The 56700-nt window shown below is 71.2% G+C and carries 52 protein-coding genes and 3 pseudogenes (2 of these 55 only partly in view); 30 read left to right on the top strand and 25 right to left on the bottom strand.

Translation table 11 applies throughout. From position 1 onward, the window contains the following. From G401_RS0106105 to G401_RS0106065, 9 genes are all read left to right on the top strand, one after another. Positions 1–864, top strand: partial view of a hypothetical protein gene (locus tag G401_RS0106105; protein ID WP_157545376.1) — the end only. It extends 1083 nt beyond the left edge of the window; the window shows 864 of its 1947 coding nt (coding positions 1084–1947); its start codon lies beyond the left edge, outside the window; it ends in the stop codon at positions 862–864. A 32-nt stretch (positions 865–896) separates the two neighbouring features. Next, a complete protein-coding gene (locus G401_RS0106100; RefSeq protein WP_245601628.1) occupies positions 897–2222 on the top strand; it encodes an efflux RND transporter periplasmic adaptor subunit in 1326 nt (441 codons plus the stop codon). Next, positions 2219–2941: an ABC transporter ATP-binding protein gene (locus G401_RS43810; protein WP_051366234.1), complete on the top strand. Its 723-nt coding sequence runs from the start codon at positions 2219–2221 to the stop codon at positions 2939–2941. Before G401_RS0106100 ends, G401_RS43810 begins: the two co-directional genes overlap by 4 nt. Then, positions 2938–4122 carry an ABC transporter permease gene (locus G401_RS0106090; protein WP_027341802.1) on the top strand — a complete coding sequence of 395 codons (1185 nt, stop codon included), beginning with the start codon at positions 2938–2940 and terminating at the stop codon, positions 4120–4122. The genes G401_RS43810 and G401_RS0106090 overlap by 4 nt, the downstream gene beginning before the upstream one ends. 174 nt (positions 4123–4296) lie before the next feature. Then, positions 4297–4512 carry a helix-turn-helix domain-containing protein gene (locus G401_RS0106085; RefSeq protein WP_027341801.1) on the top strand — a complete coding sequence of 72 codons (216 nt, stop codon included), beginning with the start codon at positions 4297–4299 and terminating at the stop codon, positions 4510–4512. Positions 4513–4705: 193 nt separating this feature from the next. Further along, positions 4706–4807 carry a 30S ribosomal protein bS22 gene (locus tag G401_RS54515; protein ID WP_007465623.1) on the top strand — a complete coding sequence of 34 codons (102 nt, stop codon included), beginning with the start codon at positions 4706–4708 and terminating at the stop codon, positions 4805–4807. Between the two features lie 129 nt (positions 4808–4936). Then, on the top strand, positions 4937–5995 hold the full coding sequence (locus G401_RS0106075) for an NAD-dependent epimerase/dehydratase family protein (protein WP_027341800.1): 1059 nt from the start codon (positions 4937–4939) through the stop codon (positions 5993–5995). Then, entirely contained in the window at positions 5992–6843 is an 852-nt protein-coding gene (locus tag G401_RS0106070) for a lysophospholipid acyltransferase family protein (RefSeq protein ID WP_027341799.1), read from the top strand. Before G401_RS0106075 ends, G401_RS0106070 begins: the two co-directional genes overlap by 4 nt. Positions 6844–6899: 56 nt before the next feature. Continuing rightward, on the top strand, positions 6900–7991 hold the full coding sequence (locus G401_RS0106065) for a hypothetical protein (protein WP_034590863.1): 1092 nt from the start codon (positions 6900–6902) through the stop codon (positions 7989–7991). Positions 7992–8093: 102 nt separating this feature from the next. Here the strand turns inward: G401_RS0106065 and G401_RS0106060 are convergent, their stop codons facing one another. From G401_RS0106060 to G401_RS0106050, 3 genes and pseudogenes are all read right to left on the bottom strand, one after another. Next, complete coding sequence (locus tag G401_RS0106060; protein WP_407636826.1) at positions 8094–8921, bottom strand: HAD family hydrolase; 828 nt, start codon at positions 8919–8921, stop codon at positions 8094–8096. 327 nt (positions 8922–9248) lie between these two features. Continuing rightward, a pseudogene (locus G401_RS43805) lies at positions 9249–10079 on the bottom strand (DUF5667 domain-containing protein); the annotation flags it as partial. Positions 10080–10194: 115 nt separating this feature from the next. After that, the gene (locus G401_RS0106050) at positions 10195–11130 is read right to left on the bottom strand and encodes a sigma-70 family RNA polymerase sigma factor (RefSeq protein WP_051366232.1); all 936 of its coding nucleotides are present in this window, start codon (positions 11128–11130) and stop codon (positions 10195–10197) included. 554 nt (positions 11131–11684) lie between these two features. Between G401_RS0106050 and G401_RS0106045 the strand changes: the two genes are divergently transcribed. Both G401_RS0106045 and G401_RS0106040 read left to right on the top strand, forming a co-directional pair. After that, complete coding sequence (locus G401_RS0106045; RefSeq protein ID WP_051366230.1) at positions 11685–13295, top strand: AMP-binding protein; 1611 nt, start codon at positions 11685–11687, stop codon at positions 13293–13295. Continuing rightward, positions 13288–13527 (top strand): glutaredoxin family protein, encoded by a 240-nt coding sequence (locus tag G401_RS0106040; RefSeq protein ID WP_027341793.1) that lies wholly within the window; start codon positions 13288–13290, stop codon positions 13525–13527. Before G401_RS0106045 ends, G401_RS0106040 begins: the two co-directional genes overlap by 8 nt. Here the strand turns inward: G401_RS0106040 and G401_RS0106035 are convergent. Beyond that, positions 13524–14156 (bottom strand): HAD family hydrolase, encoded by a 633-nt coding sequence (locus G401_RS0106035; RefSeq protein ID WP_281174140.1) that lies wholly within the window; start codon positions 14154–14156, stop codon positions 13524–13526. The genes G401_RS0106040 and G401_RS0106035 overlap by 4 nt on opposite strands. A 443-nt stretch (positions 14157–14599) precedes the next feature. On the opposite strand from G401_RS0106035, the pseudogene G401_RS43800 reads away from it, so the two are divergent. The 5 genes and pseudogenes from G401_RS43800 to hemB form a co-directional block, all read left to right on the top strand. Beyond that, positions 14600–15328 (top strand): annotated as a pseudogene (locus G401_RS43800) (redox-sensing transcriptional repressor Rex); the annotation flags it as partial. Between the two features lie 143 nt (positions 15329–15471). Continuing rightward, positions 15472–16770: a glutamyl-tRNA reductase gene (locus G401_RS43795; RefSeq protein WP_034590861.1), complete on the top strand. Its 1299-nt coding sequence runs from the start codon at positions 15472–15474 to the stop codon at positions 16768–16770. Then, entirely contained in the window at positions 16767–17720 is a 954-nt protein-coding gene (hemC, locus tag G401_RS43790; RefSeq protein ID WP_084556861.1) for a hydroxymethylbilane synthase, read from the top strand. Before G401_RS43795 ends, hemC begins: the two co-directional genes overlap by 4 nt. Beyond that, positions 17717–19297, top strand: a complete 1581-nt coding sequence (locus tag G401_RS0106015; protein WP_027341791.1) for a bifunctional uroporphyrinogen-III C-methyltransferase/uroporphyrinogen-III synthase — start codon at positions 17717–17719, stop codon at positions 19295–19297. The genes hemC and G401_RS0106015 overlap by 4 nt, the downstream gene beginning before the upstream one ends. 23 nt (positions 19298–19320) lie before the next feature. Continuing rightward, positions 19321–20295, top strand: a complete 975-nt coding sequence (gene hemB / locus G401_RS0106010) for a porphobilinogen synthase (RefSeq protein ID WP_027341790.1) — start codon at positions 19321–19323, stop codon at positions 20293–20295. A gap of 162 nt (positions 20296–20457) precedes the next feature. On the opposite strand, the gene G401_RS0106005 is transcribed toward hemB, so the two are convergent. Both G401_RS0106005 and G401_RS52410 read right to left on the bottom strand, forming a co-directional pair. Then, positions 20458–21477, bottom strand: a complete 1020-nt coding sequence (locus G401_RS0106005; RefSeq protein WP_027341789.1) for a GNAT family N-acetyltransferase — start codon at positions 21475–21477, stop codon at positions 20458–20460. A 77-nt stretch (positions 21478–21554) separates the two neighbouring features. After that, the gene (locus G401_RS52410) at positions 21555–22985 is read right to left on the bottom strand and encodes a lytic murein transglycosylase (protein ID WP_051366228.1); all 1431 of its coding nucleotides are present in this window, start codon (positions 22983–22985) and stop codon (positions 21555–21557) included. Positions 22986–23208: 223 nt separating this feature from the next. Between G401_RS52410 and G401_RS43780 the strand changes: the two genes are divergently transcribed. Beyond that, positions 23209–25944, top strand: coding sequence for an ATP-binding protein (locus G401_RS43780; RefSeq protein WP_051366226.1), 2736 nt, complete (start codon positions 23209–23211; stop codon positions 25942–25944). Here the strand turns inward: G401_RS43780 and G401_RS0105990 are convergent. Beyond that, positions 25883–26443, bottom strand: a complete 561-nt coding sequence (locus tag G401_RS0105990; protein WP_027341788.1) for a phospholipase — start codon at positions 26441–26443, stop codon at positions 25883–25885. The genes G401_RS43780 and G401_RS0105990 overlap by 62 nt on opposite strands. A gap of 190 nt (positions 26444–26633) precedes the next feature. Here G401_RS0105990 and G401_RS0105985 point away from each other — a divergent pair, with 190 nt between their 5' ends. Next, positions 26634–27545, top strand: a complete 912-nt coding sequence (locus tag G401_RS0105985; protein WP_027341787.1) for a GNAT family N-acetyltransferase — start codon at positions 26634–26636, stop codon at positions 27543–27545. 50 nt (positions 27546–27595) lie between these two features. Here G401_RS0105985 and G401_RS0105980 read toward each other — a convergent pair whose 3' ends face one another. Next, complete coding sequence (locus G401_RS0105980; protein ID WP_027341786.1) at positions 27596–28627, bottom strand: 2-oxoacid:ferredoxin oxidoreductase subunit beta; 1032 nt, start codon at positions 28625–28627, stop codon at positions 27596–27598. Beyond that, positions 28620–30464: a 2-oxoacid:acceptor oxidoreductase subunit alpha gene (locus tag G401_RS0105975; protein ID WP_027341785.1), complete on the bottom strand. Its 1845-nt coding sequence runs from the start codon at positions 30462–30464 to the stop codon at positions 28620–28622. Before G401_RS0105975 ends, G401_RS0105980 begins: the two co-directional genes overlap by 8 nt. Before the next feature lie 141 nt (positions 30465–30605). Here G401_RS0105975 and G401_RS0105970 point away from each other — a divergent pair, with 141 nt between their 5' ends. From G401_RS0105970 to G401_RS0105955, 4 genes are all read left to right on the top strand, one after another. Further along, positions 30606–30977: an NADH-quinone oxidoreductase subunit A gene (locus G401_RS0105970; RefSeq protein WP_027341784.1), complete on the top strand. Its 372-nt coding sequence runs from the start codon at positions 30606–30608 to the stop codon at positions 30975–30977. 91 nt (positions 30978–31068) lie between these two features. Next, positions 31069–31719 (top strand): DivIVA domain-containing protein, encoded by a 651-nt coding sequence (locus G401_RS56635; protein ID WP_064741696.1) that lies wholly within the window; start codon positions 31069–31071, stop codon positions 31717–31719. Next, a complete protein-coding gene (locus tag G401_RS43770) occupies positions 31716–32201 on the top strand; it encodes an SRPBCC family protein (RefSeq protein WP_034590860.1) in 486 nt (161 codons plus the stop codon). The genes G401_RS56635 and G401_RS43770 overlap by 4 nt, the downstream gene beginning before the upstream one ends. Positions 32202–32271: 70 nt before the next feature. Next, positions 32272–33414, top strand: a complete 1143-nt coding sequence (locus G401_RS0105955) for an Mrp/NBP35 family ATP-binding protein (protein WP_027341783.1) — start codon at positions 32272–32274, stop codon at positions 33412–33414. A gap of 232 nt (positions 33415–33646) precedes the next feature. Here G401_RS0105955 and G401_RS0105950 read toward each other — a convergent pair whose 3' ends face one another. Both G401_RS0105950 and G401_RS43765 read right to left on the bottom strand, forming a co-directional pair. Then, on the bottom strand, positions 33647–34078 hold the full coding sequence (locus tag G401_RS0105950) for a Sec-independent protein translocase family protein (protein ID WP_027341782.1): 432 nt from the start codon (positions 34076–34078) through the stop codon (positions 33647–33649). Positions 34079–34165: 87 nt separating this feature from the next. Continuing rightward, on the bottom strand, positions 34166–35518 hold the full coding sequence (locus G401_RS43765; RefSeq protein WP_084556859.1) for a S1C family serine protease: 1353 nt from the start codon (positions 35516–35518) through the stop codon (positions 34166–34168). A 260-nt stretch (positions 35519–35778) separates the two neighbouring features. On the opposite strand from G401_RS43765, the gene G401_RS0105940 reads away from it, so the two are divergent. Further along, the gene (locus tag G401_RS0105940; protein WP_027341781.1) at positions 35779–36315 is read left to right on the top strand and encodes an O-methyltransferase; all 537 of its coding nucleotides are present in this window, start codon (positions 35779–35781) and stop codon (positions 36313–36315) included. Positions 36316–36321: 6 nt separating this feature from the next. On the opposite strand, the gene G401_RS0105935 is transcribed toward G401_RS0105940, so the two are convergent. Beyond that, the gene (locus G401_RS0105935) at positions 36322–37728 is read right to left on the bottom strand and encodes a leucyl aminopeptidase family protein (protein WP_027341780.1); all 1407 of its coding nucleotides are present in this window, start codon (positions 37726–37728) and stop codon (positions 36322–36324) included. Positions 37729–37931: 203 nt separating this feature from the next. Further along, a complete protein-coding gene (locus G401_RS54510) occupies positions 37932–38099 on the bottom strand; it encodes a DUF3117 domain-containing protein (protein ID WP_084556858.1) in 168 nt (55 codons plus the stop codon). Between the two features lie 198 nt (positions 38100–38297). On the opposite strand from G401_RS54510, the gene G401_RS0105925 reads away from it, so the two are divergent. From G401_RS0105925 to G401_RS0105915, 3 genes and pseudogenes are all read left to right on the top strand, one after another. After that, the gene (locus G401_RS0105925) at positions 38298–39095 is read left to right on the top strand and encodes a PaaX family transcriptional regulator (protein ID WP_027341779.1); all 798 of its coding nucleotides are present in this window, start codon (positions 38298–38300) and stop codon (positions 39093–39095) included. Between the two features lie 197 nt (positions 39096–39292). Then, a complete protein-coding gene (locus G401_RS0105920) occupies positions 39293–40084 on the top strand; it encodes an enoyl-CoA hydratase-related protein (protein WP_027341778.1) in 792 nt (263 codons plus the stop codon). Positions 40085–40086: 2 nt separating this feature from the next. Further along, positions 40087–40287: pseudogene (locus tag G401_RS0105915) on the top strand (hypothetical protein); the annotation flags it as partial. 162 nt (positions 40288–40449) lie between these two features. On the opposite strand, the gene G401_RS0105910 reads toward G401_RS0105915, so the two are convergent. Continuing rightward, on the bottom strand, positions 40450–41031 hold the full coding sequence (locus G401_RS0105910) for a DUF1003 domain-containing protein (RefSeq protein ID WP_027341776.1): 582 nt from the start codon (positions 41029–41031) through the stop codon (positions 40450–40452). Then, positions 41024–42265, bottom strand: a complete 1242-nt coding sequence (locus G401_RS43760) for a magnesium transporter MgtE N-terminal domain-containing protein (protein WP_051366224.1) — start codon at positions 42263–42265, stop codon at positions 41024–41026. Before G401_RS43760 ends, G401_RS0105910 begins: the two co-directional genes overlap by 8 nt. 84 nt (positions 42266–42349) lie before the next feature. Between G401_RS43760 and G401_RS0105900 the strand changes: the two genes are divergently transcribed. Together G401_RS0105900 and thiD are read left to right on the top strand one after the other, a co-directional pair. Beyond that, entirely contained in the window at positions 42350–44050 is a 1701-nt protein-coding gene (locus G401_RS0105900) for an ABC-F family ATP-binding cassette domain-containing protein (RefSeq protein ID WP_027341775.1), read from the top strand. Between the two features lie 82 nt (positions 44051–44132). Beyond that, positions 44133–44921, top strand: a complete 789-nt coding sequence (thiD, locus tag G401_RS0105895; protein WP_027341774.1) for a bifunctional hydroxymethylpyrimidine kinase/phosphomethylpyrimidine kinase — start codon at positions 44133–44135, stop codon at positions 44919–44921. A gap of 16 nt (positions 44922–44937) precedes the next feature. On the opposite strand, the gene G401_RS0105890 is transcribed toward thiD, so the two are convergent. The 7 genes from G401_RS0105890 to G401_RS43755 form a co-directional block, all read right to left on the bottom strand. After that, positions 44938–45447, bottom strand: coding sequence for a DinB family protein (locus tag G401_RS0105890; RefSeq protein ID WP_027341773.1), 510 nt, complete (start codon positions 45445–45447; stop codon positions 44938–44940). 46 nt (positions 45448–45493) lie between these two features. Then, a complete protein-coding gene (locus tag G401_RS0105885) occupies positions 45494–46471 on the bottom strand; it encodes a hypothetical protein (protein ID WP_157545374.1) in 978 nt (325 codons plus the stop codon). A 205-nt stretch (positions 46472–46676) separates the two neighbouring features. Further along, complete coding sequence (locus G401_RS0105880) at positions 46677–47762, bottom strand: uroporphyrinogen-III synthase (protein WP_027341771.1); 1086 nt, start codon at positions 47760–47762, stop codon at positions 46677–46679. Then, entirely contained in the window at positions 47759–48100 is a 342-nt protein-coding gene (nirD, locus tag G401_RS0105875) for a nitrite reductase small subunit NirD (protein WP_027341770.1), read from the bottom strand. The genes G401_RS0105880 and nirD overlap by 4 nt, the downstream gene beginning before the upstream one ends. Next, positions 48097–50571 (bottom strand): nitrite reductase large subunit NirB, encoded by a 2475-nt coding sequence (gene nirB / locus G401_RS0105870; RefSeq protein ID WP_027341769.1) that lies wholly within the window; start codon positions 50569–50571, stop codon positions 48097–48099. The genes nirD and nirB overlap by 4 nt, the downstream gene beginning before the upstream one ends. Then, the gene (locus G401_RS0105865) at positions 50568–51983 is read right to left on the bottom strand and encodes an FAD-dependent oxidoreductase (RefSeq protein WP_027341768.1); all 1416 of its coding nucleotides are present in this window, start codon (positions 51981–51983) and stop codon (positions 50568–50570) included. The genes nirB and G401_RS0105865 overlap by 4 nt, the downstream gene beginning before the upstream one ends. Further along, positions 51980–54163 (bottom strand): molybdopterin oxidoreductase family protein, encoded by a 2184-nt coding sequence (locus G401_RS43755; RefSeq protein WP_051366222.1) that lies wholly within the window; start codon positions 54161–54163, stop codon positions 51980–51982. The genes G401_RS0105865 and G401_RS43755 overlap by 4 nt, the downstream gene beginning before the upstream one ends. Before the next feature lie 278 nt (positions 54164–54441). Between G401_RS43755 and G401_RS43750 the strand changes: the two genes are divergently transcribed. After that, the gene (locus G401_RS43750; RefSeq protein WP_157545372.1) at positions 54442–54750 is read left to right on the top strand and encodes a DUF6364 family protein; all 309 of its coding nucleotides are present in this window, start codon (positions 54442–54444) and stop codon (positions 54748–54750) included. Further along, positions 54725–55027 (top strand): type II toxin-antitoxin system PemK/MazF family toxin, encoded by a 303-nt coding sequence (locus G401_RS0105850; protein ID WP_027341767.1) that lies wholly within the window; start codon positions 54725–54727, stop codon positions 55025–55027. Before G401_RS43750 ends, G401_RS0105850 begins: the two co-directional genes overlap by 26 nt. A 40-nt stretch (positions 55028–55067) precedes the next feature. Here the strand turns inward: G401_RS0105850 and G401_RS43745 are convergent, their stop codons facing one another. The 3 genes from G401_RS43745 to G401_RS0105835 form a co-directional block, all read right to left on the bottom strand. Continuing rightward, positions 55068–55583, bottom strand: coding sequence for a MarR family winged helix-turn-helix transcriptional regulator (locus G401_RS43745; protein WP_034590858.1), 516 nt, complete (start codon positions 55581–55583; stop codon positions 55068–55070). 95 nt (positions 55584–55678) lie between these two features. After that, positions 55679–56269 carry a malonic semialdehyde reductase gene (locus G401_RS0105840; protein WP_027341766.1) on the bottom strand — a complete coding sequence of 197 codons (591 nt, stop codon included), beginning with the start codon at positions 56267–56269 and terminating at the stop codon, positions 55679–55681. A 268-nt stretch (positions 56270–56537) separates the two neighbouring features. After that, positions 56538–56700: the 3' portion of an MFS transporter gene (locus tag G401_RS0105835; RefSeq protein ID WP_051366220.1), read on the bottom strand. The gene runs 1175 nt beyond the window's last position; 163 of the gene's 1338 nt are visible here — the last part of the coding sequence; the start codon falls outside the window, past its right edge — the gene reads right to left on this strand; the stop codon is at positions 56538–56540.

Raw genomic sequence — 56700 nt, 5'->3', positions numbered from 1 at the left:
GTCTCCTGGCACCCGTGTTTCGGCGCGCCGACCTGTGGCGAGGACGAGTTCATCGTGGCCACGCACTGGAAGCTGACCACTCCGGACAAGGCGGTCCTGACGGCGTACGCGCCGGACGTCGACGCCCGCACGCCGCGTCCGTGGCAGTCGTCGGATCTCGTCGCCCGGGTGGGTGCCCGGACCGTGGTCGCCACGTCCAAGCCGTACGCCTCGATGCTGCCGAAGATCGCCGAGCAGGCCGAGGCCGCCGCCAAGGTGGCCGACCGGTTCGCGTACCAGGGCAAGCCGCCGTCCCGGTACGTGATCTTCTACGCGGGCGGCTCCGCCGAGTGGAACGGCTGGTACGACTGGAACCCGCCGTCCTGGTCGGCCGGGGCGTCGATCGAGGTCGGACAGACGTCGAACATCGTGCTGAACGGCAAGGTCGTGCAGGGCTGGTTCATGGACAACCTGCTGCGGCACGAGATGACGCACGCGTCGACGATCCCGGCCGGGTCGCGGTCGGAGGCGTGGTGGCTGATCGAGGGCATCGCCGAGTACGCCGAGATGGACGGCAGCGCCGTGTCGCGCTACCCGGATCTCGACGCGACCCGCAAGTTCGTCAAGGGCTCGTGGGACGGCGACGTGGACGTGAGCGCGCCCAAGGACAGCGACGGCGACGCGGCGGTGGCGGCCGACTACGGTGTGGCCTTCCTCGCCGTACGCCATCTCGCGGAGAAGTACGGCGAGGACAAGATGCTCGCCTTCTTCATGGCGGTCGTGCAGGACGGGATCAGCGAGACGGCGGCGTCGCAGCAGGCGTTCGGCCGGTCGTGGTCCGCGGTCTCCGCCGACCTCACCTCCTACATCCGCTCCGCCGTCTGACCCGCGCGCGCCGAGGGGCTAGCATCGCCGGAGTGCGACGTCCGATTCTGCTGGCGGCCGCCGCGGTGGTGCTCGTAGCGCTCACCGCGGCCTCGTGCGGCCACGACGACAAGGGCATCTCGGTCGCCGGCGTGAGCCGGTCCGATGTCACGGAGGTGGTGGACGCGCCGGCCTCGGTCGTCGCGCGGGCGGCGGCGACGCTGACCGCGCCCGCCGACGGTACGCTCGCCCGCCTGGCCGTGAACCCCGGTGACCAGGTCCACAAGGGACAGATCGTGGCCGTGGTCGATTCGCCCACGGCACAGAAACGGCTCCGCGACGCCAAGTCGGCGCTCGACGCCGCCCGGAACTCGGGCGGCGGGGGAGTGAACATCGACCTCGGTTCGGCCTCGAAGCAGCTGAACGCCTCGGCCGCGGCCGCCTTCGATCAGGCCCGGCAGGCGGCCGACCACGTGACCGATCCGCAGGTGAAGGCGGCGCTGCTGGCCCAGATCGGCGCGGCGCAGAAGCAGTTCGCGGGCGCCGCGAAGTCCGTCGACTCGGCGGTACGCGGAGTCCAGCGGGGCATCCGCTCGCTCGGCAGCGCCATGAGCGCCCTCGGTGCGGCGCAACGCCTCCAGGCCCAGCAGGCGTACGACCTGGCGAAGGCCACGGTGGACGCCCTGACGCTGCGGGCCCCGATCGCGGGCGTCGTTCAGCTGGGCGGTGCGACCGGGGGCGCGGCGGCCGGCGGCACGGACCTGAGCAGCCTGCTCGCGGGGGTGAGCGGGGGTTCCTCCGCCCCGGCGGCCGCCAACGCGACCCCGGCCGGCGTCTCGACCACGGTCGTCGCCGGCGGCCTCGTCAGCGCCGGTACGCCGATCCTCACCATCGTCGACGTCAGCGAGCTCGGTCTCGTGGCGGACGTCGACGAGACCGACATCTTCCTCGTGAAGACCGGCGTACCGGCGGATGTGGAGCTGGACGCGGCGCCCGGGGTGACCTACCCCGCGATCGTCACGGCCATCGACATCCTGCCGACGCCGAACGCGCGGGGCGCCGTGGCGTACCGGGTGCGGTTGTCGTTGCAGTCGCCGCCGTCCGGTGCGCAGACTCCCCGGCCCGGCATGAACGCGGTGGCGCACCTGCGCGTACGCGAGGCCGCCGACACGGTCGCCGTGCCCGCCGCGGCGGTCTTCTCGGCCGAGGGCCACGACATGGTGTGGGTACGCGCCGCCGACGGCAAGGCCGAGCGCCGCCCCGTGACCGTCGGCGTCTCCGGTGCCGACCTGGTGCAGATCACCGACGGTCTGCTGGCCGGCGACCAGGTCGTCGTGACCGGGGTCGACAAGGTCCACAGTGGAGATCAGCTGCCGTGACCCCGGCCATCGAGGCGATCGACGTACGCCGCGCGTACCAGCTGGAGGGTCTGGAGGTCCAGGCCCTGCGGGGCGTGAGCTTCACGATCGAGCCGGGGGCGCACGTGGCCGTGGTGGGGCCTTCGGGCTCGGGCAAGTCGACGCTGATGCACCTGATCGGCGGCCTGGACCGGCCGACCGGCGGGCGGCTGCTGATCGACGGCCGGGACGTGGCCGGGCTGGGCCCGGCCGAGCTGGCGACGCTGCGCAACGAGACGATCGGCTTCGTCTTCCAGTCCTTCCACCTGCTGGCGCGCACGTCCGCGGTGGACAATGTGGCGCTGCCGCTGGTCTACCGCGGCCTGGGGGCGAAGGCACGCCGGGAGAAGGCGCGGGCGGTGCTGGAACGCGTCGGTCTCGGCCACCGGCTGGACCACCGGCCCAACCAGCTCTCCGGCGGTGAGCAGCAGCGGGTGGCGATCGCCCGGGCGCTGGTCACCGATCCGGCTGTGCTGCTGGCCGACGAGCCGACCGGCAACCTCGACACCGCCAACGGCCAGGCGGTGCTGGAACTGCTCGAACAGCTCAACCGCGAGGCGGGGGTGGCGCTGGTGATGGTCACCCACGACCGCGAGGTCGCGGCCCGCGCGCGCCGCCGCATCCACATGCGCGACGGCGTGATCGAGCAGGACGAGAGCGACGCGCCGGAAACCGGCGACGAGATCTGGGAGCGGCCATGAGGCTCGCCGAGGCGTGGCGGGTCGCGAGCGCGGCCCTGCGGGCGAACCGCCTGCGCAGCGGGCTCACCATGCTCGGAATGATCATCGGCGTCGCCGCGGTGGTCGTCCTGGTCGCCCTCGGCACCGGCACCAAGAACGAGGTGGAGTCGCAGGTCGAGGGCCTCGGCGCGAACCTCATGTTCGTCGTTCCCGGCAAGGTCGACTTCAACTCCGCGCCGACCGCGTCGCCGCTGGACAACACCGACCTCAACGACGTCGTGCGGGTCGTCGGCGACCGCGATCGGGTGGCGGTCACCCTCACGTCCGGCGAGACCGTACGCGCGGGGCGCAACTCGGCGTTCACCACGGTCCTCGGCGTCATGGAGACCACGCCGAAGGTGTTCGTCCGCACCGTGGCCGCCGGGAGCTACCTGACCCGGGCGGACGTCGACACCGGGCGCCGGGTCGCGGTCCTCGGCGACGGCGTGGCGAGGAAGCTGTTCGGTGAGCGGTCGGCGGTCGGGCAGCAGATCAGCATCGCGGGCGTACGCTTCCGGGTCGTCGGGGTGTTCGCGCCGCTCGGCCAGAGCCTCGGCGTCGACCGCGACAGCGAGGTGCACATCCCGATCAGCACCGCCCAGCGGCTGTTCGCCACCAACCGGATCGACGCCTTCGCGATCAAGGCACCCGACAACGACACCATCGGCACGCTCGGCGACCGGGTCGTCGCGGAACTGCACAAACGCCACCCGGACACCGAATTCTCGGCGGTCACGCAGGACCAGATACTCGGCGTACTCGGGGACATCCTGGGGGTGCTGACGACCGTGCTCGCCGCCATCGCCGGGATCTCCCTGCTCGTCGGCGGGGTCGGCGTCTCCAACATCATGCTCGTCTCGGTACGCGAGCGCACGAAGGAGATCGGGCTGCGCAAGGCGGTCGGCGCCAAACCCCGCGACATCGGCATCCAGTTCCTGCTGGAAGCGGTGTTGCTGACGACGATCGGCGGCATCCTCGGCGCGGTCCTCGGTGTGACGGCTTCGCTGGTGACGGCCGCGTTGAGCCCGGTGCCGGCGACGGTCACCTGGTGGTCGCTCGCGCTCGCCTTCGGGGTGTCCGCCGGCGTCGGGATCATCTTCGGCGTCGTACCCGCCCAACGCGCCGGAAAGCTGGACCCTGTGGTGGCGTTGCGTACCGAGTGAAGAGTTGCTGTGGGTAGTTGCCACTGGTCAAGATGGTGAGTAGTGGAGCGATTACCCAAAGCTGTCGCGTTCGCCTCATGCGCCCCGCTACCGTTCTAGTTACCCGCATGTTCCCGGGTGGCGTGTCCGGTAGGACCGGGCGGCATGTCCGGGCGGAGAGGTTGGGGGAAAGGCATGAAATCCCGCGGTTCACCCCACGACAACGAGCTGGCCGAGGTCCGCTTCCTCACGGTCGCGGAGGTCGCGGCCCTGATGCGCGTCTCGAAGATGACCGTCTACCGGCTGGTGCACTCCGGCGAGCTGACCGCGGTCCGGGTCGGCCGGTCCTTCCGGGTCCCCGAGCACGCCGTCCACGAGTACCTCCGGGGCGCCTTCTCCCAGGCGGCGTGACGCCTGTCCGGCCCGGTTTCACGATCGCGCATGCGTGCGGTTACCCTGGACAACGACTCCGGCTCGCGTCACGCCGACGCCTGCCCGCCGCTCGCGCGGCAAGCCGACCGGCCGGAGCGCCGAACTGTCCGAGCGCCGCACCTGCGCGATACCGCGCGGTGCGTACGAATGCATCGTCTGAGAGGGCTGCCGTATGGGCTCCGTGGTCAAGAAGCGCCGCAAGCGCATGGCGAAGAAGAAGCACCGCAAGCTGCTGCGCAAGACCCGTGTCCAGCGTCGCCGTCTCGGCAAGTGACCCACGCCGGCCCGCGCCCGACCGAGCGTCGCGGGCCCGCGTGCGCACTTGCCGCCGACGATTGGTGAACCTCCGCCGGTCCGGGCGATCCGTCGCCGACCGGTGATCTTCAGCCCGACCGAGGAGCGCATGGCGACCGAGCGGACGAACAGTCCCGAGGTGGTTCTCGTCACCGGCGTGAGCCGGTTCCTGGGTGCCCAGGTGGCCGCCCGTCTCGCCGCGCGCCCCGAGGTCGGCCGCGTCTTCGGGCTCGACGCGTACGCGCCGAGTGCCGAGATCGCCGCGCTGCTGGGCGGGGTCGACGTCATCCAGGCCGACCTGCGGGCCGCCGATCAGATCCTCGGCGACCTGCGGGTGGGCGCGGTGGCGCACCTCGCGGTCATCTCCTCGCCGGACCAGGCCCGGGGCGGCCGGACGGCGATGAAGGAACAGAACGTCATCGGCACGATGCAGCTGCTCGCCGCCTGTCAGCAGGCACCGGCGCTGCGCCGGCTGGTGGTGCGCTCGTCCACGGCCGCGTACGGTGCCTCGTTCCGCGATCCCGCGGTGTTCACCGAGGACACCGAACCCCGGGAGGTGCCGCGCGGCGGGTACGCCCGCGACATCCTCGACATCGAGGCCTACGTACGCGGATTCCGCCGGCGGCGTCCCGATGTGGCCGCGACGGTGCTCCGGTTCGCGCCGTTCATCGGCACCACGGCCGAGACGTCACTGCTGCACTACCTGGCCCGGCCGACCGTGCCGACCGTGATCGGGCGTGACCCCCGCCTCCAGTTCGTCCACGTCGACGACGCGATGGAGATCCTGGTCCGCTCGGTTCTCGAAGACCATCCGGGCACGTTCAACGTCGCCGGTCCGGGCGTCCTGACACTGTCGCAGGCCGTACGCCGGGCCGGGCGCCTCGCCGTACCCCTGCCCGAGCAGGGACTCAGCCTCGCCGCCGCGACCGGCCGCCGCGTCATCAGCCATGACCAGGTCGACCTGTTCGTGCACGGTCGCGTGGTCGACGTGAGCCGCCTGATCCAGGAGTTCGGCTTCGTTCCGCGCTCCACGCCGACGGCGTTCGACGAGTTCGTCCGGTCGCACACCGACGGGGCCGTCGTCACGCCCGAGCGCCTGGCCGCGGCCGAGAACGCCTTCCTGCAGATGATCGAGCGCGTACGCGGTGCGCGGGGGGTGACGGCGTGAGCGAGGACGACGTCTGGGACCGCCGGGTGGCCTCCGGCCTGGCCTTCCTGCGCCGACGGCTGTCGGGCCAGTACGACGTCGACGAGTTCGGCTTCGACAAGGAGCTGACCGAGGGCGTCTTCCACCCGATGCTGCGGGTGCTGCAGCGGGACTGGTTCCGTACCGAGATCACCGGCGGCAAGCACGTACCGGTCGACGGCGGCGCGCTGATCGTCGGCAACCACTCCGGCACGGTGGCGCTCGACGCGCTGATGCTCGCCATCGCCTGCCACGACGAGTCCGAGGGGCACCGGCACCTGCGGCTGCTCGGCGCGGACTTCGTCTTCAAGATGCCGGGCGTCAGCGAACTGGCCCGCAAGTCCGGCGCCACCCTCGCCTGTACGCCGGACGCCGAGCGCCTGCTGCGTACCGGTGAACTGGTCGGCGTGTTCCCCGAGGGCTTCAAGGGCGTCGGCAAGCCGTTCAAGGACCGCTACAAGCTCCAGCGCTTCGGCCGGGGCGGGTTCGTGTCGGCGGCGTTGCGCACGGGCGTACCGATCGTGCCCGCGGCCATCGTCGGCGCGGAGGAGATCTATCCGCTCATCGGGGACATCAAGCCGCTCGCCCGCGTCCTGGGTACGCCGTACTTCCCGGTCACGCCGACGTTCCCCTGGCTCGGTCCGTTGGGCCTGGTCCCGTTACCGAGCAAGTGGCTGATCGAGTTCGGCGAGCCGATCCCGACCGACGATCTCGCCGATGCGGCCGACGATCCCATGGTCGTGTTCAACCTCGCCGATCAGGTCCGCGAGACGATTCAGCAGATGGTGCACGGGCTGCTCGAACGCCGGCCCGACCCGTTCTCGCAGTGACCCCGTTCCCCGTGCGTTGCCGGATTTAGTCCGTTTCCTCCGATTACGCTGTCGGGGTGCGGTTCTCCGGCGGCCGGCATCGGCGTACCAGGCGGTTGCGGGTGGGCCTCGCCGTCGCGCTCGCCGCCGCGGGAATCCTGCTCGGCCTGCCCTGGCCGCATCCGCCCGGCACCGACTGGACGCTGGCCGAGGCGTACCCGGGGGTGCGGCCGGTCGGCGTGCCGGGGATGGTGGACGGCGGCTGGGCGTACACGCCGATGGTCTTCATGGACGCGCGGACCTCGGCGGGGACCGCGGTGAGCGGGCGGCGCGAGCGCCTGGTCGTCCTGATCGACGGCGCGGTGGTACGCGTCCTGCGCGACCTCGACCGCGCGCTGGCACCGCAGTTCAGCGGGGTGACGGTGGCCGGACGGAACCTGGTGTGGCTGGAGCAGACGGCCGAGCGGGGCCGGCCGGCCGTCGCGAAGATCTGGTCGGCCCCCTGGGAAGACGCCGGTACGCCGACGGTCCTCTCCGATCAGCCGGGTGATTTCGCGTTCTTCGGCTCCGACGACGACCTGACCGTGGTCGGCGGCCGGTTGGTGTGGGTCGCGGTCGCCCCGGGGACCGCCGTCCGCACCGAGGTACGCACGGTCCCGCTGGCCGGCGGTGTCACCACGACGCGGACCGTCGACGGCGCGTGGCAGTCGGTCGGCGGTGGCGTGCTCGCCACCTCGCTGACCGCGGAAGGCTCCGCGACCAGCCTGCTCGACCTGCGCACCGGCGGCCGGCGCGAGGTGCCCGGCCAGCCGACCGAGCTGGTGAGCTGCGGGCCGGACTGGTGCCGGGTGCTGGTGCTCGGCGGCGATGGGGGAGTGGCTCGCATCGATGTGATGCGTCCGGACGGGACGGGTCGGCGCCGGGTCGCGAGCGGCGGCGTCAGCGCGGCCCTCGCGGATGTCGCCCGGCTCGGCCGGTGGGAGGTCTACTCCCGCGCCGGCCTCGCGGCGACCACCCTGGCCGACCAGCAGGTCCTGCTCTACGACATCCGGGAGCGACGGTTGATCACGGTCACCGACGGCGCCGGGCAGATCCTCGGCCGCGACGGCTGGATCTGGTGGTCGGCGGCCGACGCGTGGCAGGCCCTCGACCTGCGATCCCTGACCTGAGCCCCGGCGACCCGATTCGAAGATCCCGTTTGGATCAGGGAAATCACCCGAATCTTGGCCCAAGATTACGTGCGTAAACCTGATCCAAACAGGATCTTGGATTCAGTCCTTGTTGCGGTTGCGGATCGCCAGGCCCGCCGTGACCGCGCCCGCGAGCACCCCTGCCGCGAGCGTCGCCGGAACCGCCACCTTCGCGGCCTTGCGCGTGGTCCGGAAGTCACGGATCTGCCAGCCGCGGGCCCGCGCGTGCCGGCGCAGCGAGCTGTCCGGGTTCACCGCCGTCGGGTGCCCCACCGCGCCGAGCATCGGCAGGTCGTTCACGGAATCCGAGTACGCGTAGCAGTCGGCCAGGTCGATGCCTTCAGCGGCGGCGAGGGCCCGGACGGCCGTCTCCTTGGCCGGGCCGTGCAGCATGTCGCCGACCAGCCGGCCGGTGTAGACGCCGTCGCGGATCTCCGCCACGGTGCCGAGCGCGCCGGTCAGCCCGAGCCGCCGGGCGATCACCTCGCCCAGTTCGACCGGGGCCGCGGTGACCAGCCAGACCCGGTCGCCGTGGGCGATGTGCTGTTCCGCGAGGGCGCGCGTACCGGCCCAGATCCGTTCGGCGATCAGCTCGTCGAAGATCTCTTCGCTCAGCCGCCGGACGTCCTCGACCTTCCAGCCCGCGATGAAGGCGAGCGCCGCCTCCCGGGCTTCGCTGATGTCCCCGGCGTCCTCGTGGGCGAACAGCCGGAACTTGAGCTGGCTCCAGCCGAATTTGAGCAGGTCCCCCGTGGTGAAGTACTTACGCGCGGCGAGCCCGCGCGCGAAGTAGTAGAGGGACGCGCCCTGCATGACCGTGTTATCCAGGTCGAAGAACGCGGCCGCGGCCGTTGTACGCACCACGGGCGACGACGTCACGGCGATGTCTCCTCCGATCTTGTCCGGCACCTGTCCGAGCGTAGCGGTTACGCACACGTGTGGGCGCCACCATCAGGTGACGCCCACACGTAGCACAGGTTGCGATCAGTCGCCGAGCAACCCGCCGAGGATCCGGCCGAGCTGGCCCAGGATGCCGCCGTCTTCGCTGGCCGTGGGGGCCGGCGTCGGGCTCGCCGACGGTGCGGTCGCGGCGGGGGAGGTGTTCGTCGACGGCGCGGTTGCGGGCTTCGAAGCGCCGGCCGGGGTGCCGCCGCCCTTCACCGAACCGGTACCGCTCTGCTGTTCCGTCGTACCCGGCATGGTCGTTGCCCCGGAACCGCCGGCCGCCGCCGGCGCGCACAGCGCCGCGATCGGTCCGAGGTCGTCGGTGCCCTTGCCGGCCGTTCCGGCACCACAGGCGAGCGCCGTACGCAGCGCGCGCGACCGGGCCCCGATGGCGTCGAGTAACGTCACGGAAGCGTCGATCCGCTGCCGCGACGGCAGGTCGACCAGGCCGGTCAGCTGGCCGATGAGCCGCTTCTGCTCGGTGACGAAGCTGTCGAGCCGGTCCAGGGCGGCCGGATCCTTGTGCGTCGTCGCGGTGGCCGTCAGCAGGCGTACGCCGTCCACGGTGTTCGAGTCCATGTCGGCGAGGGCCGCGTTGAAGCCGGCCGGGTTCTTGCGTACCGCGTTGGCCTCGGCGAGCCGGGTGCGGGCGAACTCCAGGTAGAGCTGCCCACGCGACAGGTCCGAGCTGGCGAGTGCCAACTGGGCCTTCTCGGTCGAGCGTTTCACCTGGTAGAGAGCGTCCCCGGGGTTCGCGTCGCCGCTGGCCATCGAGATGCCCGACACCGCCACGGCACCGGTCGCGATGCCGGCGACGATGGCGATCCGCGTACGCGACCGGGCCGGCCTGACGAAGACGGGCTCCTCAGGCTCGGTCGCGGTCGCGCCGATGCCGTCCCGTTCCGCCTTGGCCATCAGCTGGGCCCGCAGGCCCGAACGGAAGTCGGCGGACGGGCCGGGAACATACGTGTTGCGCAGCTGATCGGCGAGGTGGACGTGGTCGGCGAGGCGATCGTCCAACCGGGTACGCGAGTGATGGCGCCGACCGCCGCTCGCCTCGTCCAAGAGCTGGGCGAAGCGTTCGGTCTGCCGACGGTCGAAGAGAGCGTTCACCGCTGGCACCCCCCTTCGCTGGTCGCGGCTGAGTACGCCGGGGGCCCCTGTGGGCATCCCGGTCGCATTCGGTCAAACGCCGTCGCGGCTGTCTCGGTTACGCGCGGGTGTGGGGTGACGCGTCTCACGAGTTGAGTCCCTCCGGCAGCAATCGGGCGAGGGCGCGGACGGCCCGGTACTGCAGGGCCTTGATCGCCCCCTCGTTCTTGCCCATGGCCTGAGCGGTCTCGGCGACCGAGAAGCCCTGCAGGAACCGCAGGACGATGCACTCCTGCTGCTCCGGGTTCAGCTGCTTGACGGCGGTGAGCAACGCCACGTTGGTGATGTGGTCCACGACGGCGGCCTCGGGGCTGCCTTCGGGTCCGCGGTCCTCCCGGTCGGCGTCCAGGACGTCACCGGTGGTCACCTCCAGGCGGTACCGGCCCGACTTGAAGTGGTCGGCGACCAGGTTGCGGGCGATGGTGACCAGCCAGGCGCCGAGGTCGCGGCCCTGCCAGGTGAAGCTGCCGATCCGCTTGAGCGCGCGCAGGAACGTGTCCGACGTGAGGTCCTCGGCCAGCGGCCGGTTGCCCACGCGGAAGTAGATGAACCGGAACACCGTGTCGACGTACCGGTCGTAGATCAGCCCGAACGCTCCCGCGTCCCCACCCTGGGCCCGTTCCACGAGTGCCCACACCTCGGCCGCGGCGTCCGACGGATCCGGCCGGCTCGGGAACGGCGGCGGGTCCTGCCCGGGAATGCGGGTGGTCTCCGTCTCGTCCGGCAGCCGCGTCGTGTCGGCGTTGTCCGGCAGTACCGGTGCCGCCGCGCCGCCCTGTGCGGGTGCGACCGGACGGCCGTTGGCCCGCCCGCCGACCGGCTTCACCGGTGCGTGGTGCCCGTCGTTCGTCTTGGTACGCGTCCGGACACGGGTGCCCCCGTCGCCAGGCGATGTGACGCTGAGTAGCGGATTGCGCAGTAGTTCGTTAAGAGAAGTGCGAAGGGCGGTCAGGCCGTCGGTGAGCGCCAACCGTGCGGCGAACACCTCTGGACTCATGCCGTAGTACGCACTGCTTGTCATGCCGTCACCTCCGAGCGCCCGCTTGCCGCTCCGCAGGGGTGTGCGGGTGCAAACGGTGCGTCTCTCACCATAAGCCGACAAACACCCATTAAGCACGGGTGCGGTGCAAGAACGGGCACAGCGGCCTCCTCGGGCTGAGGGGTGTCGGATCATGCCAAAACGGGTGACCCGACCCTCGGAATGATAGGGCCAAAGCCACCCTGGTGTGTGTGTTCAGGAAATTCGGGGGAAAACTTCTCCGGCCATCGAGCCGAAGTATTTCCCGCGTATACGGAGGGCTGTCGCACACGTTGTGCGGTTTCGCTGCGCAGATCGCACGGCGTGTCGAGACCAACACGCCGAGAGACGAAACCCCCTATATAGCGCGGAAAAACTCGGGCATGACCGGCAAAAGGATTCACGCCGAAGGGTGACTTACAGCAACCTCAACGGGCGTACGCGCCGGCCGTGTCGGAGAACTTTTCGCGAGCGGCTCCTGCATGGCTCCCCCTGCGGCGGTCCCCGGGACGCGAGCGGAGTCCGGGGAACGACGGGTCCCCATATACTCATCCCCCATGCGGGATGCGATCGCGGCTCAGCTCTCGGCGTACGGAACGCTCGCGGGATATGTGAAACGCGCCGCGCGCGAGCAGGGCGACCGGCCCGCGCTGCGCCACGGCGGCGCCACCGTCACCTGGTCGCAGCTGGATTCCCAGGTGGACTCGGTCGCCGCCGGTCTGCGCGGCCTCAACGCACCCGGCGCGGACGGCAGCCCGGCCCGGGTCGCGATCGCGCTGCCCAACGTGCCCGCCTTCGTCGTCGCCTTCTTCGCCACCCTGCGCGCAGGTCTGGTCGCGGTGCCGGTCAACCCCGGGTACACCGCCCGCGAACTGCGCCACGTTCTCGTCGACTCGGGCGCGAGCATCCTGCTGGCGACCGAGGGCGTGGCCATGGCCGTCGCCGGGATCTCCTCCGAACTGCCGGCGCTGCGCTGGGCGTACACGTGCGACGCCTCGGCCGACGCCGCGACGGTGCTGGGGCGGGCCCTGGCGCGCGACGTCGCGCCGAACCCGCGGCCGCCCGCGGACAGCGACCTGGCCGTCCTGCTCTACACCTCGGGCACGGAGGGCGCACCGAAGGGCGCGATGCTCACGCACCGCGCGCTGATCGCCAACCATGTGCAACTCGACGCGGTGGACCCGCCGATCGTCACGGCCCTCGACACCGTCCTGCTGGCGCTGCCGATGTTCCACGCGTACGGGTTGAACAGCGGACTCGGCGCGATCGCCTATCACGGCGCGTGCGGCGTGCTGTCCGAGCGGTTCGACGCCGAGGACTCCCTCCGGCAGATCGCGGAGGAGCACGTCACCGTCGTGGTCGGGGTGCCCTCGATGTTCACCCTCTGGACCGGCAATCTCGCCTCCGGCTCGCCTTTCGCCAGCGTACGCGTGGCGGTCTGCGGGGCCGCCCCGCTCGAGACGGCGACGGCCCGGCGGTTCACGGCGATCACCGGGGTGCCGGTGAACGTCGGCTACGGGCTCACCGAGACCGCGCCGGTGCTCACCTCGACGCTGGCCGGTCCGCAGCCGAAGACCGGCTCGATCGGCCGGCCGCTGCCCGGTGTGGAACTGCGCCTGGTCTCGTCCACCGGCGACGACGTGTGGCGGGCCGGCGAACCACTGTCCGAAGAGGACTCCGGCGGGCTCGAGCTGGAGGCGCCGGACAGCCCCGGCAGCGACCCGGGCGAGATCGTCGTCCGCGGCGACAACCTGTTCTCCGGCTACTGGCCCGACGGCCGGGGCGGCCCGGACGCGGACGGCTGGTGGGCCACGGGCGACGTCGCGTACGCGGACGACGACGGGGACCTCTTCCTCGTCGACCGGATCGGCGAACTGATCCTGGTCAACGGCTTCAACGTCTACCCCTACGAGGTCGAGATCGTGCTGACCGCGTACCCGGGGGTGGCGGAGGCGGCCGTCGTCGGGCAGCCCGACCCGGTCCGGGGCCAGTCCGTCCGCGCCTTCGTCGTGCGGGCCGCCGACGGCCAGGTGACCGAGGCCGAACTGCGTACGCACTGCGAGCGCAATCTCGCCCGGTTCAAGTGCCCCGCGGTGATCTCGTTCGTCCCCGAGCTGCCGCACTCCGCGATCGGCAAGGTCCGCAAAGTAATGTTGCGGGATGCCTGAGCGAGTGACCCTCTACACCCGGACCGGCTGCCACCTGTGCGAGGACGCGGTGGCCGAGCTGCGCCGGCTGGAGATCGGCTTCACCGAGGTCGACATCTCCGGCGACCTCGACCTGGAGGCCGAGTACGGCGACCGGATCCCGGTGATCATGCTCGACGGCAAGGAGCACGGCTACTGGCGGGTCGAAGGCGCCCGCCTCCAGCGCGACCTGGCCGCCTCGGGCAGACCCTAACGGGACGCGATCGCCACGGCTTCCAGGAGCGAGTCCGCCACCGGTACGCCGACCGCCCGCAACCGGCGCGGATCGGTGAATCCGCCGGTGTAGAGCACGCAGGCGGCACCGACCGCGGCGGCCGCGTCCGCGTCGTCCACGGAGTCGCCGATCATGACGACCTCGGATCCGTCGATCCCGAGCTCCTTCAGGTGCACGATCAGGTGCTCGGCCTTGAAGCCGCCGGTGATGCCGGTCTTGAGCCCGTCGACCCGCCGGAAGTTCGCCGTCAGGCCGAACCCGTCCACCGTCGGCACCAGTTCGTCGTGGAACCACATGCTGAGCAGGGACTGCGTACCGGTCCAGGTGCCGAGGGCGGTCCGCGCGTCGCCGGCCAGGTCGCAGGTCTCCAGCCCGGTCTTGTACGCCTGGTGGAACACCTCGTCGAGCCGGGCGAACTCGGCCTGCGTGAGGACGCGCCCCAGCGTCTCGCCGTAGTAGTCGATGATCGGCCGGCGGAAGTCGCGCCGGTGCTCGTCTTCGGTCGTGGGCAGTCCGCCCGCCGCCACGAGGGCCGCGTTGGTGGACGACACGACCAGCGGCATGTCGTTGAGGAGGGTTCCGTTCCAGTCCCAGACGAGATGTCTCACGCGGTTCACCCTAGGGTGCGCGTACGCGCGTCCGGCAGCGATCTGCGTCACCCTCGCCGGCGGCGGGAGACGGTTGTCGATCTTGTTGGAAGCCCGCGTTTCGGGCTCGGGACCACTTGTTCGGGGGACGGGCCGGCGGCTCGGTCGGCGCGCCACGGCGGGGTGTTTGTTGCCTTTTGCGAAATAATCACGGTGCAGCGCCCACCCTCCGCCGGTCGCGCGGCGAGAATGGAGGGCAGGTGTGCCGCGGGGGCATCTCTCGCCGCCGGACGGCGCCGGGGTGGGCGCTCACCATCACAGACGCCTCGACGCTTTCAAGATCGCGATTTGTGCACGTCTTCACAAGCGCCTACTCTGTGAACGCGACGGGCTCCGATAGCACAGCCGGCCGGCGTGTGCCGCTCGGGGTCCGCATACCGCAGGCCGAGTCGGCACGGAGTCACATGAGTCAGCAGAGATCCGGTGGTGAAGCCGGACTGGATCCCCGTAATGGTGCGGGTCCGGATTTTCCGGATCTGCCCGACGCAACCGTCGCTCGTCTCCCGGAGTACCTGCGTTCCTTGCATCAGCTCCTCGACGCCGGGCACGACACCGTCTCGAGTGAGGGCCTCGCCGCCGCGGCGGGCGTGAACTCCGCCAAGCTGCGCAAGGACCTCTCCCACCTCGGCTCCTACGGCACCCGTGGGGTCGGCTACGACATCGCGCACCTCATCGAGCAGATCGAGCAGGTGCTCGGCCTGACCCTGTGCCGGGGCGTCGCCCTCGTCGGGCTCGGCAACCTCGGCCACGCGCTCGCCGGTTACGCGGGCTTCGCCAGCCGCGGCTTCCAGATCGTCGCCCTCTTCGACGCCGACCCGGCCCGGATCGGCGAGAACATCAACGGCCTGGCGGTACGCCACATCGACGAGCTGGCCGACACGGTGACCCACGACCGGATCGCGATCGGTGTGATCGCCACGCCCGCCCGCGCCGCCCAAGGCGTGGCCGACGCCCTCGTTGCCGCCGGCGTCACCAGCATCCTGAACTTCGCGCCCTGCTTCCTGGCCGTGCCGGAGGGTGTCGACGTCCGCAAGGTCGACCTGGCCGTCGAGCTGCAGATCCTTTCCTTCCACGAGCACCGTAAGAGCGCGCCGAAGTTCAACGGCGGCGATCCGGTGGCCGCCGAGGACGCGACCGTGGCGAAGGACGCGACCCCCGCCAAGAACGGGGCCAAGGACAACGTGGCCAAGGACAACGGGGTCAAGGACACCGGATCGAAGAACGGCAGCCGGCCGCGCGTACAGGCGCTCGCCGCGGTGCGGACCGAGGTGAAGCGGTGAACCTGATCGTTGTCGGCACGTCGTACCGCACCGCCGGCGTCGAGCTGCTCGAACGCCTCAGCATCGCGCCCGCGTACCGGGCCGACGTGCTCCGGGAACTCGTGGCCGGGCCGCACGTCGCCGAGGTCGTCGCGCTGTCCACCTGCAACCGGGTCGAGTTCTACGCCGCCGTTCCGGCCTTCCACGCCGGCCTGCACCAGATCGCCGGCGCGCTCGCCGAGGTCGCCGGGGTCGAGACCGCGGACCTCGCCGACAGCCTCTACGTCCACCACGGCGAGGCGGCCGTCGCGCACACCTTCGCGGTCGCGGCCGGGCTGGACTCGATGGTCGTCGGCGAGCAGCAGATCCTCGGCCAGCTGCGGGACGCGTACGCGCTGGCCGCCGAGACCGAGACGGCCGGCGCCCTGCTGCACGAGCTGTTCCAGCAGGCGCTGCGGGTCGGCAAGCGGGCCCACGCCGAGACCGGCATCGACCAGGCCCCGCGCAGCATGGTGACCGCTGCGCTGGCGCAGGCCGCCGCGCTCGACGCGAGCGGATCGCTGGCCGGCCGGCGGGCGGTCGTCGTCGGCGCCGGCGCGATGGGCTCGCTGGCCGTGTCCGGGCTGACCCGCGCGGGCATCGGCACGCTGACCGTCGTGAACCGCAGCGACGACCGGGCCGACCGGCTCGCCTCCGCGTACGCCGTGACGTCCGCCCCGATGCAGGCGCTGCCCGCGCTCGTGGCCGAGGCCGACATCGTGATCAGCGCGACGACGTCGATGGCGTACGTGGTGACGCCCGAACTGCTCGGGACCGCCCGGCCGATCCTGGTCGACCTGGCCGTGCCGCGCGACGTCCACCCGGACGTGAAGGCGCTCGGCCTGACCGTGATCGACGTCGAGCACCTCGCCGGATCAGCGGCCGAGCACGGTCACGCCGCGCCGGTCGTGGCCGAGGCCCAGGCCATCGTCGACGCCGAGGTCGCGAACTTCCTCGCCTGGCAGCGCGGCTCCCAGGTCGCGCCGACCGTCGCCGCCCTGCGGGCCCGCGCCGAGGACCTGGTCACGGCGGAGCTCGCCCGGCTGGCCCGGCGCTCCGACCTGACCGACGAGCAGCGCGGCGAGGTCGCCCACTCGATGCGCCGCATCGTCCAGCGGCTGCTGCACGAGCCGACCGTCCGCGTACGCCAGCTGGCGGCGGGGCCGGGCGGGGAGGCGTATCCGCAGCTGCTCAGGGAGCTCTTCGACCTGGAGGTGCCCGGCCAGAGCCGGGTCGACCAGGTCGCCGACATCGCCACACCGGAGCGTGCCGCATGACACTTCGCCTGGGTACCCGCGGCTCGGCACTCGCCCTCGCGCAGTCGCAGCTGACCGCCGACGCGGTCACCGCCGCGACCGGCCGGCCGGTCGAGCTGATCGAGATCGTGACGCCGGGTGACCGGTCGTCCGCGCCGGTGCAGCGGCTCGGCGTCGGCGTGTTCGTCTCCGCGCTGCGCGACGCGCTGCTGGCCAAGGAGATCGACTTCGCCGTCCACTCCTTCAAGGACCTGCCCACCGCCGAGGTGCCGGAGCTGGCCATCGCCGCCGTTCCGCGGCGGGAGGACCCGCGTGACGTGCTCGTGGCGCGCGATGGGCTCAGCCTGTCGGAGCTGCCGCCCAGCGCCACCGTCGGCACCGGCGCCCTGCGCCGGATCGCCCAGCTCAAGGCGCTCGGCCTGGGTCTGCGTACGACGCCGATCCGCGGCAACGTCGACTCCCGGCTGCGCCGTGTCGCCACCGGCGAGCTGGACGCCGTCGTGCTCGCGCGGGCCGGGCTCGCCCGGCTGGGCCGCGCGGCCGAGGCCACCGAGACCCTCGACCCGGCACTGATGCTGCCCGCGCCCGCCCAGGGCGCGCTGGCCGTGGAGTGCCGGGCCGACGACACCGACCTGGTGGCGGCGCTGAGCGCGCTCGACCATCCGGCCACCCGCGCGGCGGTCACCGCCGAGCGCGCCCTGCTCGCGACGCTGGAGGCCGGCTGCTCCGCACCGGTCGCCGCCCTCGCCGAGCTGGGCGCAGACGACGAACTCTTCCTGCGCGGCGCGGTCTTCAGCGAAGACGGCCGTCACGCCATCCGGCTGTCGCGCACAGGTTCTCCGGCCGAGGCAGGCGAGATCGGGCGGCTGCTCGCCCTCGATCTGCTGGCCGCCGGCGCAGATCGCCTCTTCGTCCCGGCAGGGGCGGGCGAGGCGGACCAGAATGATGCTGTACCTGGGAGTGCACAATGACCCGCACCCGTAAGCCGGCCGGCCACATCGCCTTCGTCGGAGCCGGGCCCGGTGACCCTGGCCTGGTGACCCGGCGGGCGTACGACGCCATCGCCGACGCCGACCACGTCGTCTACGACCGTGGCGTCCCCGAGACGCTGCTGCAGTCGCTGCGCGAGGCCGCCCACGAGGAGACCGAGTGGTCGCCCGCCGAGGGCGCCTCCGGCGACGTCGCCAAGGTCCTGCTCAACGAGGCGAAGTCCGGCCGCAACGCCGTACACCTCGTGGCCGGTGACCCGTTCGGCCACGAATCCGTCGTCCGCGAGGTCCAGGCGGTCGCGCGTACGGCCGTCCGGTTCGCCGTCGTGCCCGGCGTCAGCCAGTCCGCCGGCGTCGCCACCTACGCGGGCGTCCCGCTCGCCGGTGTGCGTACGGTCGCCGACATCGAGGACATCGCCGAGGTCGACTTCCCGGCGCTCGCGGCCGGCCTGCGCCGCGGTTCCATCGCGCTGAGCGTGGACGCCGGCGACCTCGCCGGGGTACGCGACGGCCTGCTCGCCTCCGGGGTCGACGGCACGACGCCGGTGGCGATCACGGGCGACGGCACCGGTGAGACGCAGTACACCACGGTTTCGACCGTGGACAGCTTCGTCGCCGCCGCGCTCGGCTTCAGCGGCCGGGCGGTGCTGTCCATCGGCAGCGGCGTCCAGCACCGCGACCGGCTCGGCTGGTGGGAGAACCGGCCGCTGTACGGCTGGCGTGTCCTCGTGCCCCGGACCAAGGAGCAGGCCGGCGCGATGAGCGAGCGGCTGCGCGCGTACGGGGCGATCCCGTGCGAGGTGCCGACCATCGCCGTCGAGCCGCCGCGTACGCCGGCCCAGATGGAGCGCGCGATCAAGGGCCTGGTCGACGGCCGGTACGCCTGGACGATCTTCACCAGCGTCAACGCCGTCCGGGCGGTCTGGGAGAAGTTCGCCGAGCACGGTCTCGACGCGCGGCACTTCGGCGGCGTGAAGATCGCCTGCATCGGCGAGGCCACGGCGGAGGCCGTCCGCGCCTTCGGCATCCAGCCGGAGCTGATCCCGGGCTCGGACCAGACCTCGGAGGGGCTGCTCGCCGAGTTCGCCCCGCACGACGAGATGCTGGACCCGGTCGGGCGCATCCTGCTGCCGCGGGCCGACATCGCCACCGAGACCCTGGTCGCCGGGCTGACCGAGATGGGCTGGGAGGTCGACGACGTGACCGCGTACCGGACCGTCCGGGCCGCCCCGCCGCCCGAGGACATCCGCAACTCGATCAAGCAGGGCGGCTTCGACGCGGTGCTCTTCACCTCGTCGTCGACCGTACGCAATCTGGTCGGGATCGCCGGAAAGCCGCATCAGCGTACAGTTGTGGCGGTCATCGGGCCGAAGACCCACGACACGGCCATCGAGTTCGGGCTGCGCGTCGACGTGCAGCCGGAGCACGCCTCCGTGCCGGACCTGGTCGAAGCCCTGGCAACGTACGCTATCGAGCTCCGCGAGAAGCTCGCCGCCATGCCGCCCAAGAGCCGCCGCGGCTCGAAGGTGCAGGGTCCGACGGCGCTGCGCTTCCGCTGACACTCCCCTGGGAGGAACAGACGATGGGATTTCCTCAGACCCGGCCGCGCCGGCTGCGTACCAGCGCGGCCGTGCGGCGGCTGGTCAGCGAGACCAGGCTGCACCCGGCCGAGCTGATCCTGCCCATGTTCGTCAAGGAGGGGCTGACCGAGCCGCGGCCGATCGCCTCCCTCCCGGGCATCGTGCAGCACTCGCGGGAATCCCTGCGTAAGGCGGCCGCCGAGGCCGTACAGGCGGGCGTCGGCGGGATCATGCTCTACGGCATCCCGACGGCCAAGGACGCCACCGGCTCGGGCGGCATCGACCCGGGCGGCATCCTCAACGTCGCCATCCGGGACGTCGTGTCCGAGGTCGGCGACGCCACCGTGGTCATGAGCGACCTGTGCCTCGACGAGTTCACCTCGCACGGGCACTGCGGCGTGCTGACACCGGACGGCACCGTCGACAACGACGCCACCCTCGCCGCGTACGCGGAGATGGCGATCGCGCAGGCGGCGGCCGGCGTACACATGGTGGGTCCGTCGGGGATGATGGACGGCCAGGTGGGAGTGGTGCGGCAGGCCCTCGACGGCGCCGGGTACGCCGACGTGTCGATCCTGGCGTACGCGGCGAAGTACGCCTCGGCGTTCTACGGCCCGTTCCGGGACGCGGTGGAGTCGTCGCTCGACGGCGACCGCCGGACCTACCAGCAGGACCCGGCGAACCTGCGGGAGTCGCTGCGTGAGGTCGAGCTGGACGTGGCCGAGGGCGCGGACATCGTCATGGTGAAGCCCGCGCTGGCCTACCTCGACGTGATCGCGGCCGTGCGCGACCGGCTCGACGTGCCCGTGGCGGCCTACCAGGTCAGCGGCGAGTACGCGATGGCCGAGGCGGCGGCGGCCAACGGCTGGCTGGACCGGGAGCGGATCATGATGGAGACACTCCACTCGATCCGCCGGGCCGGAGCCTCGATCATTCTCACGTACTGGGCCACGGAAGCCGCCCGCCTCCTGCGCTGACCCGCCCCGCGGGCGCCGCACTCCCGCACCCTCAAGATCCCGTTTGGATCAGGGTTTCGCACGTAATCATGGACCATGATTCGGGTGATTTCCCTGATCCAAACCCGATCTTGGAAGCGGGGGCGGGCGCGGAGCGGGTGCAGAGTGGGCGGAGCGGGTGGGTCAGGCGATGCCGAGGGTTCGGGCGAGGTCGGGGACGTCGGCCTCGTACTCCAGCCATTCGCGGTCGGGCACGAAACCCAGTTCCGCGTTGACCTTGAGCAGCGGCTCGTTGACGGCGGCGTTCCAGGTCTGCACCTGGGTCAGCCCGGGTACGGCCGAGCGCAGTTCGAACAGCATGCGAGCCTTGATCGCCCGGCCGACGCCGTAACCGCGGTGGCGGGGCACCACGATCGTGTCGTACTGGTCCGCACGGGTCGGCCGTTGGGCGGGCACCACGACCTCGGTCAGGCCGGCGACCGTTCCGCTGGCGTCGTGCACGGCCACCACGATGTAGGGCCGCAGGCCGCGCGCGTGCAGGCATTCGAGGCTGGCCCGCAGCCGGTCCGGTTCGAAGGAGCTGGGCCGCAGGTCGAGGTCGCCCAGGTCGACGTCCTGGACCTCCGCCTTGGCCGCCGCGTACGCCTCGATCAGCTCCTCCGGCGGCGAATCAGGGAAGAAGTGCAGCGAGTAGCCGGCCCCGACGCCGTCGGCGAGCTGGCCGAGCGAGTACCAGTTGACCGTGCTGAGGTCGAGGACGCTGCGGATCTCCGTGAACGCCTTGGTGAAGCCGAGCCGGGTGTAGAAGCGCATGGCATCGGTGTCGCCGGGCACCTCGGCGCCGAGGGCGGCGAAGCCCTCCGCGTGGGCACGGCCGACAACGGCCCGCATGAGCTGCGTGGCGACGCCCTGCCGGCGCAGTTCGGGGTGCACGAACACCTCGACCACGCCGATGTCGCCGAGGAGCAGGATGCTGGCATGGCCGAGCACGGGCTCGCCGCGTTCGAGGTCGCCCTCGTTCTTCTCGGCGATCCACGTGATCTTTCGTTCGCCGGGCATGGTGACCGACATGTATTCGCGCATCAAGACGTCGCGCCACGGCGGATCATCTGGTAGATCGGCGCCCGTCACTGCGTTGAGCGTCGCGACCAAGGTGCTTATTTCCGCTGCCGTCGCGATTCGGGGATCCCACTCGCGAACCATCACCCGTTCAGCTTGCACGCTGCAAGGTGCGAAGGGAAGGCCCTCTTTCTCCACAGTGCAGTCTCAATCACGGACGGTCACGCACGGCTCTTCTGGCCGTAGGTGTTGGCGGCGTCGAACACCTGCTGCACCTTGGCCGTCAGATCGGGAAATGTCTTGATGGCCGCGCTCCAATTCGCAGGCTGGGTCAGATCCTTGCCCGACTCGCAGAGCTTGTTGGCCGCCGCGAGCGCGGCGTCGTCGATGTCGTTCGGGTCCACGATACCGTCACCGTCCGCATCCACGGCGTAGGAACGCCAGGTCGCCGGCAGGAACTGCATCGGGCCGACGGTGTGGTCCCAGGCCCGGTCGTCGTCGAGCGCGCCCGCGTCGGTGTCGGTGACCTTGGCCCGGCCGCCCTTGCCGTCCAGCGCCGGCCCCACGAGCGGCGGCAGCACCCGGCCGTCCGAGCCCAGCGTCGCGGCCCCCACCCGGCCGTGGTTCGATTCGATCTTGCCGATGGCCGCGATCGTGGTCCACGAGAGCTTGCAGGTGGGCGTGCGCTGGCCCAACACCCATTCGGCGTACGCGTAGGCGCGCAGGGCGACCGGTGGGATCTCGACTTTGACCGCCAGCTGCTCGGCCCATCCGGTCAGCCCGGCGTTGGCCGCGACCGGCGAGGCCGCCACCGTCGGCGGAGGGCTGAAGCTGGGCAGGCCCGCCCCCTCGGTCGAGGACGGCTGCGCGGCCGCCGACTCGGTCGCCTGCGCATGCGTACGCGATTTCGCGTCGCTGTTGGACACCAGGAAGCCGCCCAAGCCGACGGTCAGCCCGACCACCACCGCGATCAGCAGACCGCCCAGCAGCAGCCGGCCCGGTGGGCGGCGGGCCGCCCGGACGGCGGTCCGGCTGCCGGAGGCGGCGGCCCGGACGGCTGTGCCGCCCGCCGTGCTCACTATCCGGCCGACCGCGGCGGGGCGCAGTCGCGGTGTCGTCGACGCGGTCTCGGCGGCGTGTCTCGGGGTGCCCGACGGAGTCTCGGCGGCGTGTTTCGGGGCAGTCCGGGCGGCTTCGGGGGCATCCGTACCGGCGGCAGAATCGGCGGCAGGTTTTTCCGCCGAACCGGGTAGGTCACTCGTCGGCTCGGCGGCCGACGGTTGCACGGCGGCAACTTCCACCGGTGCGACTTCCACGGCGTCCGGTTGCCCGGCGGGCTGCGCCGGCGTCGCCGACTTCGCGGCGGCCGGATCGCCGAGCGCCTGCTCAGCGGGGCCGACCTGAGCCTCCGGCGGCACCGGCGCGGTCGTCTCGGCGGCCGGCGTACGCGGGGGTCTGCCTGGGCCGCGCCGGTCCTCCGTCATCGCCGCCAGCGTCGGGCCCTCGGGGTTCTCGTCCCAGGCCCCGTTGGTGAACGTGCCGCGGCGTGTACGCCTCGGGGCGGCGGGTTCCGGTACGGTCGCGGAGGTGGGCGGGGGCGTGGTCTCCGACGGGGTCACCGGTTCGTCCGAGGGCGGCTTCGGGGTGCTCACCGGTCGAGTATTGCCTATCCGGCCGAGTCTGGCCGTTCGGGCCACATCCGGGGGTCGGGGTCATCGTTTTGTCACTTCGGTAAAACCTGTGGTTTCTGTTCCTGAGATGGACTCACCCTGGCTAGGACCTTGGTTGGATCATTTGCAGACCGTTTCGACGATGCGCGAGCAGGGGCGGATGCGAAAGCATGAACCGACTTCCAGGGGGGCGGAGGTTTTGAGCGTGACTGCGGAACGGCGTCTGCCCAGCGGACTGGTGACTTTTCTCTTCACCGACATCGAAGGGTCCACCCGGCTGGCGCAGATGCTCGGGAACGGCTACCGACCGGTGCTCGAGGAGCACCGGCGATTGCTGCGGTCCGTGCTCGTCGACGCCGACGGTGCCGAGCTGTTCACCGAGGGCGACTCCTACTTCTTCGCGTTCTCCGACGCCGAGGCCGCCGTCGCGGCGTGCGCCGAGGGCCAGCGCGCCCTGGCCGCCCACGAGTGGCCGAGCGAACAGGCCGCGCCCCGCGTACGCATGGGACTCCACACCGGATACGCCCAGCCGCACGCCGGCGAGTACGCGAGCGCCGAGGTGCACCGGGCCGCCCGCGTCGCGCAGGCCGCCCACGGCGGGCAGATCCTGCTGTCGGCCGCCACCGCCGCCCGGGCGCAGAGCCTGCCGGACGAGTCCTACCTGCTCGATCTGGGCCTGCACAAGCTGCGTGGTTTCGACGGTCACGAGCGGCTGTTCCAGCTCGTCGCGCCCGGCCTGAACCGGGTGTTCCCGCGGCCGCGTACGTCGGAGGCGCCGGCGCACAACCTGCCCGCCTCGATCACGGCGTTCGTCGGCCGGTCGCAGGAGCGGGCCGAGCTCATCCGCCTCGTCGACCAGCAGCGGCTGGTGACCGTGGTGGGATCCGGCGGTGCGGGCAAGACCCGGCTGGCCGTCGAGGTGGCCGGCGACCTCGCCTCGTCCTATCCGGACGGTGTGTGGCTCGTCGACCTGGCCACCATCACCGATCCCGGCCTGGTCGCCTTCACTGTCATGAGCACCCTCGGCCAGCGGCCGGAGCCCGGCAAGCCGGTGCTCGACACGCTCGCCGAGTACGTGGCGCCCCGCCGGCTGCTGCTCATCCTGGACACGTGCGAGGCCCAGCTCGTCGGCGTACGCGCGGTGCTGAGCCAGCTGCTGACGGCCGGCAAGGGCATCACGGTGCTCGCCACCAGCCGGGAGCCGCTGGGGCTGTCCGGCGAGGTGGTCTGGCGCATCCCGCCGCTGAGCCTGGAGCCGGTCGCCGGCGCGGCCCACGCCGACGCCGTGGAGCTGCTCATCGAGCGGACCACGGCGGCCCGGGGCGGCCGGGCCCCGGCCGTGCAGGAGATCCGTTTCCTCAACCGGGTCGCGACCCGGCTGGACGGGCTCCCGCTGGCGTTGGAGCTGGCGGCCGCGCGGCTGCGCGTACTGTCGGCGGGGGAGCTGGCGGACCGGCTGGAGAGTGAGCTGGACGGCAAGGCTCCCGACCCGCTCGGCGCCCTGGACGCGACCGCGGCCGCGCTGGGCGAGTCCAGCGGCCGGCACGCGACCCTGCAGGCGACGGTGGAGTGGTCCTACCGGACGCTGTCGCCCGCGGCCTCGAGCCTGCTGCGCGGGCTGTCGGTGTTCGCCGGGCCGGTGAGCCTGCCGACCGTCGAGTGGTGGGTGGACGGTGACCCGCTCGACGCGCTGGCGACGCTGGTGGACAAGTCGCTGCTGCAGGTGAGCCGGGAGCCGGGGGGCTCGGAGTACCGGATGCTGGATCCGATCCGGGCCTTCGCCGCGCGGCGGCTGACCGCCGAGGGCGAGGAGCGGGCCGCCCGCGACCGTCACCTGCAATGGGCTCTGCACAGCCTGCGCCGGGTGGAGCGCGGCGGCGACGACCGCCCGGTGACCCTCAGCATGTACGCCCTCGACCCGCTCGCCGCCGAACTGCGGGCCGCCCTGCGCTGGTGCGTCACCGGCGGCAGCGCGCGGGAGGGCCTGCGCATCGCGGCCGGGCTGGACCAGTGGTGGCGCGAGCGGGGTCTTGCCCGCGAAGGCCGGCTGTGGCATTTCCGGCTCTACTCACGACTCGCCGAGAGCCCCGAGGCGGTGCCGGACGCCGAGCTGGCCCTGGCGTACTACGGCCATTCGATGCACGCCTGCGCCGACGGCGAGACCGCTGAGGAGATCCGTTTCGCCCAGCGGGCCGAGGGGGCCGCCCGCCGCAGCGCCGACGCCGGCGTCGTGGCCCGCGTCCTGGCCGGCCAGCCCGGTCCGCTCGTCGCGCTCGGCAAGGCGGCCGAGGCCGAGCAGCTCTGCCGTGACCTGCTCGCCTGGGCGGGCCCGCGCGAGGTGCTCGCCGACGCCCTGTTCGCCGTCTACAACCTGGCCGAACTGCTCTGGCTGCGGGGCGCCTTCGACCAGGCCGCCGAACTGCTGGCCACCGCCCGCCCGATCGAGGCGCTGCGGCCCGCCGAGCGCGGCCGGCGTACGGTCGACCTGCTGCTGGGCATGGTGGCCCTGGGCCGCAACGATCTCGTGGCCGCGCACGACCACCTGTCGGTCGCGCTGCGCTCGCGGATGTCCTACGGCTTCCACTCCCGCGCGTGCGTCGCGGTCAGCGCGATGGCCGCGCGGTGCGTGCTCGGCGGCGACCACGAGGCCGCCGCCGTGCTGTTCGGCGCCGCCGCCACCGCCAAGGCCCGGCTCTGCCGCGGGCCCGGGATCTTCGATCCCTTCTGGGCCACACGGCAGGCCGTGAGCCGCGCGGCCCTCGACGACGCGCCGTTCGACGCGGCCTGGGCGCGCGGCTCGGCGATGACGCTGGAGGAGGCCGCGGCCTACGCGCTGCAGCTCGAAGCGCCCGACCTGGCCTCCCGGTTCGACACCGGCACTACGGAATACGCGCGTCCGCAGCGCGGGCCGATTCCCGCGCCTGGAGTCCCTGCGCCTTGAGCGCGGCCGCCTTGTCGAGGTCGGACTGCTTGACCGCGGCGAGCGAGCCGAAGGCCTTGACCGCCTGGTAGTACGTCCAGGCGAGACTGGAGCAGGCCGGGCGGACCCAGACGCTGTAGGTCGAGCACTTGCGCTTCAGGTCCTCGTAGAAGGCGCTGTCCACACGGGACTTCACGGCCGAGGTGAACAGCCCGAGGGCCTTGTGGTTGCGGTAGCCGAAATCATGCCGGGCGCAGGAGTTCTTGAAGTCGAAGCCCAGCGGATTGTCGGGGGAGTCGGAGCAGTAGTCGGTCGACCAGTCGAACCCGTAGTCGGACCAGGCGCCCTGGTTCGAACGGGCCGACAGGAAGGCGTTCTGGCTGGCCGCACTGGTCTGCGTCCAGCTGGTGAGGACCGCCACCTTCTGTTCCAGGGTCGCCGCGAGCGCCGGGGACGCGGTCGCGAGGACGAGGAGCGGAACCGTCAGCACGGTCACGAGGAGGGAACGGGTACGGGTCATGCGCGCACCTCCCGCGGGGGATATTGGTGACGAGCAATGTAACACCGAGTTTGACGCTCACGGGAAGATCGTTTACGGTGGGAACGCCTGAGTGAAGGGAGGACGCCATGGGCTTTTCAGTGAATCGCGCGCGTCCGTCCCTCTTCCGCCAGTCCTGAGCGGAGCGGTCGCGCCTCCTTCTGGAGGAAACGTGCAGATCCGCACCGCCGTCGAGGCCGACCTCGACGTCATCCTGACCCTGCTGGCCGACAAGTCGATCAACACCGCCGATCCCGCGCGCTATCAGGCGCAACTGGAGAGCCGCCACTACCGTCCGGAGTGGACCTGGCTCGCCGTCGACGGTGACGTCATCGTCGCCGCGGCCGTCTGGTGGGGTTTCCCGTCCGGCACCGAGCCGCTGGCCCTCGACGGCCTGTACGCCGTACCCGCCCTGGCCGACGTCGTTCCCGTGTGGACGGAGCTGATCCGGGCGGCCGGCGTACCGCATGCCGAGTACCACATCTTCCTGCCGGGCGGCTGGCGTACCGACCCGGACGTGTCGGCGGCACTCGAACCGCGGACGGCCGCCGCGAAGGCCGCCGGGCTCACGAACGTCCTCGAACGCCTGCGCTACGAGTGGAAGACCGGTACGCCCGTACCGCCCCGCTCGACCCGTCTGCGTTTCGAGACCGAGCCGTCCGACGAGGCGTTCCTCGACGTGTTCCGCCGGACGGCCGAGGGCAGCCTCGACGACGACACGCGTACGCGGGTGGCCCGCGACGGGCTCGACGAGTTCGCGGCCGAGACGCTGGACATGTACAAGACGATGCCGGGGCCGCGCGAGTGGTGGAAGCTCGCGTACTCGGTGGAGACCGGGGACCTCGTCGGATTCGCGATGCCGTCGGCGAACAACGGCGGTCCCGTGGTCGGCTTCCTCGGCGTCCTGCCGGCCCACCGCGGCCACCGGTACGCCGACGACCTGCTCGCCGAGATCACGGCCGACCTGGCGGAGTCCGGGGCGGCCCGGATCGCGGCCGACACCGACCTGGACAACGTGCCGATGGTGCGCTCGTTCGACCGGCTCGGCTACGACAACTTCGGCGTACGGCTGGTGCTCTCCTAGGCACGAAGAAGGGGGACCCCGCGAAGGGTCCCCCTTTTCTGCACTCGCCGTCAGTCGATGGACCAGGTGTCGCCGGCGTTGAGCAGGTTCGCCAGCTCCTCCTCGGCCGTGCCGCCGAGCTTCGCCTGGGCCGTCGCGACCTGCTCCTGCACGATCGCGTCGTACGTCGGCCGGCCGACCGACCGGAAGACGCCGATCGGGGTGTGCCGCAGGTCGCCGCCGGGCAGCCGGGACAGCGCGAACGCGTACGCGGGCTCGGCCACGGTCGCGTCGTGCACGACGATCTCCCGCTCGTCCACTTCGGACGTACGGCGGACCTCCAGGCCGAAGGCGCCGGGCGGGTGCACGACACACCACTCGCGGTCCTTGCCGAACGTGATCGGCTCCCCGTGCTGCAGGCCGATCAGGTACGCGTCCCGCGTCTCCGGGTCCTTGAGCACGTCGAAGGCGCCGTCGTTGAAGATGTTGCAGTTCTGGTAGATCTCCACGAACGCCGAGCCTTCGTGCTCCGCGGCCGCCCGCAGCACCGACTGCAGGTGCTTGCGGTCCGAGTCGATCGTGCGCGCCACGAACGAGGCCTCGGCGCCGAGCGCGAGCGAGATCGGGTTGAACGGGGAGTCCGCCGAGCCGTACGGCGTCGACTTCGTGATCTTCCCCAGCTCCGAGGTCGGCGAGTACTGGCCCTTCGTCAAGCCGTAGATCTTGTTGTTGAACAGCAGGATCTTCAGGTTGACGTTGCGCCGCAACGCGTGGATCAGATGGTTGCCGCCGATCGAGAGCGCGTCGCCGTCCCCGGTCACGACCCAGACGCTGAGGTCCGGCCGCGACACCGACAGGCCGGTCGCGATCGCCGGCGCCCGGCCGTGGATCGAGTGCATGCCGTAGGTGTTCAGGTAGTACGGGAACCGCGACGAGCAGCCGATGCCGGAGACGAAGACGATCTTCTCGCGGTTGATGCCCAGCTCGGGCAGGAAGCCCTGCATCGCGGCCAGGATCGCGTAGTCACCGCACCCGGGGCACCAGCGCACCTCCTGGTCGGACTTGAAGTCCTTCGCGGACAGCTGCACCGGGACACTAGACATTCTTCACGACCTCCTCCAGCATCGCCGCCAGCTCCGAAGAGGTGAACGGCAAGCCGCGTACCTGGTTGTAGGCGATCACGTCGGTCCCGAACCGGCCGCGGATCAGCTGGGCCAGCTGGCCCAGGTTCATCTCCGGGATGACCACCTTGTCGTACGCGCCGAGCACCTGGGAAAGGTTGGCCGGCAACGGGTTCAGGTGACGCAGGTGGGCCTGGGCGATGTTCAGCCCGCGCTGGCGCAGATCACGGCAGGCCGCACCGATCGGGCCGAACGTCGAGCCCCAGCCGAGCACGAGCACCTTGGCCTGACCCGACGGATCCTCCACCGCCACGTCCTCGACCCGGATGCGCTCGATGCGGGCGGCCCGCGTACGCACCATGAAGTCGTGGTTGGCCGGGTCGTAGGAGATGTCGCCGGTGATGTCCTTCTTCTCCAGACCGCCGATGCGGTGCTCGAGGCCGGGCGTACCGGGGACGGCCCACGGGCGGGCCAGCGTCTCGGGATCGCGCAGGTAGGGCAGGAACTTGCCGTCCTCGCCGTTGGGCTCGGAGGCGAACTCGACCCGCAGGTCGGGCAGATCCTCGACGACCGGCAGCAGCCACGGCTCGGAGCCGTTGGCGATGTAGCCGTCCGACAGCAGCAGCACCGGCGTGCGGTAGGTCAGCGCGATCCGGCAGGCCTCGATCGCCGCGTCGAAGCAGTCGGCGGGCGACCGCGGCGCGATCACGGCCACCGGCGCCTCGCCGTGCCGGCCGTACAGCGCCATGTTCAGGTCGGCCTGCTCGGTCTTGGTCGGCATGCCGGTCGACGGACCCGCCCGCTGCACGTCGATGACGACCAGCGGCAGCTCCAGCATGAGGGCCAGCGAGATCGTCTCGCTCTTCAGCGCGACGCCGGGGCCGCTCGTCGTGGTGATGCCGAGCGAGCCGCCGTACGAGGCGCCGAGCGCGATGCCGGCCGCCGCGATCTCGTCCTCGGCCTGCACCGTCGTCACGCCGAACTTCTTGTGCTTGCTCAGCTCGTGCAGGATGTCCGAGGCCGGCGTGATCGGGTACGCGCCCAGCACGACCGGCAGCTTCGCGCGTACGCCGGCGGCGACGAGGCCGAGGGCGAGACCGGTGTTGCCGGTGATGTTGCGGTAGCGGCCGGTGTGCATGCGGGCCGGCTTGACCTCGTAGCGGACGGCGAAGGCCTCCGTCGTCTCGCCGAACGACCAGCCCGCCTCGAACGCGGCGATGTTGGCCGCCACCAGTTCCGGCCGGGCGGCGAACTTCTTGCGCAGGAACTCCAGCGTCGAGGCGTGCGGCCGGGAGTACAGCCAGCTCAGCATGCCCAGCGCGAACATGTTCTTGGCCCGCTCGGCGTCCTTCTTGCTGATCGGGTGATCGGCGAGGGCGCCCACGGTCATGCTGGTCAGCGCCACCGGGTGCACGTGGTACGAGGCCAGCGATCCGTCGTCCAGCGGGGACTTCTCGTAGCCGACCTTCACCAGGTTGCGCTTGGTGAACTCGTCGGTGTTCACGATGATCGTCGCGCCGCGCGGCAGGTCGGTCAGGTTCGCCTTGAGCGCTGCCGGGTTCATCGCCACCAGCACGTTCGGGGCGTCGCCCGGGGTCAGGATGTCGAAATCGGCGAAGTGCACCTGGAAGCTGGAGACGCCGGGCAGCGTACCGGCTGGTGCCCGGATCTCGGCGGGGAAGTTGGGCAACGTCGAGATGTCGTTGCCGAGCTGGGCCGTCTCGGACGTGAACCTGTCGCCCGTCAGCTGCATGCCGTCGCCCGAGTCACCGGCGAACCGGATCACCACGCGATCGAGCTGCTGAGTCTCCTTGGCCACCTTGTGTGCCTCCTGCATTCCCTACCAAGCCACCGGGAAATCCTGTTACGCGGAAAAGAGTACGTCGGTTACCACGCTGTCACGCCGACGGGCCGGTCCGCCAGAGTGAACCACGGTGCGGACGTCCGTTAGGCTGCGGTGGTGGACGGCTACCTGGGTTCGTACGCCCTTCTCGGCGTACTGCTGCTCGTGGCGGCGGCCTTCTTCGGCGTCGCGTTCGGGGCCAACCGGTTGCTGAGTCCCGCCCGGCCCGCCGAGCCGGCCGGAAAGTTCGAGACCTATGAATGCGGACTCGACCCCGTCGGGGGCGGCTGGGCCCAGGTGCACATCCGGTATTACCTGTATGCGTACCTTTACCTGCTTTTCGCCGTGGAAGCGGTGTTCCTGTTCCCGTGGGCGGTCGTCTACCTCCGCCAGGGGGTGCCGGCCGTGATGGAAATGGCCATTTTTGTTGGCATTCTCGCCCTCGGCCTGCTCTACGCCTGGCGTAAGCGCGTCCTCGTCTGGCAGTGAGTCGGGCGGGACCTGACAACCCTTCGAGGAGGCCCGATTTTTCGGGTGGCAGGGTCGCTTTCTGCCCCCCGTTCGTGCCACCATCGCAGGCATGGCTCAAGTGCTGCTCCTGCTTGTCGTCGCGCTCACCGTCGGCGCTGTCGTCTTCGGCGTGATGGTGCTGGTCAGTGGGGGTGACCCCGGGCTACGTGAGGTGGAGCCGGACGGCCGCGGCGTTCCGCTGCCCGCCAGCCGTCCCCTGATCGAGCAAGATGTCACGAAGGCGACATTCGACCTCGCGCTGCGCGGCTACCGGATGGAGCAGGTGGACAAGGCCCTGAAGCGGGTGGCCTACGACATCGGCTACAAGGACGAGCTGGTGAGCGTGCTGACCGCCGAGGTCGAGGCGCTGCGCGACGGCCGGGTCGAGGACGCGGACGCACTGCGCGCCGCCCGCCTCGCCGCGCTCGGCGAGGGTGCCGTGCCCGGCGAAGCCGACGACAAGCCGGAGAACTCGCCGATCCGCAGCGGCGGCCTGATCGACCTCGGCGACCTGGAGCGGTCCACCGAGTCCGCGCCGGCCGAGGCCGTCGAGCCGACCGACGACGAGATGCCGGACGGCCCGTTCGCGCCGTGGCCGCCGGCCAAGGCCGCCAAGGCGGACGACGAGGCCGACCACCCGACGGACGCGCAGGAGCAGGCGGACGCGAAGCCCTCGGCCGAGGACGAGAGCGACACCGACCGGGTGGTGAGCCGCGGGTGACCCCGTCCGAGCCCGTCCCCCCGCAGGGGTCCGGGACGGGTGAGGTGACGGCGACCGTCATCGTCAACGCCCCGGCGGAGCGCGTCTTCGCCGCGTTCCTCGCCTGGGAACGCCAAGGCGAATGGATCCCGCTGACCAAGGTACGCATCGTCGAGGGCGACGGCGGCGAGGGCAGCCTGATCGAGGCGATCACCGCCGCGGGACCGGCGCAGTTGCGCGACGAGATGCGGGTGGAGCGGATCGACGCACCCTATGAGCTGCGGGTCATGCACTGCGGCAAGATCCTTCGCGGCCCCGGCGTGCTGCGCTGCACTCCCATGGCGGGCGGGCGTACGCAGGTGGTCTGGCACGAATGGTTCCAACTTCCGGCGGGCGCGGCCGGGAAGGTGATCTGGCCGGTGCTGTGGCCCGGCTCGAAGACGGCCTTCAAGCAGACGCTGCGCCGCTTCGCCCGGCTCGTCGAGGCAGGCAGCCTGCCCTGACGGTCGTGATCCGTCACACGGGACGCCGCCGCGGCCGGGTACGCACGGGGACGGACGTAGCATGGGCATCATGTCCGCGCCTGCCACGACGCTCGCCGATGCGATCAACACCGCTCTGGCCACCGTCAACGATCCCGAGATCCGCCGGCCGATCACCGATCTCGGCATGGTCGAGTCCGTCGCGATAGACGGCGGCACGGTACGCGTCGCGATCCTGCTGACCGTCGCCGGCTGCCCCTTGCGCGACAAGCTGCGCGACGACATCACGGCCGCGGTCGGCGCGGTGGCGGGCGTCGACGAGGTGCAGATCGGCTTCGGGGTGATGTCCGCCGAGCAGCGCCAGAAGCTCCAGAGCACGCTGCGTGGCCCGCAGGCGGCCGAACCGGTCATCCCGTTCGCCCAGCCCGGCTCGCGTACGCGGGTGTACGCCGTCGCGTCCGGCAAGGGCGGTGTCGGCAAGTCCAGCGTGACCGTGAACCTGGCCGCCGCGCTGGCAGCCAAGGGGCTGAGCGTCGGTGTCATCGACGCGGACATCTACGGCCACTCGGTGCCCCGCATGCTCGGCGCGGAAGGCCGCCCGACCCAGGTCGAAGACATGATCATGCCGCCGCAGGCGCACGGCGTGAAGGTCATCTCGATCGGCATGTTCACCGCCGGCAACGCGGCCGTCGTCTGGCGCGGCCCGATGCTGCACCGCGCCCTCCAGCAGTTCCTCGCCGACGTCTACTGGGGCGACCTGGACGTCCTCCTGCTCGACCTGCCGCCGGGCACCGGCGACGTGGCGATCTCGCTCGCGCAGCTGCTGCCCAACGCGGAGATCCTCGTCGTCACCACCCCGCAGACGGCCGCCGCCGAAGTGGCCGAGCGGGCCGGCGCCATCGCCCTGCAGACGCACCAGCGGGTCATCGGCGTCGTCGAGAACATGTCCTACCTCGAACTGCCGAACGGCGACCGCATGGAGGTCTTCGGCTCCGGCGGCGGCGCCACCGTGGCGGAGTCCCTGACCAAGCTGATCGGCGCCCAGGTCCCGCTGCTGGGCCAGATCCCCCTGGACACCCGCGTACGCGAAGGCGGCGACGAAGGCACGCCGATCGTCCTGGCCAACCCGGACGCCCCAGCCGCGCAAGCCCTGCAGAAGGTAGCCGACCGCCTCTCGGTCCGCCGAGAGTCGCTCGTAGGCAAACCCCTGGGCCTAAGCCCAGCCAAGCGCTAAATCACCCACATCTCCACCCCGCACTCGGCCGCGACGTCCGGCAGTTCAAGATCCGCAAGCGCGAAGCGTTTGAGGATCTTGAACTGCCGGACGTTGCATAAGGGCCGAGTGCCTTCGTCTCGCCCGAAGGGCGAACGGGCAATAACCTTTCCAGCAACCACCGCGGGGGAAGCCCGCCCATCAGGGGCAGCAACCACCGGGGGACTTGACCACCGGTGGAATGGACCACCGACTACGTAGCGTCGATGTAGCGGGATGCTGCGGGGGGTGCCGTGGGGTCGCTCGGGAGCGGCGTGTGCTTGGCCGGCGTCGCGATCGGCTCGCGGTGGTCCATGCTCTTGGCGGTGGCCTTCAGCTCCTCGCCGATGCCCTGCACGTCCTTCTTGACGTCGTTGAACAGGCCTTCCAGCGGCTTACGCAGCGTGGCCTCGTCCTCTTCGCTCAGGAGGTGCTTGCGGACGAAGTTCTTCGGGTTGAGGTCTTCGAGGCTGATGTCCGTGCCGAGTTCCTTGCTGAGGTCACCGGTCGCGTTGCGGGCCATGTTGCGCAGGTTGCGGAGCATGCGCAGGCCGTCGGAGATGACCTGGGGCAGCTTGTCGCCGAAGATGAGCAGGGCGAGCAGTAGGAGCGCGAAGAACTCCCACCCGTTCAGATTCTCGAACACTCTCGTCGCCTCTCTCGCCGGCCCAGCCGCGGGGGACGCCACCCTCGGCAGATCCCAGGGTAGTCAGGCGCGGACTCACCGACGAGACTACTTCGCGTCAGCCGCCAGCGTCACCGTCACTTCCTTGTGACTCGAACCCCGCTGGTAGTCCACCGTCACCGCGGTACCGGGAGCGTACTTGCGGACCAGCGCGATCAGCTCGGTGGGATCCTCCAGCACGTGGTGGTCGACGGCGAGGACCACGTCCCCGTTGCGCAGGCCGGCGGCAGCGGCCGGACCGGCCGGGTCCACCTCGGCGAGGCGTACGCCCTTGTAGTTGGTGTCGAGTCGGGCGCCGATCACGGTACGCCGGGCGTGCCCCGTCGAGATGATCTCCTCGGCGATCCGCTTCGCCTGGTTGATCGGGATGGCGAAGGCGAGCCCGATGTTGCCGGCCGAGTCGTCGTCCGAGGCCATCGACTTGATCACCGCGTTGATGCCGATGACCGAGCCGCCGCCGTCGAGCAGGGGGCCGCCGGAGTTGCCGTGGTTGATGGCGGCGTCGGTCTGGATCGCGGCGTAGTAGCGGGTCTGCTGCGAGTCGCCCGCGGCCAGCAGCCGGTCGACCGCGCTGACGATGCCCGAGGTCACCGTGCCGGGCAGGGCGAGCGGCGAGCCGACCGCGAGGACCGGGTCGCCGACCTGCACCGTGCTGGAGTCGCCCATCTCCACGGGCGGCAGGCCGGACCTATTGACCTTGATGACGGCGATGTCCGACTCGGGGTCGCTGCCGATCAGCTTCGCCGTCGCGGGCGTACCGTCGTTGAGCACGACCGAGACGCCGGATCCACCGGACACCACGTGGTCGTTGGTGATCACGTAGCCGTCGTCGCTGACGACGAAGCCCGAGCCCAGCGCCATGCCCCCGCTGACCGGCACCTTCACCGTGACCACGCTGGGCAGCACCCGGGCCGCGATCGCCGCGAAGGACTCCGGTGGCCGCTGCGCGAGCGCCGCGATCGTCTGGTTGGAGCGGTCGAGGCTCGTCGACTGCCGGTGGGTGGCGGTCATGAACCCGACCCCCATAGCGCCGCCGACGATCCCCGCCATCAGCGCCACCGCGGCGACCACCGCCACCAGGATCGCCGTACGCCGGGAGACGCCGAGCCCCGGCGCCAGTTCCTTCGAAGGCGGGGGTGTCGAACCGGCGACGCCGAGCCGCACGTGCGACTGCGGATCGCGCCAGGGATCGTTGCGGGCGTCCGTCCACCAGTACGCCGGCTGCGACGGTGGCGCCGTCGGCGGTACCCAGGCCGCGCTGCTGTGTGGATCGGACCACGCCGGATCGCTCCACGAAGCCTCGTCGGTGCTGCCCGTCGGCGGTGGCGTCGGTACGCGTCGTTCGGCGCGCGTACCAGCGTCGTCGCCGTCGGGCTGGTGCCAGTTCCAGCCGTCGGTCACGAGTCTCGACCCCAATTCCGTCCCCGTTACGGGAGGCCATGGCCCCCGACAGGTTCAGAATTGCACGATTGCCGCTTTCATGATGATTTTTCGCGAGAACCGGAATACCCGCCCCGGTGGCCGGTTCCGGCGTCGCGCGCTCCTCTGGCGTTCCGGGGATCCGCCGCCACTACTATCCAAGGTGCACCCGCGCTGGGAGGGCGACGATGAGGCAGCTGGGACCGTCCACCATGGGCGGACGGGGCGGCATCGAGTCCTACATCGCCGAGGACGCGGTGCTGCAGACTGCCCGCAATCTCGCGCACGAGCTCGGGCTCATCCCGGTCGCGGTGTCCACAGGGGTCACCCTGCGCCTGTTCGCGGCCATGGTCAACGCCCGCGCGGTGATCGAGATCGGTACGGGTACCGGGGTCAGCGGGGTCTGGCTGCTGCGCGGGATGCGGGCGGACGGCGTACTCACCACGATCGACCTGGATGCCGAGCACCAGCGGTACGCCCGCCGGATCTTCATCGAGGCCGGGTTCGCCGCCTCGCGGAGCCGCGTGATCGCCGGACGGGCCCTCGACGTGCTTCCCCGGCTGGCCGACGGCGTCTACGACCTCATGGTCCTCGACGGGAATCCGGCCGATCACGAGGCGGCCGTCAGTGCCGCGGCCCGGTTGCTGCGGCCGGGCGGGGCGATCGTGGTGATCGCCGGCGGGGCCGCGCTGGCCGAACGCGTACGCGACGAGTCCGACGTCTGGCTGCCGGCCCTGATTCCGACCCCGGACTCGCTGCTGGCGGCGGTGCGCCGCTGATCCGGGCTAGGCGAGGTTGGTCAGGAACCGGGTGAGCGTACGCACGCCCCAGCCGGTCGCGCCCTTGCCGAGCGGGCCCTCGACCTCGTCCGACCAGGCCGGGGCCGACATGTCGATGTGCGCCCACCGGTCGCGGCGCCGGCCGGCGAACTCGCGCAGGAAGAGCGCGGCCGTGATCGTCCCGGCGCCGCCGTCGGCCGCGTTGTAGAGGTCGGCGATCTCGCTCGTGATCATCGACATGTAGTCGGACGGCATCGGCAGCCGCCAGACCTGTTCGCCCGCCTCGTCCGCGGCCGCGGTGAGCGCCTTGACGAGTTCGTCGTTCTCCGCGAACAGCGCCGCGATCCGCTTGCCGAGCGCCACCCGGGACGCGCCCGTGAGAGTCGCGAGGTCGATGAGGTAGTCGGGCTCATACTGCTCTACCGCGTACGCGAGCGCGTCGCCGAGCACCACCCGGCCCTCGGCGTCGGTGCTGCGCACTTCGGAGGTGAGCCCGCCGTAATGGTGGACGACGTCACCCGGCCGCCAGGCCCGCCCGGACAGCATGTTCTCCGCCAGCGGGGTGAACGCCGTCACGCGTACGGGAAGATGAAGATCCGCGGCGGCGAGCAGGGCGCCGACGACGGCGGCCGCGCCTCCCATGTCCTTGCGCATGAGCGACATCGCGTCGGCGGGCTTGATGTCGATGCCGCCGGTGTCGAAGGTGATGCCCTTGCCCACGAGCACGACGTGGCGGGTGGCGCCGGCGGGCCGGTAGTCCAGCCTCAGCAGGCGCGGGCCGCTGTCGGAGCCGCCGCCGACCGCGAGGATGCCGTTGAAGCCCTCCGCGGCGAGCCGGTCGGGTTCCCAGATCTCGACCTCGACGGCGTCGCCGGCCGCGGCGGTGACCTGGTCCACGAACCACTCGGGGTTCTTGATGTTGGATGGCGTGTTGGTGAGCGTACGCGCGAAGCAGGTCCGCTCGGCCACGATCCGGGCCTGTTCGAGGGCGGTGCCGACGGCGGCCGGATCGGCGACCAGCAGGGTCAGCGCCGGACCCTCGACCGTCTTCCCGTACGCGTATCCAGCGAGCCAGGCGCCCTCGGCGAAGCCGCGTACGGCGGCTGCCGCGTCGATCGCCGAGGTCAGATCCACTGTGATGGAGATCGCTCGGGACTGGGACCGGACAATTCCGGCGCCGGCCGCCCGCCAGCCCTCCTCGTCGCCCGCGCCGACGCCCGCCGCGATCACGGTCGACGGCGTCTGGAGGGGCCGCGCGTAACTCTCGACCGAGCCCGCCTCGCCGGTGTGCCCGGACTGCCGGACGAACGCCTCGAACTCGGCGTCGCCATCGCCGGCACCGACCGGCCGGGCGACCGCGTCCGCGGCGGCGAGGGCATCGGGCGAACCGGGGGCGAGCTGGATCTGCAGCATGATTCCCACCCTAGTCGAGAACGTGAACGCGCCGCCGCGTCGGTCGGCCAACCGTCACGGCAGCGCGGTCAAGGTTCGCGCGTCTTCAGTTGTCGCTCCGACCGCCGGAGCACTCGAGGCCACTGGGTGGCGCGCCCTGCGAAGCTCGCTCGCGCGAACTCCTCGGGCCGGGCGCCGCACGGGGGCCGCCGCGGGCCGGCACCTCAGCCCACGGCCTCCTTCAGCGCCTCGCCCAGGCGGGTGGCCTCGTCCGGCGTCATCTCGACCACCAGTCGACCGCCGCCTTCCAGCGGCACCCGCATGACAATGCCCCGGCCCTCTTTGGTGACCTCAAGCGGACCGTCGCCCGTCCGCGGCTTCATCGCCGCCATCTCTGTCTCCCCTCAGACTTCCACCAGGGACGGCGGGTTTCCCCGCCGCGCGTCAGCAGGTCTGCGACTCGGGTGGGTGGACCGGACGCAGTCCCGACCAATGATTTTCCCTGATGGCTGCCACGAAGCCCAAACCGGGCCGCCAACGATGTGACAATTGCTAGCGGAAACAACCACAAACTGTCACAATTCACGGCTATGCAGGCCCGGTCCGCGCTCTTCGACCTCTACGGGGACCACCTTCGCTCGCGGGGTGGTCGAGCCCCGGTCGCCGCCCTGGTCAAACTACTGGCCCCGGTCGGCATCGGCGGGCCGGCCGTGCGTACCGCCGTGTCCCGGATGGTCCGGCAGGGCTGGCTGGTCGCCGTGCGTACCTCGGGGGGACCGGGCTACCAGCTGACCGGCCGGGCCGAACGCCGGCTCGACGCGGCTGCCGCGCGAATCTATCGCACCACCCGGGCGGGCTGGGACGGCCGGTTCGACCTGATCTCGATCAAGCTCCCGGTCGAACGCCGTCAGCGCGAGCGGCTGGTCAACGACCTCAACTTCCTCGGCTACGGCCGGCTCGGCGACGAGGTCTGGGTCGCGCCCAGGCCATCCGCCGAGGTGGAGCCCATGCTCACCGACTCCGGCGTCGAGCACGAACGCTTCTCGGCCAGCCACGGGGGCGGCGTACCGGGCGCGATGGCCCTCGTCCGCAAGGCCTGGAATCTCGATCGGCTCGGCGCCGCCCACGAGGCGTTCGTCACCGAGATGCGCCCGATCGTCACCGCCGTCACCAGCCGTACGCCGGACCTGCACGCGTACGCCGCCCGGTTCCAGCTGGTGCACGCGTGGCGACGGTTCCTGTTCACCGACCCGCAGCTGCCCGCCGCGCTGCTGCCGGACGGGTGGCCGGGCTCGGCCGCGGCCGGATTCTTCGACCGGCACGCGTCCCGGCTGCGGCCGGCCGCCGACCGCTTCGTCACCGCCTGCCTCGCCGAACCCCGCGAGTAACCCGACCCCCGAGGCCCTGACCCCGCGGGCAGCCCGACCGCCAAGATCCCGTTTGGATCAGGGAAATCACCCGAATCTTGGGCCATGATTCGGGGGAGAACCGTGATCCAAACCGGATCTTGGAGCGCGAGAGCGCGAGAACCGCCGAGCGCGAGAACCGCACAGAGCGCGAGAACCGCCCACAGGAGGAGTACGCGATGGATCCGCTGCTGGTCGACCGGACCGACGGGGTAGTGACCCTGACCCTGAACCGCCCGGCCGCGATGAACGCCCTGGACGTGGTACTGAAGGAGGCGCTGCGCGACACGCTCGCGGGGCTCGCCGCCGACCCGTCCGCCCGGGCGGTGGTGCTCACCGGCGCCGGGGACCGGGCCTTCTGCGTCGGCCAGGATCTGCGGGAGCACATGGCGCTGCTGACCGAGGGCAGCGAGGCGCCGCTGACCACGGTCGCCGAGCACTACAACCCGATCGCGATGAACCTGGCGACCCTGCCCCTGCCGGTCGTCGCCGCCGTACGCGGAGCCGCCGCCGGTGCCGGTGCGTCGCTGGCGATGCTGGCGGACTTCCGGATCGGCGGCCCGTCGACCTCGTTCCTGATGGCGTTCGCCCGGGTGGGACTGGCCGCCGACACGGGTGCGTCGTGGATCCTGCCGCGGCTGGTCGGTCACGCCAAGGCGACCGAGCTGCTGCTGCTCGCCGAGCCCGTGAACGCCGCGACCGCCGAGCGACTGGGCCTGCTGACCCGGCTGGCCGACGACGACGCCGACGTGCTGCCGCAGGCGCAGGAGCTGGCCGCACGGCTGGCGGCCGGGCCGACGAAGGCGTACGCGGCGATCAAGCGGGAACTGCTCGAAGGAGCGTCCGGCACCCTCGCGGCCGCCCTGGAGGTCGAAGCCCGGGCGCAGGCCGAGAGCGGGGCGACGGCCGACCACCGGGAAGGCACCTTCGCCTTCGTCGAGAAGCGGCGCCCCGCTTATAGTGGATCGTGAGCAAGAAGTCCTGGCTGGTCACCGTCGCACTGCCGATCGAGGCGTCGTCGCCGGCCGAAGCCGTCGGCGAATACTGGCGCTACGTCGCCGAGCTGGGGCCGGGCGAGCTTCCCGCGTACGTGAGCCCGATGGGCGAGGAACTCGACATGATTCCGTACGTGGCGGGCGAACCGACGAATCTCGATCCCGAAGAGGACGATTAGGGGCTGGACGCCCTTAGGGATCCATGTCACTATCGATGGAGATGACAGCCGCGTGCCCTGCCCCTTGAGGCACGCGGTTTTTCTCTGCCCTGCCCAGGCCACCTGCCCTGCCCAGGCCGCCGTTCCGGCCTGGGCTCGCCATCCGGTCGCGGTCTGGTCGGTCTAGCCGCGGTCGGCGCCGTCGCCGTCGAGGTCGTCGTCGGACTCCCGGTGGCCGCCGGCCTCGCCGCGGGCCGCCGCCTTCTCCTTCTTGCGTTCCCGCTTCTGCCGCCGGTGCGCCGCCTCGTCCAGCTCCTCGGCCAGCCGGGACAGCTCGGAACGGACGAAGTCACGGGTGGCCACGTCGCCGAGCGCGATCCGCAGCGCGGCGATCTCCCGGGCCAGGTACTCCGTGTCGGCCTTCTGCGCGGCGGCCCGCCGCCGGTCCTCCTCCAGCGAGACCCGGTCCCGGTCGGCCTGCCGGTTCTGGGCGAGCAGGATCAGCGGGGCGGCGTACGAGGCCTGCAAGGACAGGATGAGGGTCAGGAACGTGAACGTGTACGGGTCAAACTGCAGAGGGGCCGGGGCCAGCGTGTTCCAGATGATCCAGATCGCGATGACGATCGTCATGTAGACCAGGAACTGGGCGGTCCCCATGAACCGGGCGATCCCCTCCGACCAGCGTCCGAATGCCTCGGGGTCGAAGTGCGGCAGGCGTACGCGGCCCGGCTCGCGCGGCTGGTCGAGCCGGCGATTCTCAGCCACGGCCGCCGCCCTGCTGGCGCCAGTCGTCGGGCAGGAGGTGGTCGAGCAGGTCGTCGACGGTCACCGCGCCGAGCAGCCGGTCGGAGGCGTCCACGACCGGCATGGCGACGAGGTTGTAGGTGGCCATCCGGCGGGTGATCTCGGGCAGGCTGCTCTCCGGGTCGAGGGGGTCGATGTCGTTGTCCACGATCCGGCCGAGCATCTCCGACGGAGGCTCCCGCAGCAGCCGTTGGAAGTGGACCATTCCCAGGTACCGGCCGCTCGGCGTGGCCATGGGCGCGCGGGCCACGAAGACCTGGGCGGCGACGGCGGGGGAGACCTGCGGCTCGCGTACGCGGGCCAGCGCCTCGGCCACCGTGGCGTCGGGCGTGAGGATCACCGGCTCGCTCGTCATGACCGAGCCGGCCGTGCCCTCGTCGTAGATGAGCAGGGCGCGTACCGGCGCGGACTCCTCGGGTTCCATGAGATCGAGGAGTACCTGCTGCTCGACGTGCGGCAGTTCGGAGAGCAGGTCGGCCGCGTCGTCGGGGTCCATCTCCTCCAGGACGTCCGCGGCCCGCTCGCGGTCCAGCGCCGCGATGATCCCGATCTGGTCGTTCTCGGGCAGCTCGGCGATCACGTCGGCCAGCCGCTCGTCGTCCAGCGCCTTCGCGACCTCGTTGCGCCGCGGGACCGGCATCTCCTGCAGCGCGTGTGCCAGGTCCGCCGGCCGCATCTTCTCCAGGACCGCCAGGATCGACGCCGTGCCCTGCTCCGCCGGCGGCGCCAGGAGGCCCTGGACCTCGTCCCACTCCAGCTGGTGCATGTGCCCGCGCCGGGTCAGCCGGCCGGTCACCTCGCGGACCGCGAGCCTGCCGAGCTTCCATTCCCCGGTACGCGTGGACTCCATTCCCACATCCACCACTGTGGCCGGTATGCCCGAGGACGCGATGGTGACCCGCCGGTCGAGCAGCTCTTCCAGGATCAGCAGTTCGCCGGTCCGCTTCTCGAAGCGGCGCAGGTTCAGCACGCCGGAGCCGAGGATGACGCTCTCGGAGTCCAGCGAGACGATCCGGCCGATCGGCAGGAAGATGCGCCGCCGCATCGGTACCTCGGCGACGAGGCCGACGACGTTCGGGGGGTCGGTGGTCGTCCGGGCCACGGCATCGCGTACCCGGCCCACCTGATCGCCGTTGGGGTCGAAGACGGCGAGGCCCGCGAGCCGGGCGACGTAGACCCTGGTCGTCGTGGCCACCCGTTCAGACTAGCGGGGCCCGCAAGATCCGCAGCCGGTAATGGGGATGCGTTCATGCGCCCTGGTCAGGCAGTATTGCCGCCCGTGGGGTATGTGGACGTAGCCAATGTCACGCACACGTTGCCGGACGGCAGAGTGCTCTTCGCCGACGTCTCGTTCCGGGTCGGTGAGGGGCAGCGGGTCGCGCTCGTCGGCCCCAACGGCGCGGGCAAGACGACGCTGCTGCGGATGGTCGCCGGCGACCTGGCCGCCCAGAGTGGTGTGATCTCCCGGTCCGGCGGACTGGGCGTCATGCGCCAGTTCATCGGCATGGTCGGCCATGGGAAGGCCGCCGGCGGCGCGCTGGGCGAGGACACCACCCTGTCCGAGCTGGCCCTGTCGCTCGCCCCGCCGCTCGTACGCGATGCCGGCGCCAAGCTCGCGAAGGCGGAGGCCGAACTGGCCCGCACCGAGGCCCGGGGCCGCCTGAGCACGGCGGCGCAGCAGGCCCAGATGAAGTACGCCGAGGCCCTGTCCCTGTGGGGCGAGTCCGGCGGCTACGAGGCCGAGGTGCTGTTCGACACGGTCAGCGTCCTGGTCCTGGACCTGTCCTGGGACCGTACGCGGGACCGTCCCGTCCGGACGCTCTCCGGCGGGCAGCAGAAGCGGTTCGCGCTGGAGCTGCTGCTGCGGGGCCCCGAGGAGGTTCTCCTGCTCGACGAGCCGGACAACTTCCTCGACGTGCCCGCGAAGCGCTGGCTCGAACGGCGGCTCTGCGAATCGGAGAAGTCGGTCCTCTACGTCTCGCACGACCGTGAACTGCTCAATCAGACAGCGCAGCGCGTCGTCGCCGTCGAGGGCGCCTCGGCCTGGATCCATCCGGGCGGCTTCGCCAGCTGGCACGACGCCCGGTACGCCCGGCACGAGAAGATGGAGGAGGACCGCCGCCGCTGGGACGAGGAGCACGAGAAGCTGCGCCAGCAGATGCTGATGTACAAGCAGAAGGCGGCCTACAACTCCGACATGGCGTCGCGCTACCAGTCCGCGATGACCCGGCTGCGCAAGTTCGAGGAGGCCGGGGCGCCGCCGCTGCCGCCGAAGGATCAGGAGATCAAGGTCCGGCTGACCGGCGGGCGTACGGGCAAACGGGCGGTGATGTGCGAGCAGCTGGAGCTGGAGAACCTGACGTTCCCGTTCGATCTGGAGCTGTGGTACGGCGACCGGCTCGCGGTGCTCGGCGCCAACGGCACCGGCAAGTCGCACTTCCTGCGCCTGCTGGCCCGGGGTGGCACGGACGGCGCGACGACCAGTGTGGACGGTGGGCGGCACGCGCCCGTCGCGCACAACGGCGTCGCCCGGCTCGGCGCCCGGGTGCTGCCCGGCCACTTCTCGCAGACGCACGACCGCCCCGAACTCGTCGGCCGTACGCTCGTCGACGTCCTCTGGCGCGGTGACGATCACCGGTCCGGCATGGACCGGCACGCCGCGATGCGCTCGCTGGACCGCTACGAGCTGGCCAAGCAGGGCGACCAGAAGTTCGACACCCTCTCCGGCGGGCAGCAGGCCCGGTTCCTGGTGCTGCTGCTGGAGCTGTCCGGGGCGACCCTGCTGCTGCTCGACGAGCCGACCGACAACCTCGATCTGGCCAGCGCCGAGGCGTTGCAGGAGGGGCTGGCGAAGTTCGAGGGCACCGTCGTCGCCGTGACGCACGACCGCTGGTTCGCGAAGTCCTTCGACCGGTTCATCGTGTTCCGCGGCGACAACGAGGTGGTCGAGACCCCGGAGCCGGTCTGGGACGTACGCTGACGATCGCGTATAGACGAAAATATATTCGTCCGACTGACTTCCTGTCCGACACGGCGGCGGTGGGCCGGGTGACAGTGGTGGCATGCAGACGCCGCCCGTCGCGCTGACCATCGCCGCCTCCGATCCGGCCGGGTCCGGCGGCATCCAGGCCGATCTGAAGGTCTTCGCCGCCCACGGGTGCCTCGGTACGAGTGTGATCACCGCTCTCACGGCCGAGAACACGCGCGGGCTGCACGACGTCTTCCTCGTACCCGGGCCCGTCGTCGGTACGCAGCTCGCCGCCGCCGTCGACGACCTGCCGGTGGCCGCGGTCAAACTCGGCATGCTCGCCTCCGGACCGGCGGCCGCCGAGGTGACGGCCCGCGTACGCGCCGGGGCCTTTCCCAATCTCGTCATCGATCCCGTGCTGCGTTCGTCGACCGGCCGGACGATGGGCGTACGCACCGCGATCGAACGCCTGCTCCCCTACGCGACGGTCTTCACGCCGAATCGCGAGGAGGCGTCGGCGCTGGTCGGCTGGGAGGTCACCACTCCGGCCGACATGGCGGGGGCGGCCGCACAACTGGCCGCGGACTCGAAGGTGACCGTGGTCGTCACCGGCGGCGACCTGCCCGGCGAGGAGGCCGTCGACGCCCTGTGGACACCGCACGGCGCCCAGTTCCTGCGCAACCGGCGGGTGCCGAGCCGGAACGCGTACGGGACCGGAACGACGTTCTCGGCGGCGATCACCGCTCTGCTCGCGCACGGCGCCGAACCCGACAATGCCATCCGGCTCGCCAAGGAGTACGTCGCCCGCGCGGTCACCGGCTCCGTCGACTGGAACCTCGGAACGGGCCGCGGCGCCCTCGATCACTTCGAGTGGCGCCGCTGATCCGTCCCGGCGCGGCTCACTCGCCTGTGGTGCCGTCGATCAGTTGGCGCAGCAGATCGGCGTGGCCGTTGTGGCGTGCGTACTCCTCGATCATGTGCAGGTAGACCCAGCGCAGGTCGAACGTGTCCCCGCGATGGTCGGTGAACGTCTCGTCGAGCGCCCGGCCGGCCGCGGTGGCCCGGGCGGCGTTGACCTCCTCGGTGTACGCGGCGAAGTCGGCCCGGACGTCGGCCGTGTTCACGCCGTCGAAGTCCGCGCCGGGCTCGGCGTCGGACCAGTAGACGCCCGGAATGGCGGCGCCCTCGAACTGGCGGCGGAACCACCACCGCTCCACGTCGGCCATGTGCCGGACGAGGCCCAGCAGGCTCAGCGTGGACGGCGGCACAGAACGCGAGCGCAACTGGGCGTCGTTCAGCCCGGCGCACTTCAGCAGCAGTGTCTCACGGTGATAATCGAGCCAGGCATCGAGCTGCGTACGCTCCTCGCCGTGGCGTGGTGGGTCGGTGCGGTTGACTTCAGGTGCCATCACGCCGCCACCGTATCGGTCCCGTGCATCCCGGCAACGCGGCCGCTCAACCCAGCGGCCTGGGCACGAACTGCTGCTTGTCCTCCGGCGTACGCCGAGGCGACAGGTCGTTGAGCCACGACTCGGTCGAGTCCGGGCGGCGCGACGCCGGGCGCGGAGCGAACCCGTCCGCGACCGGCCCCGGCTGGCGCTGCGGCAGCGGAGCGGTATCCGTCGACATCGCCTCGGCCACGGCATCGTCCCGGCGCGGCGGCAGCCCGACGACGACGGACACCGCGAGACCGACACCCGCGGCCAGCATCGCGGCCACCCACGGGATCTTCTGGTAGTCCGACGACCCCGGCCCCGCCACCAGGTACGCGATCGCGACCATGGCCGGTCCGGCGAGCCCGCTCAGCGCGATCGGGAGCCGGTGCTGTCCGCGTACGCGCGCGAGGACGGCGACCACGAGCGCGAGGACACCTGCCGCGGCGGGCGGTCCCCACAGGCCGAGGTTGTGGACGAGCGGCCCGCTCAACCGGGCCTCGCTCAGCTGGCCGAGGCGGGCCGGGTCGGGGCCGGTCGTGGCCTCGCCGAGGAGTGCCCACACGACGATGCCGTACACGATCGCGTTCCAGGCGAGCGCACGGCCGTGCGCGCTGACGAAGGCGAGCAGCGTCCCGGCCGCGGCGGCGAGCCCGATGGCGATCCCGGCGAGCAGAAGAGGATCGCCCAGCGGAACATCGGCATGCCGGGCGGGCACGAGCGCGACCGCGCTACCGAGCGCGCCGCCGAGAGCGGCGGCGATGGCGGCGCTGAACCGCGTGCCGAGCCCGGCGTTCCGGCTGGAAACGACGGTGCCGAGCATGACCGCGGCCAGAGTGAACCACGCCAGCAGGGCGATCTGGGCACTCCAGGCGTCGACGTCGTCGAACCGGGCGTCCAGTTGCAGGATCCTGACAGTCACGGCGATGCCCACCTGTGCGGCGGCGGTCACGCCCGCGAGCAGAAAAGCGGCGGAAGTTGCTCGTCCCCAGGTCTTCACGCCAGAAGGCTAGGACAGTCCATCTGTTCGCGCCAGTGCTGGTCATACGAACAGCCGAATCTTCGGCTCAGCCCCGAGCCCGACCATCCGGCGATCTTGCGCGAATGCCTCGAATTTCGTCCGGATTACCCGAATAGCCCGGACATTCGTGCAAGATCGTCGCCGGCCGGTGACTGGTCGCCTCGAGCGAACCGCGGGCGGGGGATCAGTCGACGGGGAGGCGGTAGCCGCGTTTGACCACTGTCTGGACGAATGCCGAACCCCCGAGGCCGGCTCGTAGCCGGGCGACCGCCATCTCCACGGCGTGTTCGTCCGCGCCGCGGGGGAGCGACGGCAACAGGGCCGCGCGGGACAGGACCCGGCCTGCCCGGGTCGACAGGGCGCGGAGGACCGCCATGGGCGCCGGGGCCAACGGCTTGAGCTCGCCGTCCACCACTGCCGCGTGGCCGCGCAGGGTGAGTTCATGGCCGGCGACCTGGAGGGTGACGGCGCGCTTGGGGAGTTCGTCCACAAGGGAGCGGACGAGGCCGCCCAGCCGGGCCCGGGAGGGGACGATGACCGGGACGTCCAGCTCGACGAGCGGGGCGGCCGTGACGGCGCCTACGCAGGCCGCCACCACGTCGGTACGCAACGCCTCGAGGCAGGCGTCCCGGGCGGGGCCGGCGGCGTCGAGGAGCGCCTGGGCGGCCGGGGCGGAGGTGAAGGTGACGGCGTCGATCAGGCGGCCGTGGACGAGGTCGACGAGACGCTGGAGCGGGGCCGGGTCGAGCGGCGGCGCCCACCGGTAGACGGGGACCTCGATGACCTCGGCGCCGGCCGCGCGCAGCGCCGCGCAGAATTCGGGTTGCTGGTCGCCGTGCAGTTGCACCGCGATGACGTCGCCGCGTACGCCCCGGTCCATCAGGTGGAACAGGACCTCGTCGCAGCTCTCGGAGTCGGGGGACCACTGGTCGAGCAGGCCGGCGGCCCGGGCGGCGCCGCGCGCCTTGGGGCCGCGGGCGACGAGGTACGCGTCGGCGAGTACGCCGCGCAGCGCGTCGCCGAGACCCCAGCCCTCGGCCGCTTCGAGCCAGCCGCGCATGCCGATGCCGGTGTTGGCCACCACCACGTCCGGCGGCGCGGCCAGGCACCGCCGGGTGGCGTCGCGCAGTTCGGCGTCGTCCGGCAGCGGGACGATCCGCAGGGCGGGCGCGATGACCACCCGGGCACCGCGCCGCTCCAGCAGCGCGGCCAGCTCGTCCCGTCGCCGGTCGGCGGTGACGCCGATGGTGAACCCCGACAGCTCGCTCATTCCGGCGTCCCCACGCAGACCATGCCGTCGCGTACGCGTACCCGCCAGGTGCGTACGCGTACTCCGGGTGCGTCCAGGCAGTCGCCGGTACGCAGATCGAACGCCTGCTTGAACAGCGGCGAGGCCACGGTCGGGGCGTCGCCGCGGGTGCCGACGATGCCGCGGGACAGCACCGACGCCCCGCTGAACGGATCGACGTTGTCCAGGGCGTAGAGGTCGCCGGTGAAGGTGCGGAAGATGGCCACGGGCTCGCCGCCGACCAGGGCCGCGACGCCGCGCTCGATCTCGATGCGGTGCAGCGGGCAGACGACGGTCTCGGTGAGGACTGGTGCTGTCATGACGGCCTCCCAGTGATCAGAACGGGGACCGACCGGGCCGGTACGCGCTGGCCCCGCTCGGTCTCGAAGGAGATGGACGGGTCCGGTACACCGGGCGCGTTGACGAACGAGACGAACCGCGACAGCCGTTCCTCGTCGTCGAGGGTGGCCGCCCATTCGTCCGCATAGGACTCGACGTGGGCCGCCATGGCCGCGTCGAGCTCGGCACCGAGGCCCAGCGAGTCGTGGTAGACCACGTCCCGCAGGTGGTCCAGCCCGCCGTCGAGCCCTTCCAGCCAGCTCGACGTGCGCTGGAGGCGGTCGGCGGTGCGGATGTAGTACATGAGGAACCGGTCGATCGTCCGGATCAGGTCCTCGGTGGACACGTCCGAGACGAGGAGATCGGCGTGCCGGGGCCGGAAGCCGCCGTTGCCGCCCACGTAGAGGTTCCAGCCGGTCTCGGTGGCGATGATGCCGAAGTCCTTGCCCCGCGCCTCGGCGCATTCACGCGCGCAGCCGGAGACCGCCGACTTGATCTTGTGTGGCGCCCGCAGTCCCCGGTAGCGCAGTTCCAGCGCCACGGCCAGCCCCACCGAGTCCTGTACGCCGTACCGGCACCACGTGCTGCCCACGCAGGACTTCACGGTCCGCAGCGCCTTGCCGTACGCGTGCCCGGACTCGAACCCGGCGTCGACGAGCCGGCGCCAGATCTGCGGCAGCTGCTCGACGGTGGCGCCGAACAGGTCGATCCGCTGGCCGCCGGTGATCTTCGTGTAGAGCCCGAAGTCGCGGGCCACCTCGCCGATCACGATGAGCTTCTCCGGGGTGATCTCGCCGCCGGGGATGCGCGGCACGACCGAGTAGGTCCCGTCCTTCTGGATGTTGGCCAGGAAGTGGTCGTTGGTGTCCTGCAGGGCGGCCTGCTCGCCGTCGAGCACGTAGCCGTTGGTCAGCGAGGCCAGGATCGAGGCGACGACCGGCTTGCAGATGTCGCAGCCGCGCCCGCGGCCGAAGCCTGTGATGAGTTCCGAGAACGTACGCACACCGCGTACGCGGATGATGTCGAAGAGCTCCTGGCGGGTGTGGTCGAAGTGCTCGCACAGCGCCTTCGACTGCACGACCCCGCATTCGTTCAGCAGCTGCTTCAGCATCGGTACGCACGAACCGCAGGTGGTGCCGGCGCGCGTACAGGCCTTGACGGCGGGGACGTCGGCGGCACCGCCCTTGATCGCGTCGACGATCGCGTCCTTGGTGACCGCGTTGCAGGAACACACCTGCGCCGAGCCCGGCAACGTCAGCGGAGTGGCGGCGGAGTCGCCCGCGAGCAGGGCCAGCGGCGGCCCGGGCAGGGGACCGCCCAGACTCGCCCGCAGCGTCGGGTACGCCGAGGCGTCGCCGACCAGGACCCCGCCGAGCAGGACCTTGGCGTCGTCGGAGAGCCAGAGCTTGGCGTACAGGCCGTGGGCGCCGTCGTGGTAGACGACGTCGAGCGGGCCGTCGGCCGCGCCGAACGAGGCCACGTCGACGCCGAGCAGCTTGAGCTTGGTGGAGGTGTCCGGCGTGGTCATCGCCGCGTCGCCGCCTACGAGCCGGTCCGCGACCACCTCGGCCATCGCGTACCCGGGGGCGACCAGACCGTACGTGCGACCGTCGGCGCCGTCGAGGGACAGCGCCGCGCACTCGCCGATGGCCCAGACGGCCGGGTCCTCGGTCCGGCAGAAGGCGTCGACCAGGAAGCCGCCCCGCGGGCCGAGCGGCAGGCCGAGCCCCAGCTCGTCGCGGGGCCGGATGCCGGCCGCGATCACCACGATCTCGGCGTCGACCGCGCCGCCGTCGGCGAAGGTGAGGCCGGTGACCCCGGCTTCGGTTCCGACCAGCGAGGCGCAGGCTCGTCCGGTGTGGACGGTCAGGCCCAGGCCCTCGACGTGGTTCTTCAGGACCGCGCCGCCGCCCTCGTCCACCTGCAGCGGCATCAGCCGGGGCGCGAACTCCACGACGTGGGTCGCGAGACCGAGCAGCCGCAACGCGTTCGCCGCCTCCAGCCCGAGCAGGCCGCCCCCGAGCACCGCGCCGACGCTGCGGCCGGCCGCGTACTCGCGCATGGCCTCCAGGTCGTCGATCGTGCGGTAGACGAAAACGCCCGGCAGGTCGGCGCCGCTGATCGGCGGCACGAACGCGCGGCTTCCGGTCGCCAGCACCAGCTCGTCGTACGCGAGCACGCCCGCCTCGGTCGTCACGGTCTTCGCCGCCCGGTCGACGGCCAGCGCGGCCGTCCCGAGCCGGAGGTCCACACCGGACGGAAGGTCGCCGAGGTGCAGATCCGCCGGCGTGGACCCGTCGAACAGCGCGGACAGGCGTACGCGGTCGTAAGCGGGCCGGTTCTCCTCGCCGAGGACGGTGACCCGCCACTCGCCGGAGGCGTCCCGTGCCGTCAGCGCCTCGACGAAACGCTGGCCGACCATGCCGTTGCCGACGACGACAACATGTCTCATCCGCGTGCTCCTTCGGAAGCCGAGAGCCAGTCGCTGATGCCGCACACCGCGTCGGTGCAGGTGCCGCAGCCCGTGGTGGCGCGCGTACGCGCCGCTATCGCCGGTGTGTCCCGGTGGCCGTCCCGCCAGGCGCTGACGATCGCGCCCTTGCTGACGTTGTTGCACTGGCAGACGGTGGTCAGGTCCGGCATGAGCGCCGGTGTGGGGGCCGCCTGCGCCGTGGCCGCGCCGCCCAGCGCCCGGCCGAGCAGCAGCGCCCGGCGGTCGGCGGGGACGGCGTCGCCCCGGTCGAACAGCTGGATCACCTGCCCGACGCTCGGGTTGTCGCCGAGCAGCACCGCGCCGGTCACCCGGTCGTCGCGGATGCGCAGGCGGGCGTACGTGCCGCGGGCGGGGTCGGCGAAGCGGAGGTCCTCGTGCCCGGGCTCCTCGGCCAGGCTGCCCATCGAGGCGAGGTCGATGCCGCTCGCCTTGAGCCGGGTCACCACCGGCGTCGGGTGGTACGCGGCCAGCGGCTCCTCCCCACTCAGCACCCGCGCGACGACCGAGGCCTGGGCCCAGGCGGGCGCGACGAGGCCGCCGACCTGCCCCCGGTGCTGGGCGCAGTCGCCGATCGCCGAGATGTGCCGGTCGCTGGTCCGCAGCCGGTCGTCGACGACGATCCCGCGCTCCACGTTGAGCCCGGCCCCGCGGGCGAGGTCGACGTTCGGGCGTACGCCGCACGCGATCACGAGCAGCCCGGCGGTGATGGTCCGGCCGTCGGACAGGCAGAGGCCGACGCCTTCGGGAGTCTCGGCGTACCGGTCGGCGGACACTCCGGTGTGGACGGTGATGCCGAGCCCGGACAGCGTGCCGGCGAGAATGCCGCTGGCGTCCGGGTCGATCTGCCGCTCCATCAGGTGGCCGACGGGGTGGACCACGTGCACGTCCAGTCCCCGCGTCGCGAGCCCCCGCGCAGCCTCCAGCCCGAGCAGGCCGCCGCCCAGGACCAGCGCCGTACGCGCGGACCCCGCCAGCGCCACGATCCGCCGTGCGTCGTCGAGCGTGCGGAAGACCGCGACCCGGTCCGGCAGCGCCTCGGGCAGCCCCTCGATGGGAGGCACCCAGGCATCGGCTCCCGTGGCCAGGATCAGGTGGTCGTAACTGACGACCTCGCCGTCCTCGCAGTGCACGGCCCGTTCCGCGCGGGCGATCGCGACGACCCGCGTACCGGGGCGGACGTCCTCGACCGCGTCCGGGAGTTCGACGCCGGCCTCGTCGGTCTTGCCGGCCAGCAGGTTCGACAGCAGAATCCGGTTGTACGCCCGATGCGGCTCCGCGCCGAGCACCTTCGCCTTCACTCCGAAGCGGGCCAGCTCGGCCGCGCAACGCGCGCCGGCCATGCCGTAGCCCACGATCACCACCTGGGTCATGCGTCCTCCGGTTCGCCCGAGGGTTCGGCCGGTTCGACCCGGACGGCGCACACCTTGAACTCGGGCATCTTCGACACCGGATCGAGCGCGTCACTCGTGAGGGAGTTGACCCGCTGCTCACCCGCGAAGTGGAAGGGCACGAAAACGGTGTCCGGCCGGATCGTCTCGGTGAGCCGCGCGGGTGCGGTCATCGAACCGCGGCGGCTGGTCACGCGTACTCGTTGCTGGTGAGAGATGCCGAGGCGGGCCGCGAGGTCCGGGTGCAGTTCGACGAACGCGGAGCCGGCGGCCTTGCGCAGGGGCCCGATCCGGCGCGTCTGCGCGCCGGACTGGTACTGGGCGAGCAACCGCCCGGTGGTGAGGTAGAGCGGGAAGTCCGCGTCGATGTCCTCGGCGACCGGCCGGTGCTCGACGGGGTGGAAGACGGCACGGCCGTCGGGAGTGAAGAAACCCTCCTCGAAGAGCCGCGGCGTGCCTGCCCGGTCCGCTGACGAGCAAGGCCAGAACACGCCGTCCTCGGCGTCCACCCGCTCCCACGTGACGCCCGCGTAGTCGGCAACTCCGCCAGCGGTGGCACGCCGCAGCTCTTCGAAGGTAGCGCGCGGGTCGGCAACGAACCGCGCACCTGTGGGGTGGTCGCCGATTGCCCGATCGGCGCCCTCCCCGGGGTGGCCGTGCCGCTCACGCGGCTCGGCGCTCTGGTCGAGCCGGGAGGCCAGCTCGGCCAGGACCGCCAGATCCGTCCCTATCCCTGGCGGCGGTTTGCGGAGGGCCCGGCGCCGCAGCACCCTGCCCTCGAGGTTGGTCATCGTCCCGTCCTCCTCGGCCCACTGGGCCGTGGGGAGGACGACGTCCGCGAGTTCTGCGGTCTCGCTCTTTATAAAATCGCATACGACCAACAACTGGAGGTTTCGCAGACGTTTCCCAATGTGAATTGCGTTCGGCGCGGAGACGACCGGATTGGATCCGAAGACGAGGAGAGCCTGCGGTCCGGAGTCCGTTCCCAGGCTGTCCAGCAGCTCATATGCGCTCACTCCGGGCCCCGGCAGATCCGCGGCGTCCACACCCCACACTCGGGCGATGTGATTCCGGGCACTTTCATCGTCGATCTTCCGATAACCGGGCAACTGGTCGGCTTTCTGACCGTGTTCCCGGCCGCCCTGTCCGTTGCCCTGTCCCGTGAGACAGCCGTAGCCGGACCCCGGCCGCCCCGGCAGTCCGAGCGCCAGCGCGAGGTTGATGAAGGCGCTCACCGTGTCGACGCCCTTGGCGTGCTGCTCGGCGCCGCGCGCGGTCAGGATGATCGCGGGCCGGCGGGCCAGCGCCCGCACCGTCCGCTCCAGGTCCGCGATGGGCACCCCGGTGATGCGTTCCACGCGCGCCGGCCAGTAGCCGGCGGCGATCCGCTTCACCTGCTCCCATTCCCGGGTACGCGTCGCGACGTACTCCTCGTCGACCAGCCCTTCGGCGATCGCGATGTGCAGCAGCCCGTTCGCCAGGGCGAGGTCGGTCCCGGGGGTCGGCTGCAGGTGCAGGGTGGCCACCCGGGCGGTCGGGGTGGCCCGGGGGTCGATGACGATCTGCTCCGCGCCCGGATTGGCCCGCTGGTCGGCCAGCCAGCGGCCGAACGGCGGCATCGTCTCGGCGACGTTGGCCCCGGCCAGCAGCAGGGTCTGCGCGCCGGCCAGGTCGGGCAGCGGGAACGGCAGGCCGCGGTCGACGCCGAAGGCGCGCATCCCGGCCGCCGCCGCGCTCGACATGCAGAACCGGCCGTTGTAGTCGATGTTCTTGGTCCGCAGCGCGACGCGGGCGAACTTGCCCAACGCGTATGCCTTCTCGTTGGTCAGGCCGCCGCCGCCGAAGACCGCCACGGCATCCCGCCCGTACTCGGACTGGATGGCGGTGATCTTGTCGACGATGTACGCGTACGCCGTCTCCCAGCTCACCGGCTCGCCGTGCAGCAGGGGCTGCCGGAGCCGGTCGGGGTGGTCGAGCAGCTCGGCGGCGGTCCAGCCCTTCTGGCACAGGCCACCGCGGTTGGTCGGGAAGTCGCGGGCGGCCACCTCGACGCGGCCGTCGGCCGACTGTGTGAGCGTCATGCCGCACTGCAGAGCGCAATAAGGACAATGGGTCGGCACCTCGTGCGGCTGCCCGGGGGGTGCCGCGTCCTGGGGTGTCATGTCATTGAGAGTGACCGGAGGCGGTTTCGGCCGGACTTCTCATATGTTTCCGACCTGCAAAGTCGCGCTCATCTGTTCGGCTGGCCGGGTGTTGGCCGGTGGGCCGGGAGAAACAGCACCGGTTGCGGGTTTTGTCCGTTGACGAGATGATCTAACGTGATCCATAGTGACTGTCCGTGAGATCCACAACACCGCAGGTGAACAGCTGGTTTTCATTCACGCGAGGATTTCCTCATAGGGGGATGACTATGGGTCATACCAGAGGTAACCTCAGTCGCATGACTGCGAAGGTGACTCTCTCGTTCTCGGACGACACGATCGCCGACGCGCGACGGTACGCCGAGCGCGACGGCTTGTCCCTCTCTGCGTGGATGGACAAAGCGGCAAAGGAAAAGGCCCTGCGCGAACTCTTCGGCGCCCATGCCGATGTGCTCAAGAGGGCCGGTTTAGACAAGCTGGAGAAGCAGGCGCTCGCCGACGAAGCCGATTATGAGGCGGTCAGCGACGTGATGCGCAGCAGAAGGCTGCCCAGCGATCGACCACGTCTAGGCAGCGGAGGACATGGCGAGCGTGCTGCGGAGAGGTGAGATCTGGCGCATCGAGGGAGCCCGTGAACGGCTCGGGCTGGTCGTCAGCTCGGACGTCTACAACGGGACCGATGTGCCGATCGTAATCGTCGCCGAGGTGGTGGACGAGGAGGAGCTTCGCGACTCCCCGCTCGCCGTGACCATGGGCGAGTTCATCATCATGCCCGATCGGGTTTCCTCGCCGATGAAGAAATGGTTCACCGACCTGGTCGATGTCGCTGACACCGACACGATGCGCAAGGTCGGCCGGGCCCTGAAGATCATTCAGGATCTGTAGCCCGGATGCGGTGGAGTGGAGCCGCCCCGCGGGCGGCTCCTCACTCCTCTGCTTCGTAGCCGAGGCGCTCCGCGCACTCGGTCGGCGGCAGCTTCCGGATGCCGTCGATCACCTGCTGGAACGCCTCCCCGAGGACGGCCAGCTGCTCGGCGCTCATCCGGTCGACGAACGCCTCCCGGACCTGCTCGACGTGGTAGACGGCGACCCGCTGGATGGTCTCCCAGCCCTGTTCGGTGAGGACCGCGAACTGGCCGCGCCGATCGTCCGGGCAGGGCCGCCGCTCGATCAGCCCGGCTCGCTCCATCCGTGTGATCTGGTGCGACAGCCGGCTCTTCTCCAGCAGGGTCGCGATGGCGAGCTGGCTCATCCGAAGCTGGTGGTCCGGCGCCTCGGAGAGCTGCACGAGGATCTCGTAGTCGGTGCTCGACAGGCCGTTCTGCTGGTGGCCGCGCTCGAGGCTGTGCATCAGCAGCCGGCTGCCCGCGAGGTAGGCCCGCCACGATCGCTGCTCGGCGTCGGTGAGCCAGCGGGTCTCGGTCGTCGCTTCGGCGGACATGTCAGTCACAGTACCCACTCCCTCCGACAGTGTCTCAATAGATGAGATCGGCCGCCCCGGGGTGCCCAGGACGGCCGCAGGACCCGTTCCGGGTCTCAGACCGTGGTCACGACCTCGGCGTACTCGAGGCGGGGGTTGCGGTTGAACCACGCGTTCTCGCCCGGCCGGCCGATGTTGACGACCGCCAGCACGCTGTGCCGTCCGTCACCGAAGAACTCCTTGTTCAGGCGCTCGGCGTCGAACCCGGCCATCGGACCGGCGGCCAGCCCGGCCGCGCGTACGCCGAGGATGAAGTAGCCGACCTGCAGCGCGGCGTTGAACCGGCCGGTCTGGATGCGGGCGGCCTCCTCGGGGAACCAGTCGCGGGCGCCGGGGGCATGCGGGAACGTCTTGGGCAGCTCGTCGTGGAAGTCGTGGTCGGCGGCGAGGATGGCGACCAGCGGGGCGGCCAGCGTCTTGGCCTTGTTCCCGTCACCCATCGTGTCGACGAGGCGCTGACGGGCCTCCGGGGTGCGGACCAGCACGATGCGCAGGGGCTGCGAGTTGAGGGCCGTCGGGGCGTACTTGACCAGGTCGTAGATCGCCTGGACCTGCTCGTCGGTCACCGGCTCCGAGGTGAACGAGTTGGCGGTACGCGCCTCGCGGAAGAGGAGGTCCTGAGCTTCTTTGTCCAGAACGAGCGACATCGTGGTTCTCCCAAACGTGCGAAAGACTGTTCCGGCGTTCTCGCCGTCGGGAGCAACGATAGATGAATCTTCAACCAATGCGCAAGAACTAGTTGCTCGCATCACCTAACGTACCGCGTCTCCCCGCCAAGATCCGCCGAGATCCCGCCAAGATCCCGCTTGGATCAGGGAAATCACCCGAATCATGGCCCATGATTACGTGCGAAAACCTGATCCAAGCGGGATCTTGGCAAAGGTGGATCTTGGCAAAGCGGGATCGGCGGGTGGGTCAGACGCGCTTGCCCCCGGCGGCGAGCGGTCCGCGCAGGTAGCACCACCACGTGACGACGAGGCAGGTCGCGTACAGGACGGTGAACCAGGTGAAGGCGGTGCCGACGCCGCCGGTGGCCGAGATCGACTGGGACAGCGCGCGGGGCAGGTAGAAGCCGCCC

The sequence above is a fragment of the Hamadaea tsunoensis DSM 44101 genome (assembly GCF_000428945.1).
Classification (GTDB): Bacteria; Actinomycetota; Actinomycetes; order Mycobacteriales; family Micromonosporaceae; genus Hamadaea; species Hamadaea tsunoensis.
Note: the sequence above shows the minus strand (reverse complement) of the source record. Positions and strands in the feature narration are given on the sequence as shown.

Bases quoted from the DNA above. Each gene is read 5' to 3' on its own strand.
- G401_RS0106075 (WP_027341800.1), top strand. From the start codon at position 4,937: ATGGCGACCGAGCGGACGAACAGTCCCGAGGTGGTTCTCGTCACCGGC.
- G401_RS0105935 (WP_027341780.1), bottom strand. From the start codon at position 37,728: ATGCTGCAGATCCAGCTCGCCCCCGGTTCGCCCGATGCCCTCGCCGCC.
- G401_RS0105890 (WP_027341773.1), bottom strand. From the start codon at position 45,447: ATGGCACCTGAAGTCAACCGCACCGACCCACCACGCCACGGCGAGGAG.
- G401_RS54515 (WP_007465623.1), top strand. From the start codon at position 4,706: ATGGGCTCCGTGGTCAAGAAGCGCCGCAAGCGCATGGCGAAGAAGAAG.
- G401_RS0106090 (WP_027341802.1), top strand. From the start codon at position 2,938: ATGAGGCTCGCCGAGGCGTGGCGGGTCGCGAGCGCGGCCCTGCGGGCG.
- nirD (WP_027341770.1), bottom strand. From the start codon at position 48,100: ATGACAGCACCAGTCCTCACCGAGACCGTCGTCTGCCCGCTGCACCGC.
- G401_RS0105840 (WP_027341766.1), bottom strand. From the start codon at position 56,269: ATGTCGCTCGTTCTGGACAAAGAAGCTCAGGACCTCCTCTTCCGCGAG.
- nirB (WP_027341769.1), bottom strand. From the start codon at position 50,571: ATGAGACATGTTGTCGTCGTCGGCAACGGCATGGTCGGCCAGCGTTTC.
- G401_RS0106015 (WP_027341791.1), top strand. From the start codon at position 17,717: ATGACCCGCACCCGTAAGCCGGCCGGCCACATCGCCTTCGTCGGAGCC.
- G401_RS0106085 (WP_027341801.1), top strand. From the start codon at position 4,297: ATGAAATCCCGCGGTTCACCCCACGACAACGAGCTGGCCGAGGTCCGC.
- thiD (WP_027341774.1), top strand. From the start codon at position 44,133: ATGCAGACGCCGCCCGTCGCGCTGACCATCGCCGCCTCCGATCCGGCC.
- G401_RS0105925 (WP_027341779.1), top strand. From the start codon at position 38,298: ATGCAGGCCCGGTCCGCGCTCTTCGACCTCTACGGGGACCACCTTCGC.
- G401_RS0106050 (WP_051366232.1), bottom strand. From the start codon at position 11,130: ATGACAAGCAGTGCGTACTACGGCATGAGTCCAGAGGTGTTCGCCGCA.
- hemB (WP_027341790.1), top strand. From the start codon at position 19,321: ATGGGATTTCCTCAGACCCGGCCGCGCCGGCTGCGTACCAGCGCGGCC.
- G401_RS0105880 (WP_027341771.1), bottom strand. From the start codon at position 47,762: ATGAGCGAGCTGTCGGGGTTCACCATCGGCGTCACCGCCGACCGGCGA.
- G401_RS0106005 (WP_027341789.1), bottom strand. From the start codon at position 21,477: ATGGTTCGCGAGTGGGATCCCCGAATCGCGACGGCAGCGGAAATAAGC.
- G401_RS0105990 (WP_027341788.1), bottom strand. From the start codon at position 26,443: ATGACCCGTACCCGTTCCCTCCTCGTGACCGTGCTGACGGTTCCGCTC.
- G401_RS0105850 (WP_027341767.1), top strand. From the start codon at position 54,725: ATGGCGAGCGTGCTGCGGAGAGGTGAGATCTGGCGCATCGAGGGAGCC.
- G401_RS43755 (WP_051366222.1), bottom strand. From the start codon at position 54,163: ATGACACCCCAGGACGCGGCACCCCCCGGGCAGCCGCACGAGGTGCCG.
- G401_RS0105955 (WP_027341783.1), top strand. From the start codon at position 32,272: ATGTCCGCGCCTGCCACGACGCTCGCCGATGCGATCAACACCGCTCTG.
- hemC (WP_084556861.1), top strand. From the start codon at position 16,767: ATGACACTTCGCCTGGGTACCCGCGGCTCGGCACTCGCCCTCGCGCAG.
- G401_RS0106040 (WP_027341793.1), top strand. From the start codon at position 13,288: ATGCCTGAGCGAGTGACCCTCTACACCCGGACCGGCTGCCACCTGTGC.
- G401_RS0105865 (WP_027341768.1), bottom strand. From the start codon at position 51,983: ATGACCCAGGTGGTGATCGTGGGCTACGGCATGGCCGGCGCGCGTTGC.
- G401_RS0105980 (WP_027341786.1), bottom strand. From the start codon at position 28,627: ATGTCTAGTGTCCCGGTGCAGCTGTCCGCGAAGGACTTCAAGTCCGAC.
- G401_RS56635 (WP_064741696.1), top strand. From the start codon at position 31,069: ATGGCTCAAGTGCTGCTCCTGCTTGTCGTCGCGCTCACCGTCGGCGCT.
- G401_RS54510 (WP_084556858.1), bottom strand. From the start codon at position 38,099: ATGGCGGCGATGAAGCCGCGGACGGGCGACGGTCCGCTTGAGGTCACC.
- G401_RS43745 (WP_034590858.1), bottom strand. From the start codon at position 55,583: ATGTCCGCCGAAGCGACGACCGAGACCCGCTGGCTCACCGACGCCGAG.
- G401_RS0106045 (WP_051366230.1), top strand. From the start codon at position 11,685: ATGCGGGATGCGATCGCGGCTCAGCTCTCGGCGTACGGAACGCTCGCG.
- G401_RS43750 (WP_157545372.1), top strand. From the start codon at position 54,442: ATGACTGCGAAGGTGACTCTCTCGTTCTCGGACGACACGATCGCCGAC.
- G401_RS0105920 (WP_027341778.1), top strand. From the start codon at position 39,293: ATGGATCCGCTGCTGGTCGACCGGACCGACGGGGTAGTGACCCTGACC.